This window comes from Bradyrhizobium sp. LA6.1 (assembly GCF_040547805.1).
GTDB lineage: Bacteria > Pseudomonadota > Alphaproteobacteria > Rhizobiales > Xanthobacteraceae > Bradyrhizobium > Bradyrhizobium barranii.
In genome coordinates this window covers 342,238-398,068 of the sequence record NZ_JBEPQK010000007.1, presented here as the reverse complement: position 1 = coordinate 398,068, position 55,831 = coordinate 342,238, and the positions used below count along the sequence as shown (strand labels likewise).

At 65.1% G+C, this 55,831-nt stretch carries 55 protein-coding genes and 1 pseudogene (2 of these 56 running past the window's edge); 32 read left to right on the top strand and 24 right to left on the bottom strand.

What is annotated here, in order from left to right; genetic code table 11:
• On the top strand, positions 1-535 hold the 3' portion of the coding sequence (gene dnaQ / locus ABIB99_RS20970) for a DNA polymerase III subunit epsilon (RefSeq protein WP_063985973.1). Its footprint begins 182 nt before the window's first position; 535 of the gene's 717 nt are visible here — the last part of the coding sequence; its start codon lies beyond the left edge, outside the window; the stop codon is at positions 533-535.
• On the opposite strand, the gene secB is transcribed toward dnaQ, so the two are convergent.
• Positions 532-1,017 (bottom strand): protein-export chaperone SecB, encoded by a 486-nt coding sequence (gene secB, locus ABIB99_RS20965; RefSeq protein WP_028150166.1) that lies wholly within the window; start codon positions 1,015-1,017, stop codon positions 532-534. The genes dnaQ and secB overlap by 4 nt on opposite strands.
• Before the next feature lie 413 nt (positions 1,018-1,430).
• Here secB and ABIB99_RS20960 point away from each other — a divergent pair, with 413 nt between their 5' ends.
• Genes ABIB99_RS20960 through ABIB99_RS20950 form a run of 3 tightly spaced genes read left to right on the top strand, consistent with a single transcriptional unit; the run spans position 1,431 to position 4,244 of the window.
• Positions 1,431-2,138 carry a Tim44/TimA family putative adaptor protein gene (locus ABIB99_RS20960; protein WP_063980275.1) on the top strand — a complete coding sequence of 236 codons (708 nt, stop codon included), beginning with the start codon at positions 1,431-1,433 and terminating at the stop codon, positions 2,136-2,138.
• On the top strand, positions 2,116-3,657 hold the full coding sequence (gene mltA / locus ABIB99_RS20955) for a murein transglycosylase A (RefSeq protein WP_354177389.1): 1,542 nt from the start codon (positions 2,116-2,118) through the stop codon (positions 3,655-3,657). Before ABIB99_RS20960 ends, mltA begins: the two co-directional genes overlap by 23 nt.
• On the top strand, positions 3,654-4,244 hold the full coding sequence (locus tag ABIB99_RS20950; RefSeq protein ID WP_354177388.1) for a Smr/MutS family protein: 591 nt from the start codon (positions 3,654-3,656) through the stop codon (positions 4,242-4,244). Before mltA ends, ABIB99_RS20950 begins: the two co-directional genes overlap by 4 nt.
• On the opposite strand, the gene ABIB99_RS20945 is transcribed toward ABIB99_RS20950, so the two are convergent.
• The 5 genes from ABIB99_RS20945 to hslV form a co-directional block, all read right to left on the bottom strand.
• The gene (locus ABIB99_RS20945; protein ID WP_354177386.1) at positions 4,241-5,365 is read right to left on the bottom strand and encodes a hypothetical protein; all 1,125 of its coding nucleotides are present in this window, start codon (positions 5,363-5,365) and stop codon (positions 4,241-4,243) included. The genes ABIB99_RS20950 and ABIB99_RS20945 overlap by 4 nt on opposite strands.
• Before the next feature lie 229 nt (positions 5,366-5,594).
• The gene (gene hslU, locus ABIB99_RS20940) at positions 5,595-6,899 is read right to left on the bottom strand and encodes an ATP-dependent protease ATPase subunit HslU (RefSeq protein ID WP_028150162.1); all 1,305 of its coding nucleotides are present in this window, start codon (positions 6,897-6,899) and stop codon (positions 5,595-5,597) included.
• A gap of 49 nt (positions 6,900-6,948) precedes the next feature.
• A complete protein-coding gene (locus ABIB99_RS20935) occupies positions 6,949-7,566 on the bottom strand; it encodes a DUF2585 domain-containing protein (protein WP_354177384.1) in 618 nt (205 codons plus the stop codon).
• Positions 7,563-8,048: a GNAT family N-acetyltransferase gene (locus tag ABIB99_RS20930; protein WP_354177382.1), complete on the bottom strand. Its 486-nt coding sequence runs from the start codon at positions 8,046-8,048 to the stop codon at positions 7,563-7,565. The genes ABIB99_RS20935 and ABIB99_RS20930 overlap by 4 nt, the downstream gene beginning before the upstream one ends.
• Before the next feature lie 17 nt (positions 8,049-8,065).
• Positions 8,066-8,626, bottom strand: coding sequence for an ATP-dependent protease subunit HslV (gene hslV, locus ABIB99_RS20925; RefSeq protein WP_028150159.1), 561 nt, complete (start codon positions 8,624-8,626; stop codon positions 8,066-8,068).
• Positions 8,627-8,816: 190 nt separating this feature from the next.
• Between hslV and hisB the strand changes: the two genes are divergently transcribed.
• The 7 genes from hisB (at position 8,817) to coaA (ending at position 13,553) form a co-directional block, all read left to right on the top strand.
• The gene (hisB, locus tag ABIB99_RS20920; RefSeq protein ID WP_028150158.1) at positions 8,817-9,410 is read left to right on the top strand and encodes an imidazoleglycerol-phosphate dehydratase HisB; all 594 of its coding nucleotides are present in this window, start codon (positions 8,817-8,819) and stop codon (positions 9,408-9,410) included.
• Between the two features lie 65 nt (positions 9,411-9,475).
• Positions 9,476-10,006, top strand: coding sequence for a DUF2628 domain-containing protein (locus tag ABIB99_RS20915; RefSeq protein ID WP_028150157.1), 531 nt, complete (start codon positions 9,476-9,478; stop codon positions 10,004-10,006).
• Positions 10,003-10,653: an imidazole glycerol phosphate synthase subunit HisH gene (gene hisH / locus ABIB99_RS20910; RefSeq protein ID WP_028150156.1), complete on the top strand. Its 651-nt coding sequence runs from the start codon at positions 10,003-10,005 to the stop codon at positions 10,651-10,653. The genes ABIB99_RS20915 and hisH overlap by 4 nt, the downstream gene beginning before the upstream one ends.
• Positions 10,650-11,387: a 1-(5-phosphoribosyl)-5-[(5-phosphoribosylamino)methylideneamino]imidazole-4-carboxamide isomerase gene (gene hisA / locus ABIB99_RS20905; RefSeq protein ID WP_354177381.1), complete on the top strand. Its 738-nt coding sequence runs from the start codon at positions 10,650-10,652 to the stop codon at positions 11,385-11,387. The genes hisH and hisA overlap by 4 nt, the downstream gene beginning before the upstream one ends.
• Before the next feature lie 10 nt (positions 11,388-11,397).
• A complete protein-coding gene (hisF, locus tag ABIB99_RS20900) occupies positions 11,398-12,171 on the top strand; it encodes an imidazole glycerol phosphate synthase subunit HisF (RefSeq protein ID WP_063980266.1) in 774 nt (257 codons plus the stop codon).
• A gap of 79 nt (positions 12,172-12,250) precedes the next feature.
• Positions 12,251-12,571, top strand: a complete 321-nt coding sequence (locus ABIB99_RS20895) for a phosphoribosyl-ATP diphosphatase (protein ID WP_028150153.1) — start codon at positions 12,251-12,253, stop codon at positions 12,569-12,571.
• Positions 12,572-12,596: 25 nt separating this feature from the next.
• Complete coding sequence (gene coaA / locus ABIB99_RS20890; protein WP_028150152.1) at positions 12,597-13,553, top strand: type I pantothenate kinase; 957 nt, start codon at positions 12,597-12,599, stop codon at positions 13,551-13,553.
• Positions 13,554-13,839: 286 nt separating this feature from the next.
• Here coaA and ABIB99_RS20885 read toward each other — a convergent pair whose 3' ends face one another.
• From ABIB99_RS20885 to ABIB99_RS20875, 3 genes and pseudogenes are all read right to left on the bottom strand, one after another.
• Positions 13,840-16,074, bottom strand: a complete 2,235-nt coding sequence (locus ABIB99_RS20885; RefSeq protein WP_354177379.1) for an ATP-binding protein — start codon at positions 16,072-16,074, stop codon at positions 13,840-13,842.
• A gap of 119 nt (positions 16,075-16,193) precedes the next feature.
• Positions 16,194-16,667: a hypothetical protein gene (locus ABIB99_RS20880; RefSeq protein WP_085404962.1), complete on the bottom strand. Its 474-nt coding sequence runs from the start codon at positions 16,665-16,667 to the stop codon at positions 16,194-16,196.
• Between the two features lie 109 nt (positions 16,668-16,776).
• A pseudogene (locus tag ABIB99_RS20875) lies at positions 16,777-18,314 on the bottom strand (YifB family Mg chelatase-like AAA ATPase).
• Between the two features lie 230 nt (positions 18,315-18,544).
• Between ABIB99_RS20875 and ABIB99_RS20870 the strand changes: the two are divergent.
• Together ABIB99_RS20870 and ABIB99_RS20865 are read left to right on the top strand one after the other, a co-directional pair.
• On the top strand, positions 18,545-18,790 hold the full coding sequence (locus ABIB99_RS20870; protein WP_027534981.1) for a PilZ domain-containing protein: 246 nt from the start codon (positions 18,545-18,547) through the stop codon (positions 18,788-18,790).
• Between the two features lie 79 nt (positions 18,791-18,869).
• Positions 18,870-19,643, top strand: a complete 774-nt coding sequence (locus tag ABIB99_RS20865; RefSeq protein ID WP_085404965.1) for a tetratricopeptide repeat protein — start codon at positions 18,870-18,872, stop codon at positions 19,641-19,643.
• Between the two features lie 80 nt (positions 19,644-19,723).
• On the opposite strand, the gene ABIB99_RS20860 is transcribed toward ABIB99_RS20865, so the two are convergent.
• The 7 genes from ABIB99_RS20860 to rsmI all read right to left on the bottom strand — a co-directional run bounded on the left by ABIB99_RS20860 (position 19,724) and on the right by rsmI (position 26,853).
• The gene (locus tag ABIB99_RS20860; RefSeq protein ID WP_354077161.1) at positions 19,724-21,016 is read right to left on the bottom strand and encodes a CpaE/TadZ family protein; all 1,293 of its coding nucleotides are present in this window, start codon (positions 21,014-21,016) and stop codon (positions 19,724-19,726) included.
• Complete coding sequence (locus ABIB99_RS20855) at positions 21,013-21,747, bottom strand: CpaD family pilus assembly protein (protein ID WP_354177376.1); 735 nt, start codon at positions 21,745-21,747, stop codon at positions 21,013-21,015. The genes ABIB99_RS20860 and ABIB99_RS20855 overlap by 4 nt, the downstream gene beginning before the upstream one ends.
• Positions 21,748-21,799: 52 nt before the next feature.
• Positions 21,800-23,317 carry a type II and III secretion system protein family protein gene (locus tag ABIB99_RS20850; protein WP_354177374.1) on the bottom strand — a complete coding sequence of 506 codons (1,518 nt, stop codon included), beginning with the start codon at positions 23,315-23,317 and terminating at the stop codon, positions 21,800-21,802.
• Positions 23,318-23,330: 13 nt separating this feature from the next.
• Positions 23,331-24,146 carry a Flp pilus assembly protein CpaB gene (gene cpaB, locus ABIB99_RS20845; protein WP_063980255.1) on the bottom strand — a complete coding sequence of 272 codons (816 nt, stop codon included), beginning with the start codon at positions 24,144-24,146 and terminating at the stop codon, positions 23,331-23,333.
• Positions 24,147-24,562: 416 nt separating this feature from the next.
• Positions 24,563-25,507: a glutathione synthase gene (gene gshB, locus ABIB99_RS20840; RefSeq protein WP_354177373.1), complete on the bottom strand. Its 945-nt coding sequence runs from the start codon at positions 25,505-25,507 to the stop codon at positions 24,563-24,565.
• A gap of 10 nt (positions 25,508-25,517) precedes the next feature.
• Positions 25,518-25,916 (bottom strand): YraN family protein, encoded by a 399-nt coding sequence (locus ABIB99_RS20835; protein ID WP_071908793.1) that lies wholly within the window; start codon positions 25,914-25,916, stop codon positions 25,518-25,520.
• Entirely contained in the window at positions 25,903-26,853 is a 951-nt protein-coding gene (rsmI, locus tag ABIB99_RS20830) for a 16S rRNA (cytidine(1402)-2'-O)-methyltransferase (protein WP_354177372.1), read from the bottom strand. Before rsmI ends, ABIB99_RS20835 begins: the two co-directional genes overlap by 14 nt.
• A 339-nt stretch (positions 26,854-27,192) precedes the next feature.
• On the opposite strand from rsmI, the gene ABIB99_RS20825 reads away from it, so the two are divergent.
• Positions 27,193-28,428, top strand: coding sequence for a penicillin-binding protein activator (locus ABIB99_RS20825; protein ID WP_354177370.1), 1,236 nt, complete (start codon positions 27,193-27,195; stop codon positions 28,426-28,428).
• Between the two features lie 120 nt (positions 28,429-28,548).
• Here the strand turns inward: ABIB99_RS20825 and hemW are convergent, their stop codons facing one another.
• Genes hemW through rph form a run of 3 tightly spaced genes read right to left on the bottom strand, consistent with a single transcriptional unit; the run spans position 28,549 to position 31,050 of the window.
• The gene (gene hemW / locus ABIB99_RS20820; RefSeq protein WP_135213984.1) at positions 28,549-29,703 is read right to left on the bottom strand and encodes a radical SAM family heme chaperone HemW; all 1,155 of its coding nucleotides are present in this window, start codon (positions 29,701-29,703) and stop codon (positions 28,549-28,551) included.
• Complete coding sequence (gene rdgB, locus ABIB99_RS20815; RefSeq protein WP_354177367.1) at positions 29,690-30,325, bottom strand: RdgB/HAM1 family non-canonical purine NTP pyrophosphatase; 636 nt, start codon at positions 30,323-30,325, stop codon at positions 29,690-29,692. The genes hemW and rdgB overlap by 14 nt, the downstream gene beginning before the upstream one ends.
• Before the next feature lie 11 nt (positions 30,326-30,336).
• On the bottom strand, positions 30,337-31,050 hold the full coding sequence (gene rph / locus ABIB99_RS20810) for a ribonuclease PH (protein WP_014490830.1): 714 nt from the start codon (positions 31,048-31,050) through the stop codon (positions 30,337-30,339).
• A 168-nt stretch (positions 31,051-31,218) separates the two neighbouring features.
• Here rph and hrcA point away from each other — a divergent pair, with 168 nt between their 5' ends.
• Both hrcA and grpE read left to right on the top strand, forming a co-directional pair.
• Positions 31,219-32,307, top strand: a complete 1,089-nt coding sequence (gene hrcA, locus ABIB99_RS20805) for a heat-inducible transcriptional repressor HrcA (protein ID WP_063980248.1) — start codon at positions 31,219-31,221, stop codon at positions 32,305-32,307.
• 96 nt (positions 32,308-32,403) lie between these two features.
• A complete protein-coding gene (gene grpE / locus ABIB99_RS20800) occupies positions 32,404-33,009 on the top strand; it encodes a nucleotide exchange factor GrpE (protein WP_063980247.1) in 606 nt (201 codons plus the stop codon).
• Between the two features lie 152 nt (positions 33,010-33,161).
• On the opposite strand, the gene pncA is transcribed toward grpE, so the two are convergent.
• Both pncA and ABIB99_RS20790 read right to left on the bottom strand, forming a co-directional pair.
• A complete protein-coding gene (pncA, locus tag ABIB99_RS20795) occupies positions 33,162-33,884 on the bottom strand; it encodes a bifunctional nicotinamidase/pyrazinamidase (RefSeq protein ID WP_354177365.1) in 723 nt (240 codons plus the stop codon).
• A 125-nt stretch (positions 33,885-34,009) separates the two neighbouring features.
• Positions 34,010-34,951: a hypothetical protein gene (locus ABIB99_RS20790; protein ID WP_354177364.1), complete on the bottom strand. Its 942-nt coding sequence runs from the start codon at positions 34,949-34,951 to the stop codon at positions 34,010-34,012.
• A gap of 396 nt (positions 34,952-35,347) precedes the next feature.
• Here ABIB99_RS20790 and dnaK point away from each other — a divergent pair, with 396 nt between their 5' ends.
• The 13 genes from dnaK to ABIB99_RS20725 all read left to right on the top strand — a co-directional run bounded on the left by dnaK (position 35,348) and on the right by ABIB99_RS20725 (position 49,887).
• Entirely contained in the window at positions 35,348-37,249 is a 1,902-nt protein-coding gene (gene dnaK / locus ABIB99_RS20785) for a molecular chaperone DnaK (RefSeq protein WP_028148797.1), read from the top strand.
• A 245-nt stretch (positions 37,250-37,494) separates the two neighbouring features.
• Positions 37,495-38,622, top strand: a complete 1,128-nt coding sequence (gene dnaJ, locus ABIB99_RS20780; RefSeq protein ID WP_063980245.1) for a molecular chaperone DnaJ — start codon at positions 37,495-37,497, stop codon at positions 38,620-38,622.
• Positions 38,623-38,710: 88 nt separating this feature from the next.
• On the top strand, positions 38,711-39,310 hold the full coding sequence (locus ABIB99_RS20775) for a class I SAM-dependent methyltransferase (RefSeq protein ID WP_354177362.1): 600 nt from the start codon (positions 38,711-38,713) through the stop codon (positions 39,308-39,310).
• 57 nt (positions 39,311-39,367) lie between these two features.
• Positions 39,368-39,946, top strand: a complete 579-nt coding sequence (locus ABIB99_RS20770) for an NADPH-dependent FMN reductase (protein WP_354177361.1) — start codon at positions 39,368-39,370, stop codon at positions 39,944-39,946.
• 6 nt (positions 39,947-39,952) lie between these two features.
• On the top strand, positions 39,953-40,666 hold the full coding sequence (gene pyrF, locus ABIB99_RS20765; RefSeq protein WP_354177360.1) for an orotidine-5'-phosphate decarboxylase: 714 nt from the start codon (positions 39,953-39,955) through the stop codon (positions 40,664-40,666).
• Between the two features lie 73 nt (positions 40,667-40,739).
• The gene (locus tag ABIB99_RS20760; RefSeq protein WP_063980243.1) at positions 40,740-41,042 is read left to right on the top strand and encodes a DUF1330 domain-containing protein; all 303 of its coding nucleotides are present in this window, start codon (positions 40,740-40,742) and stop codon (positions 41,040-41,042) included.
• 409 nt (positions 41,043-41,451) lie between these two features.
• Positions 41,452-42,753 carry a calcium-binding protein gene (locus ABIB99_RS20755; RefSeq protein ID WP_231143746.1) on the top strand — a complete coding sequence of 434 codons (1,302 nt, stop codon included), beginning with the start codon at positions 41,452-41,454 and terminating at the stop codon, positions 42,751-42,753.
• A gap of 122 nt (positions 42,754-42,875) precedes the next feature.
• Positions 42,876-44,591, top strand: coding sequence for a type I secretion system permease/ATPase (locus ABIB99_RS20750; protein WP_231145447.1), 1,716 nt, complete (start codon positions 42,876-42,878; stop codon positions 44,589-44,591).
• On the top strand, positions 44,588-45,949 hold the full coding sequence (locus ABIB99_RS20745) for an HlyD family type I secretion periplasmic adaptor subunit (protein WP_063980241.1): 1,362 nt from the start codon (positions 44,588-44,590) through the stop codon (positions 45,947-45,949). Before ABIB99_RS20750 ends, ABIB99_RS20745 begins: the two co-directional genes overlap by 4 nt.
• A 178-nt stretch (positions 45,950-46,127) precedes the next feature.
• Positions 46,128-47,210, top strand: a complete 1,083-nt coding sequence (locus ABIB99_RS20740) for a helix-turn-helix transcriptional regulator (protein ID WP_354177358.1) — start codon at positions 46,128-46,130, stop codon at positions 47,208-47,210.
• Positions 47,211-47,239: 29 nt separating this feature from the next.
• A complete protein-coding gene (locus ABIB99_RS20735; protein WP_084794912.1) occupies positions 47,240-48,238 on the top strand; it encodes a M23 family metallopeptidase in 999 nt (332 codons plus the stop codon).
• Positions 48,239-48,341: 103 nt separating this feature from the next.
• On the top strand, positions 48,342-49,157 hold the full coding sequence (gene dapB, locus ABIB99_RS20730) for a 4-hydroxy-tetrahydrodipicolinate reductase (RefSeq protein WP_028148808.1): 816 nt from the start codon (positions 48,342-48,344) through the stop codon (positions 49,155-49,157).
• A 106-nt stretch (positions 49,158-49,263) separates the two neighbouring features.
• A complete protein-coding gene (locus tag ABIB99_RS20725; protein ID WP_014490847.1) occupies positions 49,264-49,887 on the top strand; it encodes a 2,3-bisphosphoglycerate-dependent phosphoglycerate mutase in 624 nt (207 codons plus the stop codon).
• A gap of 123 nt (positions 49,888-50,010) precedes the next feature.
• Here ABIB99_RS20725 and ABIB99_RS20720 read toward each other — a convergent pair whose 3' ends face one another.
• Both ABIB99_RS20720 and ABIB99_RS20715 read right to left on the bottom strand, forming a co-directional pair.
• On the bottom strand, positions 50,011-50,907 hold the full coding sequence (locus tag ABIB99_RS20720; RefSeq protein WP_063980239.1) for a methylated-DNA--[protein]-cysteine S-methyltransferase: 897 nt from the start codon (positions 50,905-50,907) through the stop codon (positions 50,011-50,013).
• A gap of 55 nt (positions 50,908-50,962) precedes the next feature.
• Positions 50,963-51,496, bottom strand: coding sequence for a DUF2244 domain-containing protein (locus ABIB99_RS20715; RefSeq protein ID WP_063980238.1), 534 nt, complete (start codon positions 51,494-51,496; stop codon positions 50,963-50,965).
• Between the two features lie 22 nt (positions 51,497-51,518).
• Here ABIB99_RS20715 and nth point away from each other — a divergent pair, with 22 nt between their 5' ends.
• Genes nth through ABIB99_RS20700 form a run of 3 tightly spaced genes read left to right on the top strand, consistent with a single transcriptional unit; the run spans position 51,519 to position 55,119 of the window.
• Positions 51,519-52,286, top strand: a complete 768-nt coding sequence (gene nth, locus ABIB99_RS20710) for an endonuclease III (RefSeq protein ID WP_063980237.1) — start codon at positions 51,519-51,521, stop codon at positions 52,284-52,286.
• Positions 52,287-52,343: 57 nt separating this feature from the next.
• The gene (locus tag ABIB99_RS20705; protein ID WP_063980236.1) at positions 52,344-53,504 is read left to right on the top strand and encodes an HlyD family secretion protein; all 1,161 of its coding nucleotides are present in this window, start codon (positions 52,344-52,346) and stop codon (positions 53,502-53,504) included.
• Positions 53,491-55,119 (top strand): MFS transporter, encoded by a 1,629-nt coding sequence (locus tag ABIB99_RS20700; RefSeq protein WP_063980235.1) that lies wholly within the window; start codon positions 53,491-53,493, stop codon positions 55,117-55,119. The genes ABIB99_RS20705 and ABIB99_RS20700 overlap by 14 nt, the downstream gene beginning before the upstream one ends.
• Before the next feature lie 6 nt (positions 55,120-55,125).
• On the opposite strand, the gene ABIB99_RS20695 is transcribed toward ABIB99_RS20700, so the two are convergent.
• On the bottom strand, positions 55,126-55,831 hold the 3' portion of the coding sequence (locus ABIB99_RS20695) for a sulfate transporter family protein (RefSeq protein ID WP_063980234.1). 35 nt of this gene lie beyond the right edge of the window; the window shows 706 of its 741 coding nt (coding positions 36-741); its start codon lies off the right edge, out of view; its stop codon occupies positions 55,126-55,128.

Genomic DNA, 55,831 nt, shown 5'->3' with positions numbered 1-55,831 from the left:
TGAGTTCCTGTCGACCAAGCCGCTGTTCCACGAGGTCGTCGACCCGTTTCTGGAGTTCATCGGCGATGCGCCGCTGGTGATCCACAACGCTTCGTTCGACATCGGCTTCATCAACGCCGAGCTCGACAAGGTCAAACGTGTCGCGATCCCGCGCGAGCGGCTGGTCGATACGCTGCTGTTGGCGCGGCGCAAGCATCCGGGCGTGTCGAACCGGCTCGACGATCTCTGCTCGCGCTATTCGATCGACAATTCACACCGCACCAAGCACGGCGCGCTGCTCGACGCCGAACTCTTGGCCGAAGTTTATGTCGATCTGGTCGGGGCGCGGCAATCGCAATTGCTCCTCGCTTCGGAAGGCGAGGACATTCGCGCCAATGCGGCTGGCGATGTGCCGCGGCGGCAGCGGACCGTGCCGCTCGCGCCGCGGATTTCCGATGCCGAGCGCGAGGCCCATCGGGCCTTCATCGCAACGCTCGGCGACAAGGCGATCTGGAACGAGTTCCTGCCCGCTCCAGCCGCCCCTCCGGCTGTTTAGGCCTGACCGCTCGTCTGCTGAGCGGCCATTTGCCGCTCCATGTTCTGACGATAGAGACCGACGAAGTCGACCGGATCCAGCATCAGGGGCGGGAACCCGCCGTCGCGCACGGCGGTCGCGATGATCTCGCGGGCGAACGGGAACAGCAGACGCGGGCACTCGATCATGACCAGCGGATGCAAATTCTCCTTCGGCACGTTGGTGATGCGGAACACGCCGGCATAGGCGAGCTCGAACGAGAACATGATCTTACCGGCGGTCTCGGCCTTGCCCTCGACCGACAGCGTCACCTCGAACTCGGTTTCGCTGAGATTGATGGCGCTGACATTGATCTGGATGTTGATCTGGGGCGGCTGGCCCTGCTGCTGGAGCGAGGTCGGCGCGTTCGGATTCTCGAACGAAAGGTCCTTGATATACTGCGCCAGAACGTTGAGCTGGGCAGCCTGGGCCGCCTCGGGAGGGGTGCCGTTGCCGTTGGTCATGAGAGTCTCTCCTTACCCGATTTGGGCTGAATTTCGCGGCGGTTGGCTAACATAGGGCCGCCTCACTCCACAAGGACGAACGGCCCCGGATCGGGTATCCGCGCCGCCCCCGCAATTGTGACGTTCACCCGGCCCTCCTGACGAAATCGCGCGTTAAACGATTGAAGATGCGCGATTTCCGGGCAGGATCGGGTTTCCCCTTAAGCATAAAACGCGCTACACTCGGCGCTGTGCCAAAAGGCGCCATTGGCCGGGCAAGATTTCGTGCCTACATCCCGAGGACCAGACGGGCGGACCTAAAATGGTGATGTAGACTTGCCGTTCCCGTATGGAACGGTCTACTGGCCGGATTGATTTTCCCGGCGACGATCCGAGACGGCCCCTTTCAGCGAAGACCAGAAAGCGAATACGACGTGGACATCTACACCATCATCTTCCTGGCGCTGGCGGTCTTCATCTTTCTGAGGCTGCGCAGCGTGCTGGGACAGCGGACGGGTAACGAGCGGCCGCCGTTCGACCGCACCGCCGCCCGCAATGCGCTGGGGGGTGCCCAGGACAAGAACGTCGTGACCATGCCGGGCAAGGTGATCGATCAGGCCCCGCTGGCGCCGACCGCCGAGCCGGCCCCGCCCTCCGATCGCTGGAAGGGCCTGACCGAGCCGGGCACCGCGCTCGCCCAGGGTCTCGACGCCATCGTCGACAAGGATTCCACCTTCGATCCGCGCCATTTCATCTCGGGCGCCCGCGGCGCTTATGAGATGATCGTGCTGGCCTTTGCCAATGGCGACCGCCGCGCGTTGCGCGACCTGCTGTCGTCGGAGGTCTATGACAGCTTCGACGCCGCTATCAAGGAACGCGAGAAGTATGAGCAGAAGACCGAGACGCGTTTCGTCTCGATCGACAAGGCCGAGCTCGTCGGCGCCGAGCTGCGCGACCGCACGGCTCAGCTCACCATACGATTCGTCTCGCAGATGATCTCGGCCACCCGCGACAAGAGTGGCAATATCGTCGACGGTAGTGCGGACACGGTCGCCGACATCACCGACATCTGGACCTTCGCCCGCGATATCACCTCTCGCGATCCAAACTGGAAGCTGGTTGGCACCGGAAGCGCGAATTAAGAATTTCCTGAAGAACAGCGCGACGGCGCTTTGCGCAGGTGCCGTCGTGCTGTCGTCGTTTTCGCTCGGCGCCGAAGCGGCGCGGCGTCACTACCGCAGCCATCACCATCATCTCCCGGCACTTGCCGCCGCGCCGCCGCGCGCCTTGCCCTATCCGCAGCTCCCTTTGCCGTTCGAAATCCCCGGTGCGCAATATCTGCCGCTGACCTGGACGGACGTGAAAGGCTGGAGCGACGACGACCATCTGGCCGCCTACAAGACGTTCCGCGCGAGCTGCCGGACGATCAACGCGCAGACCGGTGCGGCCGAACCGAAGGCGCTTGGCGGCTCGCTGAGCGAGCCCTGCAGGGCCGCCAAGTCGCTCGAGCTCACCGACGACGGCAAAGCCAGGACCTTCTTCGAGGAGAATTTTGCACCGCTGCGGATCTCGCGCCTCGGCGAGCCCGACGGTTTCGTCACCGGCTATTACGAACCGGTGTTGGAGGGATCGCGGACGCAGACCGACGTCTTCAACGTGCCGGTCTATCGTCGCCCGTCGAACCTGTTCGTGCGCGGCTACAAGCAGGACTCGGTCAGCCTGCCCAACAAGGGCCCGGTCTACCGCAAGATCGGCCGCCGCAAGCTGGTGCCCTATTACGATCGCGGCGAGATCGAGGACGGCAAGATCGCCGGCCGCGGGCTGGAGATCGCCTGGCTGAAGGACCCGACCGATCTGCTGTTCGCCCAGATCCAGGGCTCGGCGCGGATCAAGTTCGACGACGGCGGCACGGTCCGGCTGAATTACGACGCCTATAACGGCTATCCCTACACGGCTGTCGGTCGTGTCCTGATCGAGCGCGGCATCATTCCGAAGGAAGAGATGTCGATGCAGAAGATCAGGGAGTGGATGGCGCAGAACCCCGATGGCGCCAAGGATCTGCGCCGCCAGAACCGCTCCTACATCTTCTTCCGCGAGGTCAATCTGTCCGACAAGGAAGAAGCAGTGGGTGCGCAGGGCATTCCGCTGACCGCCGGCCGCTCGATCGCGGTCGACAAGGCGCTGCACGTCTACGGCACGCCGTTCTTCATCGAGGGCGAGCTGCCGATCGATTCCGAACGCTCCAAGACGCCGTTCCACCGGCTGATGATCGCGCAGGACACCGGCTCGGCCATCATCGGCCCCGCGCGCGCCGATCTCTATTTCGGCGCCGGCGCGGATGCCGGCCGCGTCTCGGGACGGCTGCGCCATCCCATGCACTTCGTCATGTTGGTGCCGAAGGGCCTCGATCCCACGGTGCGCGCCGCGAAATTGCCGGTGCCGGATCCGCGTCCCTCGGAGAAGATCGCAAAGCTGTTTCCGCAGACCGATTCGCCCAAGGATCAGACCAAGCCGGCGGCTCCGGCCGCAGCCGTGGCGCAAGGTAAGGGTGAGACCGTCGCCGTTGCCAATCCGGTCCCGTTGCCGGTGCCGCGTCCCGCGATAGAGCCCGTTCAGGAGCCGCGGCGGCCAGTCAAGAATCGTCCCCATCGGCAGCAATGAAGCGATCGTCCCGTCCGCCCGTGCTGGAGCCTCGTCCCTCGCCGCGCCGCCGTGCGCTGAGCGAGGAGGAGCGCGCGCTGTGGGATGCGGTCGCAAAACAAGTCAAGCCGCTGCGGAAGCATCGCGTGGCAAAGGCGCATGCCCCGCCGCGCACTGAGCCTTCACCGGCAGCGCCGGCCACGCGATCTGCGCCATCGCCACGGCCGATCGCTGCCGCGCCGGCTGTGCGGGTGGCAAAGCCGGCCATGCCGCCGCTGGCACCGCTGGGCAAGCGCGAGCGCACAAAATTGTCGCGCGGCCGCAGCGAGATCGAGGCGCGGCTCGATCTGCACGGCATGACCCAGATACGCGCCCATCGGGCCCTGACCCGCTTCCTGCACCGCGCCCATGATGACGGCCTGACCTTCGTGCTCGTCATCACCGGCAAGGGACGGAGCGGCGGCGAAAGCGGCGTGCTCCGCCGCCAGGTGCCGGAATGGCTGAGCCTGCCGGAATTCCGCGCCTTCGTCGTCGGCTTCGAGGAGGCACATATCGGCCATGGCGGTGAGGGCGCGCTCTATGTGCGGATACGCCGGGCGAGGTATTAGAACGGCCGGACGATTCCGACGCGCGGGATCAGCGTGAGGATCAGGCCGAAGATATTTGTCTTCTGATCCTCCGACGCGATCAGCGGTGCATTGTATTTGGCCGGCAGCATCTTCACCGCATGCAGGATCAGGAACAGGCAGACCGCCCAGTTCGAGATCCAGCGCGAATAGTCGAACACCATCGCGAACATCACGAGATAGGCGAGGCTGATGCCGATCAGCGCCGCGATGACGAGGCGCCGGTGCAGGTCGTTCGCGAGCGCGCCGATCACGCCGGCAAAATAGCGCCGGAGTGGCGTGTGCAGCCAGATCAGCAGGGCGAACACCGGCACGCCGAGGATGTTGTGCGGCAGGCGGCCCCAGGTATCCGAAACCTCCTTCGCCAGCGGCTGGTACCAGATGTAGGCGAATTGCAGCAGGTCGGTCCGCGCCGGATCAGCCATCCGGGTCTTCAGGTAGGCAACGAAATCCGCTTCCGGGATCGGCATCGTTCCCAGGAATTGCGCCGCGAAGAACAGCGCGCTCACGCAAAGCAATGCCACCAAACCGAACGCGACATTCGTCCTGGTGACGCTGTAGGCGAGGTAGTGCCTGATCACGACGATGGTGATGATCGTCGGCACATACATCAGCAGATGAATGTGGTGGATCAGCACGAGGACAATCGAGAACAGCGCGGCCGTTGCGACGAACAGCAGCGAGCCTGCCGGCATCAGCAGCAGGATGATCGCCAGCGCGCAGCCATAGATGTCGAAATGGCCGAGCGTGTGCATGAAGTTCTTGAGAAAGAACGGCGAGCCCGCGATGAAGACGAACAGCGGCAGCGTCCTCGCGGTGAAGCCGAACGTTTTCTGGAATAGCCTCACGTACAGCCCAAGCGTCACCAGCCACGTCGCCCCGGCGAGCGCAAACACCAGCCACACCGGCACCTTGTCCGTGAACAGCGCGACGATGGCGCCGATCAGCGCCCGCTTGATAAAGCCGAAATGATAGTCGACGAGGAGGTGGATGTAGGGGACGTAAGGCGGCAGCTGGATCTTGTGGACGAACACGCCGACGATGACCGCGGCGTTCATCGCGAGCAGGAGACGCCAGGGATTTTGCAGGATATTTGCGGTCACGCCGCACCTGAAGTGGTGCAAGCAGCCCCCGCTGTCGTCCCAGGCAAGCCACCGGGTCCGCGCAAAGCGCGGACCGATGACAGGCTCCGCGCGACCCGGGACCCACAACCACAGGATGTCGTTTGAGCCAAGGCTGGAGCCGCTATCTTTTCCAACAAGAACCGCCCGGGAGTATGGGTCCCCGTTTTCGCGGGGACGACGGCGGGATAGATAGCTGACCGCAGCCGAATTACAAAATGAACCGGCTCAAATCCGCGTTCTTGGCGAGGTCGCCGACGTGCTTCTGCACGAAATCCGCATCGACCTTGACGGTCTCGCCGCTCCGGTCGGGGGCGGTGAAGGAGATTTCGTCCAGCACCCGTTCCATCACGGTCTGGAGCCGCCGCGCGCCGATGTTCTCGACCGTCGAATTGACGGCGACCGCGACGTCGGCGAGCGCGTCGACGGCGTCGGCGGTGATGTCGAGCGTCACGCCCTCGGTCTGCAGCAACGCGATATATTGCTTGATCAGCGAGGCCTCGGGCTCGGTCAGGATGCGGCGCATGTCGTCGCGGGTCAGGGCCTGCAGTTCGACTCGGATCGGCAGGCGGCCCTGCAGTTCGGGCAAGAGGTCGGACGGCTTCGCGACGTGGAAGGCGCCGGACGCGATGAACAGGATGTGATCGGTCTTCACCGCGCCGTGCTTGGTCGAGACCGTGGTGCCTTCGATCAACGGCAACAGGTCACGCTGCACGCCCTCGCGCGAGACGTCGCCGCCGACCCGGCCGTCGCGTGCGCAGATCTTGTCGATCTCGTCCAGGAACACGATGCCGTTGTTCTCGACCGCGCTGATCGCTTCCAGCGTGAGCTGGTCGGTATCCAGCAGCTTGTCGGATTCCTCATTGACGAGGATCTCGTGCGAGTTCTCCACCGTCAGGCGCCGCGTCTTGCTGCGGCCACCCAGCTTGCCGAAGATGTCGCCGAGCGACACCGCGCCCATCTGCGCGCCAGGCATGCCCGGGATCTCGAACATCGGCATGCCGCCGCCCGAGGACTGCGTCTCGATCTCGATTTCCTTGTCGTTGAGCTCGCCGGCGCGCAGCTTCTTGCGGAACGATTCGCGCGTTGCCTGGCTGGAATTGGCGCCGACCAGCGCGTCGAGCACGCGCTCCTCGGCGGCGAGCTGCGCGCGTGCCTGCACGTCCTTGCGCTTGCGCTCACGCACCTGGGCGATCGCGACTTCGACGAGATCGCGCACGATCTGCTCGACGTCGCGGCCGACATAGCCGACCTCGGTGAATTTCGTCGCTTCCACCTTCAGGAACGGCGCGTTCGCGAGCTTGGCGAGCCGTCGCGCGATCTCCGTCTTGCCGACGCCGGTGGGGCCGATCATCAAGATGTTCTTCGGGAGTACCTCTTCGCGCAAGGAGCCGGAGAGCTGCTGCCGGCGCCAGCGGTTGCGCAGCGCGATCGAGACCGCGCGCTTGGCATCGGCCTGGCCGACGATGAAACGGTCGAGTTCGGAGACGATTTCGCGGGGAGAGAAGTCTGTCATGGGACCTTAGCTAGGATCAGATGCGGGTCGGGACAAGCCGCATTTTACGTCAGATGATGGGCGGGCCCGATTGCCACTGTTTCACGGCGTCGATCGGATGGATCAGCATCAGGATATTGAGCGTCAGATTGTCGCGAATGTGAAGCGCGAGCATGATCTCGAAGGCGAGCCCGAGCAGGACGGTCACCGAGACTGGCAGCACGCGCGCGGCGAGGAACCCCAGCATCATGGCCAGATTGTCAGAAATCGAATTGACGATGCTGTCGCCGAAATAATCCAGCGAGATCGTGCCGGCACGGTAGCGTTCGATGATGAAGGGCGAGTTCTCGACGATCTCCCAGGCGCCTTCGATCAGCATGGCGACGATCAGCCGTGCCGGCCAGGACAGTTGCAGGAAGGGCAGGCGCGCGAACAGCAGCCAGGTCAAGCCGTAGAACAGGAAGCCATGCAGGATGTGAGAGAAGGTGTACCAGTCCGTGATGTGCTGCGAATTTTCGGAGCTGTTCACCACGCCATGCCAGAGCTTTACATAGCCGCAGGTGCAGATCGGCACCCGCCCCATCGCGAACAGGATCGAGGCCTGCAGCGCCAGCAGCAGCAGTGCGATGCCGACCCAGGCGAATGGCGGTACGGCGACCTTGCTCTCGTGCGTGCTCGTCAGCGTCACGGCTCGCGCACCATCAGCAGCGCCGTCCCGTCCGGCGTCTCGACCATGCGGTCGCGGACGAAGCCGGCCTTCTCATAGGCGCGCACGGCACGAGCGTTGAGCGGATCGGGATCGGTGACGATGCGTGGCAGGCCCTGCCGCAACTGGCCGTCGACGAACTGGCGGATGAACGCGGAGCCGTGGCCGCGCGCGATCATGTCGCTTTCGCCGATGAACTGGTCGATCCCACGGGTGCCCTCCGGTTGCGGCCCAAAGCCGGTATTCCAGGCTGTCAGGCGATAGCATTGAAGATAGCCGAACGGGTGGGTGCCAGCCAACACGATGAACTGGTCCATCGCCGGCTCATCGAGATCGCCGCTCACGAGCGCAAACTGCTCGTCCGGATCGCCCCACCATTCCCGCACATGCGCCTCGCCCAGCCACCGTCGGATCAGCGGCAAATCGGCCGTGCTCATCGGGCGGAAGGTATAGGCGGGCGCCATGTCCTGTTCGGTCTGGCCTAGCCGGTCGCCAGGCTTTCGATGGTCAGATTGCGGTTGGTGTAGACGCAGATGTCGGCGGCGATATCGAGGGAGCGGCGGACGATGGTCTCGGCATCCTTGTCGGTGTCGATCAGGGCCCGCGCGGCGGCCAGGGCGTAATTGCCGCCGGAGCCGATCGCCATGACCCCGGCCTCGGGCTCCAGCACGTCGCCGGTGCCTGTCAGGACCAGGGAGACGTCCTTGTCGGCCACGATCATCATGGCCTCCAGGCGGCGCAGATAGCGGTCGGTCCGCCAGTCCTTGGCGAGCTCCACCGCAGCCCGGGTCAGCTGCCCCGGATACTGCTCGAGCTTGGATTCGAGCCGCTCGAAGAGCGTGAAGGCGTCAGCCGTGGCGCCGGCAAAGCCGCCGATGACGTCGCCCTTGCCGAGTTTTCGCACCTTCTTGGCGTTGGACTTGATCACGGTCTGGCCGATCGAGACCTGGCCGTCGCCGCCGATCACCACCTTGCCGCCCTTGCGGACCGTCAAAATCGTGGTGCCGTGCCAGCCCGGTGCGCTGTTCTGGGAGTCCTGCATCAAATACCTCGTTGTCGGACCTGATTTAGGCGGTCGGGACCGACCGTACAACGGGCCGCTCCGGGCCCATTTCGCTCACCATAGGCAGAAGTAGAGGCCCGGCCAGCCGTTCCCGCAGTAGCGAAGGCGTCATTTGACTGTTAAAAGACCGCCGTTTTCGGTCCAAAACCAGAATGGAAACCGCTTTTCAATGCGCACCGCGACGATCAAGCGCAAGACCAAGGAAACCGACATCGAGGTCACCGTGAACCTCGATGGCACCGGCGTGTCCAATATCGCGACCGGCATCGGCTTTTTCGACCATATGCTCGATCTCCTCGCCCGCCATTCCCGCATCGACCTCACGGTCAAGGCGGTCGGCGATTTGCACATTGATCATCACCATACCACCGAAGACACCGGCATCGCGCTCGGCCAGGCGGTCAAGCAGGCGCTCGGCAACATGGCGGGCATCACCCGCTATGCCGGCGTGCACATGCCCATGGACGAGACGCTGTCGCGCGTGGTCATCGACATCTCGGGCCGCCCGTTCCTGGTGTTCAAGGCCGACTTCCCCCGCGACAAGATCGGCGAGTTCGATACCGAGCTGGTGCGCGAGTGGTTCCAGGCCTTCGCCATGAACGCCGGCGTGACTCTCCACGTCGAGACCCTATATGGCGATAACAGCCACCACATCGCCGAGTCCTGCTTCAAGGGCCTGGCGCGGGCGCTGCGCACTGCCGTCGCGATCGATCCGAAGGCCGTGGGCGAAATCCCGTCCACCAAGGGCTCGCTCGGCGGCTGACGTCTTTCGGCCGGCGGCACGCGCCGCTTGCGGTATCACTGAATTCCTAGGAACGGGGCATCACCATGCCTGTCTACACAGTTCATGCTCCCTCCCCTGCCGGAGCCGATCTGCGCGCGACTGACAAGTTCGTCTTCGTGCGCGACGGTTTTCATTTCTGGGCGATGGTTCTCGGCCCGTTCTGGCTGCTCTGGAACAGGCTCTGGCTGGCGCTGATCGGCTGGGTGATTTTCCTGGCTGCATTCGATGCAGGGCTGCATAGCCTCGGCGTTGGCCGCAGCTCGATCTTCTTGGCCAATATGATCATCGCGGTGCTGATGGGTTTCGAGGCCTCGAGCCTGCGCCGCTGGACGCTGTCGCGCGGCAAGTGGCGCCAGCTCGACGTCGTCATCTCCGACGACGAGGACACCGCCGAGCGGCGTTTCTTCGAGCGCTGGAGCCAGAAGCAGCGTGGCATCGTCAACGATCAATGGGCCGTCGATCGCGGCGGCCCGCCGCCAACCCGCAACGTGCCGGGTCAGCAATTCTCAAATCCGCCACCGCTGCCGTCGGGCGGCATCATTGGATTATTTCCAGAACCGGGAGGGTCAAGATGAGCGTCGCGATCATCGATTACGGTTCAGGCAATCTGCATTCCGCCGCCAAGGCATTCGAGCGCGCCGCGCGCAGCCTGGAGATTCCGCAAAAGGTCTTCGTCACCAGCGATCCGGATCAGGCCTACGGCGCCGACCGTCTGGTGCTGCCCGGTGTCGGCGCCTTCGCCGATTGCCGGCGCGGGCTCGATGCCGTCAACGGCATGGTCGAGGCGATCACCGAAGCGGTGCGCGTCAAGGCACGGCCCTTCTTTGGTATTTGCGTCGGCATGCAGCTGATGGCGAGCCGCGGCAAGGAACACGTCATCACCGAGGGCCTGAACTGGGTCGGCGGCGACGTCGAGAAGATCATGCCGCGCGACGAGAGCCTGAAGATCCCGCACATGGGCTGGAACACGCTCGACCTGCTGCGCGAGCATCCGGTGCTGGACAGGCTGCCGCTCGGCCCCAAGGGGCAGCACGCCTATTTCGTGCACTCCTACCACCTCAACGCCGCCAACGAGGCGGACGTGCTCGCGCGCGCCGATTACGGTGGACCCGTCACCGCGATCGTCGCGAAGGACACCGCCATCGGCACCCAATTCCACCCCGAGAAGAGCCAGCGTTTCGGCTTGGCCCTGATCTCGAACTTTTTGCGATGGAAGCCGTGATTCTCTTTCCCGCGATCGACCTCAAGAACGGCCAGTGCGTGCGCCTCGAGCAAGGCGACATGGCGCGCGCGACCGTGTTCAACCTCAATCCCGCAGCGCAGGCGCAGAGCTTTGTCGAACAGGGTTTTGAGTATCTCCACGTCGTCGATCTCGACGGCGCCTTCGCCGGCAAGCCGGTCAATGCGCAGGCGGTCGAGGCGATGCTCAAGACGATCAAGATCCCGGTGCAGCTCGGCGGCGGCATTCGCGATCTCGCGACCGTCGAAGCCTGGCTCGACAAGGGCATCACCCGCGTCATCATCGGCACCGCCGCGGTGCGCGACCCCGAATTGGTGAAGGCGGCTGCAAAAAAATTCCCCGGCCGCGTCGCGGTCGGGCTCGATGCCCGCGACGGCAAGGTCGCCGTCGAAGGCTGGGCCGAGACCTCCCAGGTGACGGTGCTGGAGATCGCAAAGCGTTTCGAGGATGCCGGCGTCGCCGCCATCATCTTCACCGACATCGCGCGCGACGGCTTGCTTAAAGGCTTGAATCTCGATGCGACCATCGCGCTGGCAGATGCGATCTCGATTCCCGTGATCGCCTCCGGCGGCCTCGCCTCGATCGAGGACGTCAAGGCGATGCTGACGCCGCGCGCCGAGAAGCTCGCCGGCGCGATCGCCGGCCGCGCGCTTTACGATGGCCGGCTCGATCCCGCTGATGCCCTCACCTTGATCCGCAACGCGCGCACCGCCTAGGAGCTGACACATGTTCAAGGTGCGCGTGATCCCCTGCCTCGACGTCAAGGACGGCCGGGTCGTCAAGGGCGTCAACTTCGTCGACCTGCGCGATGCCGGCGATCCCGTCGAAGCCGCGATCGCCTATGACGCCGCCGGTGCCGACGAGCTCACCTTCCTCGACATCACCGCGACCCATGAGAACCGCGGCATCATGCTGGACGTGGTCCGGCGCACGGCGGAGGCCTGCTTCATGCCCGTGACCGTCGGTGGCGGCGTGCGCAAGGTGGACGATATCAAGACGCTGCTGCGCGCCGGCGCCGACAAGGTCTCGATCAACAGCGCCGCGGTGTCGCGGCGCGAATTCGTCAAGGAAGCCGCGGAAAAGTTCGGCGAACAATGCGTGGTGGTCGCGATCGACGCCAAGCGGGTCAAGCGTCCGGGCGGCGACCGCTGGGAGATCTTCACCCATGGTGGCCGCAACTCGACCGGCATCGATGCCATCGAATATGCCCAGGAAGTGGTCTCGCTCGGTGCTGGTGAAATCCTGCTCACCTCCATGGACCGCGACGGCACCCGGCAGGGCTTCGACATCCCGCTGACCCGGGCGATCGCCGACAGCGTTCCCGTTCCCGTGATAGCCTCGGGCGGCGTCGGCAATCTCGATCATCTCGTCGACGGTATCCGCAACGGCCACGCCACAGCTGTGCTGGCCGCCTCGATCTTCCATTTCGGGGAATTCACCATTCGCGAAGCCAAGGAGCACATGGCCCGTCGCGGACTGGCCATGCGCCTCGATGCCTGACGACTCCCGATCATAAAAATGCTACATAGGCCTACGGGGAATGGCCTCCGTGGCCTTGTGTGTTGTTCGAGTAATTCCGATGTCGCGTTTCACGATCCACGATCTGGCCGACACCATCGACGCCCGCGCGGCGGCCGGCGGCGAGGCGTCCTATACCCGTAAGCTCCTGGACAAGGGCGCCGAGCATTGCGCCAAGAAGTTCGGCGAGGAGGCAGTCGAAACCGTAATCGCAGCAGTCGAAAACGATCGCGCGCATCTGATCGCTGAAAGTGCCGACCTGCTCTATCACTTCCTTGTGCTGCTCAAGGCCCGCGGCGTAAAGCTGGAGGAGGTCGAGGCCGCGCTGGACAAGCGGACGAATATGTCCGGATTGGAAGAAAAGGCGTCCCGCAAGGGTTAGTAGATCCCAACGGAAAGGTCGCGTCATGGATATCCGCGCACCCGAGCAGCAGTATAATCCGTACCGCGTCTATACGCGCGAGCAGTGGTCGCGACTGCGCGACGACACGCCGATGACGCTGGAGCCCGGCGAGTTCGACCGGCTGCGCTCGCTGCACGATCGCCTGGACTTGCAGGAGGTCGAGGACATCTACCTGCCGCTGTCGCGCCTCTTGTCGATCTATGTCGATGCGATGCAGCGCCTGTACTACGCAGAGCGCCAGTTTCTCAACATCCGCGACCGCAAGATGCCCTACATCATCGGCGTCGCTGGTTCGGTCGCGGTCGGAAAATCCACCACGGCCCGCGTGCTTCAGGCACTGCTGGCGCGCTGGTCGCCGCGTCCGAAGGTCGAACTGATCACCACCGACGGATTTCTGTATCCCAACGCCGTGCTGGAGCGGCAGGGCATCATGCAGAAGAAGGGTTTTCCGGAGAGCTACGACCTGCCGCTGCTGCTCAGCTTCCTCTCCGACATCAAGGCCGGCCGCCGCCACGTGCGCGCGCCGGTCTATTCGCATCTGACCTACGACATCGTGCCGAACCAGTGGGCCGAGATCGACCAGCCGGACATCCTGATCGTCGAGGGCGTCAACGTGCTGCAAACCGGCAAGCTGCCGCGCGACGGCAAGGCGGTGCCCGTCGTCTCCGACTTCTTCGACTTTTCGGTCTATATCGACGCCGACGAGGCGGCGCTGCGGCAATGGTACATCAAGCGCTTCCTGGCGCTGCGCGACACCGCGTTCACCAATCCAAAATCCTACTTCAACCGCTACGCGCTGTTGTCGGACGAGGAAGCCACCGCCACCGCCATCGCGATCTGGGAACGCACCAACCTCGCCAATCTCGAGGACAACATCCTGCCGACCCGCCCCCGCGCGACGCTGATCCTGAAGAAGGGCGCCGACCACACCGTGGCAAGCGTGGCGCTGCGACGGCTATAGGCCGCGGTGCCGTGGTGTCGTAGGGTGGGCAAAGGCGCGCCCTTTGCGCGCTGTGCCCACCATCCATCGGCACTCTCGGACATAATGGTGGGCACGCGGAGCCTGTCATCGGGCGCGCATTCGCGCGACCCGTTGGCTTTGCCCACCCTACGGCATCGGTGTTTGGCGCACGCCTGCAGCCACATCGTCATTGCGAGCGCAGCGAAGCAATCCAGACTCTTTCCGCGGAGGGATTCTGGATTGCTTCGTCGCAGGGGCTCCTCGCAAAGACGGAGGAGAGACCTTCCTACACCATCAGATGCCGCGCCGCCGCCAGCCCGGCCAGCGCCTCGTCCAGCTTGTCGCGGTCGAGCGGCTTGATCAGAAATCCGTTCATGCCCGCCTCGAAACAGGCATAGCGATCCTCCACCAGCGTATTGGCGGTGAGCGCGAGGATCGGCGTGTGGTGGCCGCCTTTGGCCGCCTCATGCGTGCGGATGCGTTTTGTCGCCTCGATGCCGTCGAGTTGCGGCATCTGGATATCCATCAGCACGAGATCGTAGGGCGTGCCGGCGGATGACGCGGCGAGCCAGGATTCCAGCGCCGCCTCGCCATGAACGGCGATGACGACGCGGTGGCCGAGCTTGGTCAGCAGCGAGCGCATCAGCAGCGCGTTGATCTCGTTGTCTTCGGCGACGAGGATCGACAGGCCCTTTGCCGCTACGACGCCGGCGGGGGAGGCGGCCGGCGGCTCCGGCGCCAGTTCGGGCGAGGCGACCTCCGGCGTCAGCGCGAGACGCGCCGCGAGCGAAGCCGCGCGCAGCGGCTTGATCAGGAAGCCGGTGAAGGAAGCTGAAAATTTCTCGTGACGCGAGCTCGACGTCAGCAGCACCAGCCGCTGCGTCGCATGCTTGCGCGCGACCTCGCCGAGATGGTCGGCGATGGCGGCGCCGATCGCACGATCGACCAGCACCGCATGCCATGAGCGCTCCGGCAGCAGCGCCTCTGCGACGGCTCCATCCGAGACGAGGCAGATCTGTCCGCCCCAGCGCTCCAGCCGCCGCGCGATCAGCGAGGCCTCGATGCCGTCGGCGATCAGGAGGATCGACTTGCCGGTGAGGTCAGGGCTTGGGAACGCCGTCTGTCCCGCGCCGGATTGCGATGGCGCAAGCGGAATCGCGACCTCGAAGGTCGAGCCCTTGCCCGGCTCGCTCTCCAGGGTGATGCGGCCGCCCATGCGCTTGACGATGCGCTCGCTGATGGCAAGGCCGAGCCCGGTGCCGCCATAGGTGCGGGCGACGCGCTCGTCGGCCTGCTCGAACTCGCGGAAGATGCGCGTTCGCGCCTCGGGGGCGATGCCGATGCCGGTGTCGCGCACCAGAAAACTGATCTCGTTCGGCCAGATGCCGGGTTCGACGATCAGCGCGACACCGCCGGTCGCGGTGAACTTGATGGCGTTGCCGGCGAGGTTGAGCAGCACCTGGCGCAACCGCGCGGCATCGCCGACGACCTCGAGCGGCAGGCGCTCGTCGACATAGGCGGCGATCTCGAGCGTCTTTGCCTGCGCGCGCGGCGCGAGCAGCTCGGTGATCTCCTCGATCATGGTCGAGAGCGCGAACGGCCGCTGGTCGAGATCGAGCTTGCCGGCCTCGATCTTGGAATAGTCGAGCAGCTCCTCGATCAGCGCCATCAGCGCCTCGCCGGAGGTTTTCACCGCCCTGGCATAGGTCGTCTGCTCCGGCGTCAGCGTGGTGTCGAGCAACAGGCCGCCCATGCCGATGATGCCGTTGAGCGGCGTGCGGATCTCATGCGAGGCCATCGCCAGGAAGCGCGACTTAGCGCGGTTGGCGGCATCGGCCTGGTCGCGCGCGTCCGACAGCGCGCGCTCGGTCTCGGTGCGGTCGGTGACGTCGCGTCCGACGCTCTGCAATTCGGCGGGCTGGCCGGCATCGAGACGGACATAGCCCTCGCGCCAGGCGATCCAGCGCGCGCCGTGCGGGGTGGTGATCCTCCGGTCGTGAATGCGCGTGCCGTTGCTTTCGCGGGCGCTGTTGCCCTGCTCGAGGATGTCGAAATCGAAACGCGTGCCGATCAGCACGCTGCGTGCCTGTGCTGCGAGCGCGCAATAGGCGGCGTTGGCGAAGGTGATGCGGCCTTGGTGGTCGCGCAGCACGATCAGGTCACCCTGCTGTTCGAACAGGCTGCGCGCGCGCTCTTCCGCTTCCTTCAGTTCCCAATTGCGATCGATCAGCGTCTCGTTGTGGGCGGCCAGCTTACGCATCCGCTTGTTGACGAAGCGCAGCCGCATGCTGAGCGTGGCGAGGCCGAGGCAGGCGAGCGCGAACAGGAAGCTCGCGCCGACCGCAAACGTATTGGGATCGTAGCCGGAGTTCTCGGAGCGGCTGCCGGAGACGAAGCCATAGGCGCCGCCGAACGTCGCCGAGAAAATCATGAAGGAGCGGATCGCGAACGCGATGCGGGGATGCTGTCGCCTGAAGCGGCGCATGCGCACCTTGATCCGGAACGTCCGATCCATCGCCATCGACCCCGACTCTTGCTTCGAAACCCCGCGCCGCCAATTGCGACGATGTCTGGCCGACCTTGCGAACAGCTTGAGGCTTTGGTTCGGCCTCCAAACAGGGTTGACGAGGTGTTAACGCTTCAGAGCGAGGCGGCCTGGAGCGGGAGCGGGCGGTGGCCGCCATTGGCGCCGACGATCAGCGCCGCGGCCTCGCGCTGCGAAAACGTCTTCGAGCGCACATAGATGCGGTAATCGGCTGGCCCGTCGGTGGACAGGTAAATCACCGGGCCGCCGTCGACCGGCTCCGTGGCAATCGTGACGAGGCGCGTCGCCGGATTGGCCTGACAGGAATCCGTTTCGGAGCCGAGACCGTCGTCCACGACCGCGAAGTCCGCCGCGTCCGGATCGTCGGTGATCTGAACCCGCACCGTGGCCCGCGACAGATCGTCGGTGAAGGCGACATGGACGCCGGCCGTCCAGAACAGGGATGTCAGCTCGACTGAAGTCTCGCCCAGCGCGATGCAGGGATGCGAGACCGATCCGATCTCGCCGCGGGCGAACACCGCGGCCGCCAGCAGGGGAACAACCGAGGCCAGGATCTTGAAACGCAACATGACACTCTACTCGCCCGGCCCTGTGTGGACTCGTACTGGGAACGCGTGGGCCTTATGGTTTGCAGAGCGTAAAGGAAACTCGTTACCGCCGGGTTGATGCGCGGAAGGATCAGGCCATCTGCCGCACATCCTCCGCGAGTGCGCGGTAGGACAGCGCCTCGGCGAGATGCAGCCGGCCGATCTTCTCGGCGCCGTCGAGATCGGCGAGCGTGCGCGCCACCCGCAGCACGCGGTGATAGCCGCGAGCCGACAGCCGCATGGTCTCGGCGGCGTCGCGCAGTAATTTGGCGCCTTGCGCATCCGGCTTGGCGACGTCCTCCAACACCGAGGCCGGCGCCTCGGCATTGGTGCGAACATGCGGCAGGCCCGCATCCGCGTAACGCGCGAGCTGGATGTCGCGCGCGGCTGCCACGCGCGCGGCGACTTCCACCGAGCCTTCCGCCGCCGGCGGCAGGATCAGATCGGCTGCGGTCACCGCGGGAACCTCGATGCGCAAATCGATGCGGTCCATCAGCGGACCGGAGATGCGCGCCTGGTAGTCGCCGGTGCAGCGATCGATGCGGCCGCGCTTGCAGGCATAGCCGGGCTCGAACGCATGGCCGCAGCGGCACGGATTCATCGCCGCGACCAGCATGAAGCGCGCCGGATAAGTCACGCGATGATTGGCGCGGGAGACGGAGACCTCGCCGTTCTCCAGCGGCTGGCGCAGCGAATCCAGCACGCGCGGATCGAATTCGGGCAACTCGTCGAGGAACAGCACGCCCTGATGCGCAAGCGAGATCTCGCCGGGTTTTGCGCGGATGCCGCCGCCGGTGAGCGCGGCCATGCTGGCGGAATGATGCGGCGAGCGGAACGGCCGCCGCGCGGTCAGCGCGCCGCCTCGATCTCGCCGGCAACGGAGGCGATCATGGAGACTTCGAGCAGTTCGCCCGGCGACAGCGGCGGCAGGATCGAGGGCAGGCGCGCCGCCAGCATCGACTTGCCGGCACCGGGCGCGCCGATCATGAGCAGGTGATGTCCGCCGGCGGCCGCGATCTCCAGCGCGCGCTTGGCGCTCTCCTGACCCTTGATGTCGCGCAGGTCGAGCGGGGAGGCGGCGACCTCGTGTACGCGCGGCGTGGGCCGCGACAGCACCTGCGTGCCCTTGAAATGGTTGGCGATTTGGATCAGCGATTGCGCCGCGATGATCTGGATGTCCGGGCTCGCCCACGCCGCTTCCGAGCCGCAGGCTGCCGGACAGATCAAGCCTTCCTCGCGCAAATTGGCGCCGATCGCGGCGGGAAGCACGCCGGCCACCGGCGCGATCGAGCCGTCGAGACCGAGTTCGCCGAGAACGGTAAAACCGGTCAGCGCATCCGGCGGGATCGCGCCGATCGCAGCCATCAGCCCGAGCGCGATTGGCAGGTCGTAATGGCTGCCCTCCTTGGGCAGGTCGGCAGGCGCCAGATTGACGATGATCCGCCGCGCCGGCAGCGCCAGCCCCGAGGCAATCAGCGCCGAGCGGACGCGCTCCCGTGCCTCCGACACCGCCTTGTCGGGTAGGCCGACGATCGCAAACGCCGGCAGGCCGGGCGCGACCTGCACCTGCACGTCGACCGCGCGGGCCTCTATCCCCTCAAAGGCGACGGTAGAAACCCGCTGAACCATGCTCGAACCAGCCTGCCCTCTCGCACAATTAGGGGTAGCAGAGCCCGATCTTTCTTTCTTGCAAGAACAATACGAGAACAGTCCGAGGGCCCGGAAAACCCTAACCGGTCGTAAACATCACGCAGACACTACGCCTCGAATGCGAGCGGCTCTCATCAGCACATCCCAACGAATGTTCGCTACTCCTAGAGCTGCGGGATGGGCCGTGATCTAACGGGTGAACAATTCAAATGCTTGCAAATCGCCGCAGAAGCGAACGACGGGTGTGCACTCGGCTCGCCAAGATTCACTTTGGCGCGGGCTCGCTGCCGAGGGATTGCACGATCACGGATATCTCGGATGGGGGCGTGAAAGTGGTGGCGGAGTTTCTGGAAGTGCCGCCGCAATTCACCATCATCTTCGCGCCCGATTATTCCCGCCAATGCCGCCTGCGCTGGCGCATCGGCTGCGAATTCGGCGCCGAGTTCACCGATTGAGCCGGACGGGCCAGGTTCCTTAACTGGACTTTAGGGTTAATCGGTAAGCATCGCTGATCAGTCGCCGAGTGATCAGAGTATGCCCAAGCGTTCGTCCCTTGCCTCTCCGCCGGCGAGATTCCTGCTTTCCGCGCTCGTGATGCTTGCCCTCGGCGGCTGCCAGACCACGAGTCTGGAGGACATCACCGGCGCGCTCGGTGGCAAGTCGGAAACCGCTGGCAGGGCCGACCCGAAGCCGGACATGGACGCGCTTCGCGAGCGCTATCGCGCCAAGCCTTCCGATCCCAACGTCGCGCTCGAATATGGCATGGCGCTGCGCGAGACCGGCCAGCGCGCCCAGGCCGTTGCGGTGATGGAGCAGGCCGTGCTCGCCCATCCCAGCAACAAGGCGCTGCTCGCCGGCTACGGCCGCGCGCTCGCCGACAGCGGCAATTTCCAGCAGGCTTTCGATGTGCTCAGCCGCGCGCATACGCCTGAGGATCCCGACTGGCGCATCCTGTCGGCGCAAGGCGCGGCGCTCGATCAGCTCGGTCGCAACGAAGAGGCGCAGCAATACTATTCGGCAGCGCTGAAGATCGTGCCCGAGGAGCCGCAGGTTCTGTCCAATCTCGGCCTGTCCTACATGCTCCAGAACAATCTGCCGCGGGCCGAGGAAACGCTGCGCCGCGCCTATGAGCGCAATCGCGCCGATTCCCGCGTGCGCGCCAATCTGGCGCTCGTCGTGGGACTGCAGGGAAAGCAGGCCGAGGCCGAGACCATCGTGAAGGCCGACCTGCCGCCGGATCAGGCCGCGGCAAAGGTCACTGCGCTGCGGCAGTTGCTGGCGAAAAAGCAGCAGCGGGCAGACAAATAGCCCGCCCTCGTCCGGATTCTTCTTTTACGTGTTGTCCTGGCGCGAACCGGTATCCACTTCGCGCGAAAACGCTTTCGCCCTTACGACACCTTGCGATGCGGGGCTGACCCGCGACCCGCCCTGCCCTTGAGCCTCTTCAGGAGCGGCCCGAGCAGCGAGCGCTTCGGCTTCTTCACCTCGCCACGCCCGGCGAGGCGGTTCGCCATGTTCTGGAACAGAAGGGTGGTGCGGTGGTTCTTGGAGACCTCTGCGATCATCTGGCCGTTATTGGCCGCGGTCGAGAACAGTTTCGAGTCGAACGGGATCGCCGCGATCGGCTGGCTCTCCATGGTCTTGGCGAACGCCTTGACGTCGATCTCCGCGCGCTTGTGCATGCCGACCTGGTTGATGCAGTACAGCGGCGGCCGGTCGTTGGGCCGTGCCGCCTTGAGCACGCTCAGCATGTTCCTGGTGTTGCGCAAATTGGCCAGATCGGGTTCGGCCACGATCACGATGTCGTCGGCATTGACGAGCGCACGGCGCGTCCAGCCCGACCATTGGTGGGGAACGTCGAGCACGATGCAGGGCGTGGTCATGCGCAGCGTGTCGAAGATCGCATCAAAAGCTTCGGCGCCGAAATCGTAGACGCGGTCGAGCGTTGCGGGCGCCGCGAGGAGGCTGAGGCGCTCGGTGCATTTGGCAAGCAGGCGCTCCATCAGCGCCGTGTCCGGCCGGTCCTGCGAGAGCACCGCGTTGGCGATGCCCTGCGCCGGGTCCTGGTTGTAGTCGAGGCCGGCGGTGCCGAAGGCGAGGTCAAGATCGATCACGACGGAATCGAGCGCGAGGTCGCGCGCGATGGTCCAGGCCACGTTGTGCGCGACCGTGGACGCACCGACGCCGCCCTTGGCGCCGACCACCGCGATGACGCGGCCGGTGATGATGGCTTCCGACGCTGAGAACAGGCTGCAGATCGAGCGGACGACGTCGAGGGTTTCGACCGGTCCCACCACGTAGTCGTTGACGCCGCGGCGGACCAGCTCGCGATAGGGCGCGGTGTCGTTAGGGTTGCCGATCACGACCACGCGGGTGCCGGGATCGCAGACGCCGGCGAGATCGTCGAGGCCCTCGAGGATATCGCGTGTGCCGTCGGATTCGATCACGATGACGTTCGGCGTCGGCATCGTGTCATAGACTTCGATGGCCGCGGCAAGGCCGCCGCCCTTGGCGGTGAGATGCGCCTTGGCGAGACGGCGATCCTGCCCGGCCGCGGTGATCGCGGCGAGCGTCTGTTCGGTCTCGCAAAAGGCCTGCACCGAGATGCGAGGAACCGGCGCAATGTGGTCCTCGGGGTGCCGCGGGTCGTCCGCTTCTTCGTCGTCGTGAAGACTTGTCATTTGCCGGTGTCGCTGAGTTTGGCCTTTTCGGCCTCGGGATACATGGTCGTGGTCGCCATGCCCTTGCGGTAGCGCTCGAAGGCGATCTCGCGCCGTGCGGTGTAGGCAGGCGTCTCCGCCCTCGGCTGCTCGAGGTCGGCGGGGTTGTCGATCATGGCCGCGAGGTTGCGCTGGCTGGCGCAGCCCAGATTGAAGTACGGCCGGTTCTCGTTGTAGCCGGGGTCGAGGATGTTCGGACCGACGTCTTCCGGCCACAGCCCGCAGGGGCCGGCGACCGCGGCGATCTTCGAATAGCTCAGGCGGATGGTCGGCAGCAGGCCGGGATCCTCGGGGCGATAGGGATGCTGGACGATGGCGCGCGACGGCACGCCGCCGGATGTGAGCACCGACCGGATTTCGTGATAGGTCGCCGCCGCGGCGCGTGAATTCGCAGCGTCGCTCGGCACGTCGACGACCACTGAACCGGTGCCTTCGCGCACCCAGTCCCTGGCAATGCCCGCGACGTCCGCGTGCTGCGCGGTGGAGAGGCCCCCGCGCGCCTTGCCGACGAAGATCACGATCGACTTCTTGGCTTCCTGCACCGCGATCGGGTGGCGCTGGCGATAGTCGGTCGGCACCGTCTGGGTGACGATGTCACCGGTGGTGTTGCAGGCGCCGAGCATGACGGAAAGCCCCGTCAGCGCCAGCGCGATCCGCAGGTTGCGACGTCGATCGGCAATCGTCTTCGTCATCGCTTTGTCCCCTCTTGCCCCGTTTCTTGTCCCGGTCCCCAAACCGTCTGTCTCAGTCGATGATGAAGCCGAAATCGCCGCGGCTGCTTTCGATCGGATCGACGCTGCGCGCGATGCCGTAGAGCCGGTTCATGCGGCCGAGCAGCGCCGTCTGCGCGTCCGAGGCCGGCGCAAAGCCGTCGTCGGGCCGCGACAATTCCTTCTGGGCGACCGCGCGCACCACATAGGGCGTCACAATCACCATCAGCTCGGTCTCGTTGTTGACGAAGTCCTGGCTGCGGAACAGCGCGCCGATGATCGGCACCTGGTCGACGCCGGGCAGGCCGTTGATCGCCTGCTTGGTCTTCTGCTGGATCAGGCCGGCCATCGCCATCGAGCCCCCGGAGGGAATTTCCAGCGTGGTCTCGGCGCGGCGGGTCTGGACCGAGGGGATGGTGATCGAGTTGCTCGAGGTCGAGGACACCGCCTGCGTCAGCGTGATCGCGTTCGTGTTCGACAGCTCCGAGACCTCGGTCATCACGCGCAGGCTGATACGGCCTTCGCTGAGCACGAGCGGCGTGAAGTTCAGCGAGATGCCGAACTTCTTGTAGGTGACCTGGGTGGTACAGACGTGGGTGACCGGATCGCAGGAATAGCCTGCAGGGATCGGGAATTCGCCGCCGGCGATGAAGGTGGCGGATTCGCCCGAGATCGCGGTCAGGCTCGGTTCGGCGAGCGTGCGCATCACGCCGGCGCTTTCCATCGCGCGCATCGTGGCGCTGACGGTGGCGACACCCTTGGCGAGGCCGGCCACGCCGAGCCCGTTGCTGCCGACGATTGGTCCGCCGCTGACCGAGAACGGGTTGGAATTGTTGAAGTTCACGACCGCAGTGCCGGCGTTCAGGCTCGCGCTGAGGTCGACGCCCAGCTGCTTGACGATGTCGCGGCGGACTTCGCCGACGACGACCTTGAGCATCACCTGGTCGCGGCCGCGCACGACGATGTTGTTGACGACCTTGTCAGCGCCGCCAACGAGTTTTGCGGCAACGTCGCCGGCCTGCTGGGCCTCGATCGGGCTCGACACCGAGCCGGTCAGCATCACGCTGTCGCCGACGCCTTCGATCTGCACGCCCGGCAGCGACTGGCGCAGCGCCGTGCGCATGCCGTTGAGATCGCGCTTCACCGCGATGTCGTAGGCGGCAACCTGCTGGCCGTCGGCGGTGAAGAACACGACGTTGGTCTGGCCGACCTGGCCGCCGATGATATAGGCGCGCTGCGACGAGCGGATTACTGCATTGGCGATCTTGGGATCGGCCACCAGCACGTCCTTGACCTCGCGCGGCAGGTCGATGACGACGGACTTGCCGACGCCGAGCGACAGCGAGCGTGTGCGCGCAGGCGCGATGGTCGAAACCGGCGACACGCCGAGATCCGGCGCCTGCATCGGCGCCTGGTCGCCGACCGGCGCATCCGCCGCGCTGACGACGTCGGGGGCTGCGATCAGCCCCAGCATCAGCACCGCCCCCGTCCAGAACGAGCGCGCGCGCTTCCCCCGAATGCGCAGGCCCGTCCGATCATCCCCGTAGTTCATGGTGTCCCCATCATCACTTCTGTGACGTCAGTTGCCGTGCCTGCACCCCGTAGCGGATCACGTTCACGCCGCCGGGCCGCTTGGCCGTCAGGTCTTCGATCGAAATCTCCGACGCGTTGGCATCGGCGATGCTTCGCAACGCGAGCGTCAGCGTGCCGCCCTGGCGCGAGGCCGACAGCGTCGCGACCTGGTCCGGCTTGAGCTCGAGCGTGACGGTCTTGCCGAGCACGGCGTTCTGGCCGTCTTTTTCTTTCGGAGCCTGGTCGATCGCGAGCACACGGATGTTGCTCAGGATGACCTCCGACAGGATCAGGTCGTTGCCGCCGGTCGCGCCGTTGGCGCCATCGGGGTTCTTCAGGCGCCGCGTCAGGACGATGTCGACGCGGTCGTTCGGCAGGATGAAGCCGCCGGCGCCGGTCTCGGCTGAAATCTCGGTGGAGACGGCCCGCATGCCGGAGGGCAGGATCGCGGCCATGAAGCCCGAGCCCTCGGCCCTCACCAGCTTCTGCTCGCGGATCGGCTCGCCCTGCATCAGTGGCACGCGCGCGATCGAGCCTGCGATCTGGGTCTGGGCGTCGGGCCTGCTGTCGCGGCGGATGAAGGCGCTGCTCGCGGTCGCCGCCGGCCAGGACTGCCATTGCAGGTCCTCGGGCTTGACGGCTTGGCCGAGCTGGATGTCGTTCTTCGCGATCAGCACCTCGACCGTCGGCAGCTTCTCGGCGACGGGAAGGGCGGGCGCTGGCTTGTTGTCAAAGCCGCTCGCCAGATACGCAGCGACGCCGCCGGCGCCCAGCGCGATGACGAGAACGACAATGCGTGCGGTGTTCATACGCTTCTACTCTTACGCGGGGCACTCGAACCGCACGTGGCGGGTTCCCCTGCGTCGATGAGTAGGGAGTAAAAGTATAAGGGGTGTTGCGAGGCCGAGTGTGATGGCCCGTGACGATGCGCGTTCTGGGCAGATGGTGAACGTCGCGTTATCCGGTCGGCCAATGGCCCCGTAGATTCACGCAGAGCGGGACGTTCGTTCGAACGATGCGCGCGGCGTCATGGTGAATGGGTGGTTTAGTCATGGGCGCTTCGCGAAGCGTGCGCGGTAGTCGCTCCTCAGGGTGAGGAGCGTACTTCCTCGTGTTTCAATTGATGTCCGTAGCCCGGATGGAGCGAAGCGCAATCCGGGCTCGTGCAGCGCGTTGTGAGATCCCGGATTTCGCTGCGCTCCATCCGGGCTACGAGTGAGCGCCGCTACTTCGCCCGCTTCTGCTCGATTACGTCCCAGACCTTCGCCGCGACATCCGGCCCGCCGAGCCGCGCGATGGCGCGGATGCCCGTCGGCGATGTCACGTTGATCTCGGTGAGGTTGCCGTTGATGACGTCGATGCCGACGAACAGCAGGCCGTGCTCGCGCAGCGCCGGGCCGACGGTCGCGCAGATCTCGCGCTCGCGTGGCGTGAGCTCGGTTTCCTGCGCGGCGCCGCCACGCACCATGTTGGAGCGGAGGTCGTCGGCGGCCGGCACGCGGTTGACCGCGCCGGCGAACTCGCCGTTGACCAGGATGATGCGCTTGTCGCCGTGCTTCACCTCGGGGATGAACTGCTGGATCACCCACGGCTCCTTGAAGGTCACCGAGAACATGTCGAACAGCGAGCCGAAATTCATGTCCTGCGGCATCACGCGGAACACCGCCGCGCCGCCATGACCGTGCAGCGGCTTCATGACGACGGCGCCGTGCTTATCCCGGAACGCGTTGATCTCGTCGAGGTCGCGCGAGATCAGCGTCGGCGGCATCAGCTGCGGAAAGTTCATCACGAACAGTTTCTCCGGCGCGTTGCGCACCGAGGCGGGGTTGTTGACGACCAGCGTCTTCGGATGGATGCGCTCCAGGAAATGCGTCGAGGTGATGTAGGCGAGATCGAACGGCGGATCCTGGCGCAGCAGCACCACGTCGAAGCCGTTGAGCGCTTCGCGCTTGGGCTCGCCCAGCGTGAAGTGATTGCCGGGCTCGTCGCGCACGGTCAGGAGCTGGATCGGCGCGACGATCTCTTCGCCGACCATCGAGAGCTTGTCGGGCGTGTAATAGGACAGGCCGTGGCCGCGCTTCTGCGCCTCCAGGAGCAGTGCAAAGGTGGAATCGCCCTTGATGTTGATACGGGCGATGGGGTCCATCTGGACGGCGACGTTCAGTTTCATGGTCTGCCTTTCAGGTCGAGGCGTCGAATGCCGCCAACACATGGCGCGGAAGTGAGCGCGGCGCAATCAGCATGGCGTCGAATCGCAGTTCGAATTCGGCATGCTCGGGATGCGCCACGAGCCAGCCTTGCGCGGCGTCGATGATGCGTTGCTGCTGGCGCGGGGTCACGGCGAAGGCGGCGTCATCCAGCGTCGCGCGGGCCTTGACCTCGACGAAGGCGATCAGGTTGCGGCGGCGCGCCACGATGTCGATCTCGCCATGTGGGGTGCGGTAGCGCTTGGCGAGGATGCGGTAGCCTTTGGCCATGAGATAGGCGGCGGCGCGGCTCTCCGCGGAGATGCCGGTGCGGAACGCGGCGACGCGTTCGGGCGAGGCGACTTTCGGTTCCGCGCCCTCAGTCTTCGCCATCGCCGTCCCTCAGGTCCTTTGCAAGCTCGAGCGCGCGGGCATAGACCTCGCGGCGCGGCCGGCCCGAGAGCGCGACCGCATGCGCGACGGCATCCTTGACGCTGTGCGCGGCGAGCTGCTCGCGCAGGAGACCGTCGAGCGCATCCGGCGTCAGCAGTTCCGCGTCCGCCGCAGGCGGCGCAATCACCAGCACGAATTCGCCGCGCGTCTCCAGCGTGTCCGCTCCGCGTGCCAGCTCCCGCAGCGGCGCGCGCGAAATCTCCTCGTGCAGTTTCGTCAATTCGCGGCAGATCGCGGCTTCGCGCGTCCCCATGATCTCGGCAAGCTCGACGAGCGTGTCCTGGACGCGGTTGCCGGAGTCGAACATCACCAGCGTCGCATCGATGCGGGCGAGCTCCGCAAGGCGCGACTTTCGCGCGGCGGATTTCGCCGGCAGAAAGCCCTCGAAGAAGAAGCGGTCGGTCGGCAATGCGGCGACCGACAGCGCGGCCAGCAACGAGGACGGGCCGGGCAGCGCGTAGACCGCATGGCCGGCTGCGCAGACCTCGCGCACCAGCTTGAAACCGGGGTCAGAGATCAGCGGCGTGCCGGCATCCGACACCAGCGCGATCGAGCCGCCCTGCCCCAGCGCCTCCAGGATCCTCGGACGCGCCGCTTCCGCGTTGTGCTCGTGATATTGCTTGAGCTGCGCCGTGATCGCGTAGCGCTCGGTCAGGCGCCGCGTGATGCGGGTGTCCTCGCAGGCGATGACGTCGACGCCGGCGAGCGTCTGAAGCGCGCGCAGCGTGATGTCGCCGAGATTGCCGATGGGGGTCGCGACCAGATGGAGGCCCGGCGCCGCCTTCGGCGCCGTCAGCCGATGGGCGTCGATGGAGAAACCGCGTGAGGCGGGATCCGTCGTTTCAGGTGTATTTATCGGGCTCGGCTTTACGCGCATAATGAATCGAACTTAGGCATGATCCCCGGGGCTGGGAACCGGTCCTCGGAAAAAGATCGCGCCAGGTCAGGGGTGAGGAAGGACTGGAATGTGATCCATCCGGCATCACATTGCAGAGGGAATGAAGCGTCAGCGCCATATTCGCGGCGGAAACGCCACCTTGATGCGGGTGACGGATGGTGGACAGCTAGCCAGGGCTTGAGGTGTGGCCGCGTTAAGTGGTCATTATCCTTTTGTTTTAGTTAACTATTTGCCGACAATATGCCTGAATCCGCGGCTTGTGTCGTGGAAAGAATGTTGTGACCGGCCGGCCGACGGTCGGTCAGAAGAGAAGTTGTGATGCTGGGCCCGCGCGATCCTAAATCTCCCGTTCAGGGCTCCCGATTATCGGGGGCGACCCGGCGGAGCGCACTCGGCCTGTTGCTCGGCGCCCCCTTGCTGTCGGCCTGCGCCGGCGTGCAGCAGAGTCTCAGCCAGTTCTCCAACCCGTTCAGCAGCTCCTCCCCGGCCCCGGCTCAGCCGGCCGGACCGCCGCAACAGGCCACCACCGCCGGCAGCGGCGGGGTGAAGGTTGCCGTGATCCTGCCGCTCTCGGCCGCCGGCAATGCCGGCCTCGCCGCGCAGTCGATGCGCAACGCCGCCGAGATGGCACTGGCCGAGTTCCAGAATCCCAACATCCAGCTCCTGATCAAGGACGACAACGGCAGCCCGCAAGGCGCGCAGGCGGGCGCGCAGCAGGCGGTAGACGAAGGCGCCGAGATCATCCTGGGCCCGCTGTTCGCGCAGTCGGTGCCGGCGGTGGCGCAGGTCGCGCGTACGCGCGGCATCTCGGTGATCGCGTTCTCGACCGATTCCAGCATCGCCGGCCGCGGCGTCTTTCTGCTGAGCTTCCTGCCGGAGTCCGACGTCAACCGCATCGTCGAATATTCCGCGAGCATCGGAAAGCGCTCGGTCGCCGTGCTCGTGCCCGACAATGCCTATGGCAATGTCGTCGAGGCCGCGGTGAAGGCGGCGGTGCCGCGGCGCGGCGGCCGCATTGTCGCCTTCGAGAAATACGGCGCCGATCGCGCGACGCCGGCACGCACCGTGGCGCAGCAGCTCGGCAGCGCGGATGCGCTGTTCATCGCCGATGACGGCGATGCCGTCGTCGCGGTGGCCGATGCGATGACGGCCGCGGGCGCGAATTTGCGCAACATCCAGCTGCTCGGCACCGGCCTGTGGGACAGTCCGCGTGTCTATGCCAATTCGAACTTGCAAGGCGGTCTCTACGCCGCGCCGGACCCGGCCGGCTTCCGCGCCTTCTCCGGCCGCTACCGCACCAAATACGGCGCCGAGCCGATCCGCACCGCGACGCTCGCCTATGACGCGGTCGCCCTCGTCGCCGCGCTGGCGCGCACGCAGGGCCCGACGCGCTTCTCGCCGGATGTGCTCACCAACCCTTCCGGCTTCGCCGGCATCGACGGCCTGTTCCGCTTCCGCGCCGATGGCACCAACGAGCGCGGCCTCGCCGTGATGAAGGTGACGACGGGTGGCGGTGTGGCGGTCGCTGGCTCGCCGAAGAGTTTTGGGGCGTAGTTCGGGGCCACGGTGCCGTAGGGTGGGCAAAGGCGCGCTTCGCGCCGTGCCCACCATCTCTCCATGCATCGTATGGAAATGGCGGGCACGCTTCCGCTTTGCCCACCCGACGGCAGCTCGCTACGCTGCGAGATCCGCGACCACGGCGTCCAGCACCGGGAAGCCGCTGCTGGTCACGCGCAGGCGCCCCGTCGCATCGACGATGATCGCGCCTTCCTCGCGCAACAGCGCGATGCGCTTGGGATCAAGCGGGCGGCCCGACAGCGCGCTGTAGCGCTCGGGGTCGATGCCCTCGGCGAGGCGGAGCCCCATCAGCAGAAATTCGTCGGCGCGCTCCTCGCTGTTGAGGAGATCGTCGGTGACGTTGCCGTGGCCGTTGGTTTCGACCCGCATCAGCCAGGCTTCGGGGCGCTTCTCGGTGGCGGTGGCGTGCCTGATCCCGTCGATGTCGAGGCGGCCATGGGCACCAGGGCCGATGCCGGCATATTCATCGCCGCGCCAGTACACCAGATTGTGCCGGCACTCGGCGCCGCGCCGCGCGTGATTTGAAATCTCGTAAGCGGGCAGGCCGAGCTTGTCGCAGGTCTCCTGCGTGACGTCGTAGAGCGCGCGCGCGACGGCTTCGTCCGGCGTCTTCAATTTGCCGGCCTGGTGCAGGCCGAAGAACGGCGTGCCTTCCTCGATCGTCAATTGATAGAGCGACAGATGCTCGGCCGCTTCATCGATCGCGAGGCGCAGCTCGTCGGCCCACATCGCCGGCGTCTGGTCCGGGCGGGCGTAGATCAGGTCGAACGAATAACGGTCGAATGAGCGGCGCGCGATGGCGACGGCGTCGAGCGCCTCGCGGGCGCTGTGCATCCGGCCCAGCGCCTTCAGCGAGGCATCGTCGAGGGCCTGCACGCCGAGCGAGACGCGGTTGACGCCGGCGGCGCGATAGCCGGCAAAACGCGTGGCTTCGACGCTGGTCGGATTTGCCTCGAGCGTGACCTCGACATCGCTGGCGACGTGCCAGTGCTTGCCGATGGCATCGAGCACCGCGCCGACGGTCGCGGGCTGCATCAGTGAAGGCGTGCCGCCGCCGAGGAAGATCGAGGTGACTTCACGCCCGGGCGCACGCTGTGCGGTCGTTTCGATTTCACGCGCGAAAGCTGAAGCGAAGCGCGCCTCGTCGATCGCGGCGTGGCGGACGTGGCTGTTGAAGTCGCAATAGGGGCACTTCGACAGGCAGAACGGCCAGTGCACATAGACGCCGAAAGCTTGCTTAGCGCGGCTCAAGGCAGATCTCCGCCAGTTTCACGAAGGCGCGGGCGCGATGCGACAGGCCGAGGCCGAGCGGCGGCAGGCCGTGCTTCTCGATGCTGGTCATCTCGCCGAACGTGCGATCGTGGCCATTGGGCAGGAACATCGGATCATAACCGAAGCCGGCCGTGCCGCGCGGCGGCCAGACCAAGCTGCCGTCGACGCGCGCCTCGACCTCTTCGAGATGATCGTCGGGCCAGGCGACGCAAAGCGCGGAAACGAAATGAGCGGTGCGCTTGTCAGGCGTGGTGGCGCCGCGCTCCCGCAACAGGCGCTCGATCTGCGCCATCGCGGCAGCGAAATCTTTTGACGGTCCGGCCCAGCGCGCGCTGTAGATGCCGGGCGCGCCATCGAGCGCGTCGACCACGATGCCGGAATCGTCGGCGAAGGAGGGAAGCTTGGTCGCCTGCGCCGCCGCGATCGCCTTGATCGCGGCATTGCTGCGGAAATCGTTGCCGGTCTCGTCGGGCTCGGGCAGGCCGAGCTCGCCGGCCGACACCGCCTCGATGCCGCAAGGCGCGAGCAACTCCTTCATCTCGGCGAGCTTGCCAGGATTGTGGGTCGCGATGACGAGCTTTCCGGTGATTCGGCGGTGCATGGGCCTATTGACTACGCGACAGCCAGTTTCTGCAAGTCCACGAGCCGCGCGATACCCTTCTGGGCCAGCGCCATCAGCGCGAGGAATTCGTCCTGTGTGAACGGTTCGCGTTCGGCGGTGCCCTGCACCTCGATGATGCGGCCATCGCCGGTCAGGACGAAATTGGCGTCGGTCTGGGCTTCCGAATCCTCGGCATAGTCGAGGTCGAGCACGGGCGTGCCGTTGTAGATCCCGCAGGAGATCGCGGCGACGTTGTCGCGCAGCACCTTGGCCTTGATCATGTTGCGCGCCTTCATCCAGTTGATGCAATCGGCGAGCGCGACCCAGGCGCCGGTGATCGAGGCCGTGCGCGTGCCGCCGTCGGCCTGGAGCACGTCGCAATCGACCGTGATCTGGCGCTCACCGAGCGCTTCGAGATCGACGATGGTGCGAAGCGAGCGGCCGATCAGGCGCTGAATCTCGACGGTGCGGCCGCTTTGCTTGCCGGCGGAGGCCTCGCGGCGGGTGCGTTCGGAGGTCGCGCGGGGCAGCATGCCATATTCGGCGGTGACCCAGCCGCGGCCCTGGCCCTTCAGCCACGGCGGCAGGCGGTCTTCCAGCGTGGCGGTGACCAGCACATGGGTGTCGCCGAATTTCACCAGGCAGGAGCCTTCCGCATATTTGACCACGCCGCGCTCCAGCGTCACGGGGCGCAATTCGTCGGGCGCACGGCGGCTTGGCCGCATGGGAAATCCTCCAAAACCTTCGGAAAAGGGCTATTCGCGGTGCTTGTAGGTGGGGTGAGGGTGGGCGGCAAGGCTTTTTCACCCCGGGTTTTCCACCCCGCAAACGCCACGCTTGTCAGAACCCTCCGGGATGGACAAATTATAAGCGTCTGAGAGGAGTTACCGTCCGTGGCCCATCACGATCCGATCCATCTGATCGCGCCGCGCGCAGGCCTCGCCCAGCTCAACGAGCGCTCCCGCGACATCTTTCGTCAAATTGTCGAAAGCTATCTCGCGACCGGCGAGCCGGTCGGCTCGCGCAATATTTCGCGGCTGATCGCGATGCCCCTGTCGCCGGCCTCGGTCCGCAACGTCATGGCCGACCTGGAACAGCTCGGCCTGATCTATGCGCCCCACACCTCTGCCGGCCGCTTGCCGACGGAACTCGGCCTGCGCTTCTTCGTCGACGCCCTGATGCAGGTCGGCGACCTCAATGACGCCGAGCGGCAGTCGATCCAGAGCCAGTTGACGTCGGTGGGTCACGCCCAATCGGTCGAGGCGGCGCTGTCGGAGGCGCTGACGCGGCTGTCCGGTCTCACCCGCGCCGCAGCGGTCGTGCTGACCCCGAAATCCAATGCGCGGCTGAAACACATCGAATTCGTCCGGCTGGAACCCGAAAAAGCCCTGGTGATCCTGGTCGGCGAGGACGGTCAGGTCGAAAACCGCGTGTTGTCGCTGCCGCCCGGAGTTCCCTCCTCGGCGCTCACCGAAGCCGGTAATTTCCTCAATGCGCGGATTCGCGGCCGCACGCTGGCCGAGGCGCGGCTCGAGCTCGAAACCGCGCTCGGCGAAGCCCGTGCCGAGCTCGATCAACTGACGCAGAAGGTGATTTCGGCCGGCATTGCGAGCTGGTCCGGCGGCGAGAACGAGGACCGCCAGCTGATTGTTCGCGGCCACGCCAATCTGCTCGAGGATCTGCACGCGCTGGAGGATCTCGAGCGCGTTCGCCTGCTGTTCGACGATCTCGAGACCAAGCGCGGCGTGATCGACCTTCTGGGGCGCGCCGAGACCGCCGAGGGCGTGCGGATCTTTATCGGTTCGGAGAACAAACTGTTTTCCTTGTCAGGCTCCTCCACCATCATCTCGCCCTATCGGGATGCCGCCGGCCACATCGTCGGTGTTTTGGGCGTGATCGGGCCGACGCGGCTGAATTATGCCCGCGTAATCCCGACCGTGGACTACGCCGCGCGCATCGTCAGCCGCCTCTTGGGGGGCTGACCGGCGTTTCCTCCGATCACGGGCGCTTGATTTTCGTGAGCTTAGGCACGATATCCGGGCCAACAATCCCTTGAGACGAGTTCGAGAAGAGAGCCGATGACCGATCGAGACCGGCAGCCCGACGACACGACCCCGCCGACCGACGAGCCCGTGGTGTCAAAACCCTACATCATGCCCGACGATCCGGAGCCCGGCTCGGTCGAGCTGTTGCAGAAGGAAGCCGCCGAAGCGCGCGACCGCATGCTGCGGACGCTGGCCGAGATGGAAAATCTGCGCAAGCGCACCACCAAGGAGGTCGCCGACGCCCGCCTCTACGGCATCACCGGCTTCGCCCGCGACGTGCTCGACATCGCCGACAATCTCCAGCGTGCGCTCGATGCCGTTCCGGCCGAGGCCCGTGCCGCGGCCGATCCCGGCCTGACCTCGCTAATCGAGGGCGTCGAGCTCACCGAGCGCTCGCTGCTCAACGCGCTGGAAAAGCACGGCGTCAAGAAGTTCGATCCGCAGGGCCAGAAGTTCGACCCGAACTTCCAGCAGGCGATGTACGAGGTGCCGGATGCGTCGGTGCCTGCGGGCACCGTCGTGCAGGTCATGCAGGCCGGCTACACCATCGGCGAGCGCGTGCTGCGCCCGGCGCTGGTCGGTGTCGCCAAGGGCGGCACGAAGGCTGCGCCGGCTGCGAACAGCAACGAAGTGAACTGAGCGGCGCACTGGTCGATCCTCATGGTGAGGAGGCGCGTCAGCGCCGTCTCGAACCATGCAGGCCCGGCTGTTGCAGCTCGGCCTTCATCCTTCGAGACGCGTGCTAAGGAGCACGCTCCTCAGGATGAGGATTTGGCAGCTTTTCGCGCCGCTTACGCGCTCACCGCGATATCCGCGGACTGAATCCGCTTCACGCCGGCCTTGGCCATGTCGGCCCAGGCTTTTGCGAGCGACCCCTGCGTGTCGATGCCGCGGCAGGCGTCTTCCACCACATAGACCTCGAAGCCCGCCTTGCGCGCGTCGAGCGCGGTCCAGGCGACGCAGAAGTCTGTCGCGAGGCCGGCGACGAAGACGCGCTTGATCTTGCGGCCCTTCAGGTAACCGGCGAGGCCCGTCGAGGTCTTGCCGTCGGCTTCCAGGAAGGCCGAGTAGCTGTCGACGTCCTTGTGAAAACCCTTGCGGATGATGAGTTCGGCATGCGGGATCGCAAGATCCTTCGACAGCGCGGCGCCATCGGTGCCCTGCACGCAATGGTCGGGCCACAGCACCTGCTTGCCGTAAGGGAGATCGACGGTCTCGAACGGCTTCTTGCCGGAGTGCACCGACGCAAACGAAATGTGGCCCGGCGTGTGCCAGTCCTGGGTCATCACCACGTTCGCAAAGGCTTTCGCCATCTTGTTGATGACCGGAACGACCCGCTCGCCTTCCTTCACGGCGAGGCTGCCGCCGGGCAGGAAGCAGTTTTGCACGTCGATCACGAGCAGCGCGGAAGCATCGTCCGGCTTGATCGATGCGGCCGCAAGGAGCGCGGTTGGAGCAAGGGCTACGAGAGCGCTTGTCCCAAGCGCCGCGAGGATTTGTCGTCGATCAAGCATCGTTCGCCTCCCTCCAGGATGATCCAATGGAAGGAAGCCTAGTTCCGTTCGTATACGAACAGAAGCCCGAAAATGCAGCCGGTTCTGTCCAGCGCTTGGGCTAACCCTTGGACTAACCCTTGAGACTAACCCTTGGGCTGGATGCCGTCGCGCACGGCGCGGAAGCGGGTGAAAGCGGCCGACCACTGGTCGCGCGGGGCGCTGGCGATGATGCGCAGCGAGGCGCCGCCGCTCGAGAAGCGGATCCACTGCACCACGGTCACGGGCGTCTTGTCCTTGCCGCTGACGCCGTCGATTCGGGTCTCGAAACCCTGCTGGCCGTTGATGCGGATCGGCTCGGACATGGTGACGCGCGACTCGCGCACGCCGGGGATCTGGAGCGCGGCCTCCTGGGCGAAGCGGGCGCGGTCGTCGGCCTGCTGCGGGGTGGCGCCGATCAGGCCGAGGATCATGAACGGCTTGGATTCATAGCCCGAGCTCTCATTGCCGTCGGCCAGGATGATGCTGGAGCCCGGCGCCAGGGTGCGGATGTCCTTGAAATCGGCGAGATCGGTGATCTTGAACGGCATCAGCCCGATCTGCTCTTCGGCCGAGACCTGCTTGCGGGTGACGGCGCTCGCAAACATCTGCCGCACCGCCTCGTCGGTGTAGATCTTGGCCGCATTCTCCGGAATCTGCACCGCGACATAACCGGAGAAGCCGGCGCCGGGCACGATCATCGAATAGCGTTTCACCGGGGTCTCGCCGGCCTTGCCGCTTTCCGTGGTGAAATAGGCAAGACCCGCGGGGGTCTCGAGCTTGTCCTGCTTGACGCCGGCGGTGCCGGCTGGATTGGAATTGAAGGCGCTCACGACCTCCCCATAGGCCGCCGGCGGCAGCTCGGTGATCAGCACCTTGACGTTGCCGTCCTCGCTCTCGAAGCCCGGAAACGTCTTGGCCGTGCTCAGGCCGACCAGCGGCACCATGCCGAGGCGCAAGCCGGGCGGGAAAACGGCATCCGCCGCAAGGGCCGGAAGCGCTGTGGCGACGAGGACGGCGAGCGCGGCGAGGGGGCGAATGAGCTTCATGGGCACTCTGATTGGTTCACATTGAGGCCGTTCGATGGTCGGCCGTTGGGCCGCTTTGTCGCGCAAAGCCGCCTTGATGGCGGCGGTCCGGCCGCCCGCCTTTTAACGGGTTTGGCCCGCCGGTAACAGGGCGGGGCAGATCACGGTGGCGGGGGGCCGGCTGACGCCTGAACCTGTTAATAATTCCTCACCCGCAAGGGCGGTTGAGCCCGGATATGATCTTCCAAAACCCAATGTTTTCATGGCCGAAACTTGCGTTCGGTCCTTGCGGGCCCCTCCCCCCCTCCTATATGAGCGTCAACCATCGCAATATCGCGGATGTTTGATCTTAGGGGGTTTGGAGCGGGTGCCTCTTGGGCCCAGCCAACCTGCCGCAAAAACAAGGATATCAGGACCATGGGAAAGGTCATTGGGATCGACCTCGGCACCACGAATTCGTGCGTCGCCGTGATGGATGGCAAGAACGCCAAAGTCATCGAGAATTCCGAAGGCATGCGCACGACGCCTTCGATCGTCGCCGTGACGGACGACGGTGAGCGCCTCGTCGGCCAGCCTGCCAAGCGCCAGGCCGTTACCAATCCCGAGCGTACGTTCTTCGCAGTGAAGCGCCTCATCGGCCGCCGCTACGACGACCCGATGGTCGAGAAGGACAAGAAGCTCGTTCCGTACAAGATCGTGAAGGCTTCCAACGGCGACGCCTGGGTCGAGGCCGACGGCCAGACCTACTCGCCCTCGCAGGTGTCTGCGTTCATCCTGCAGAAGATGAAGGAGACCGCGGAGGCCCATCTCGGCCAGAAGGTCGACCAGGCCGTCATCACCGTTCCCGCTTACTTCAACGACGCCCAGCGCCAGGCGACCAAGGACGCCGGCAAGATCGCGGGCCTTGAAGTGCTGCGCATCATCAACGAGCCGACCGCGGCCGCGCTCGCCTATGGTCTGGACAAGACCAAGACCGGCACGATCGCCGTGTACGATCTCGGCGGCGGCACGTTCGATATCTCCATTCTCGAAATCGGCGACGGCGTGTTCGAGGTGAAGTCGACCAACGGCGACACCTTCCTCGGCGGCGAAGACTTCGACATGCGCCTCGTGGGTTATCTGGCCGACGAGTTCCAGAAGGAGCAGGGCATCAACCTGCGCAACGACAAGCTCGCGTTGCAGCGCCTGAAGGAAGCCGCTGAAAAGGCCAAGATCGAGCTGTCGTCGACGACGCAGACCGAGATCAACCTGCCCTTCATCACCGCGGACCAGACCGGCCCCAAGCATCTGACGATGAAGCTCACCCGCGCCAAGTTCGAGGCGCTGGTCGATGACCTCGTCCAGAAGACGGTCGAGCCCTGCCGCAAGGCGCTGAAGGACGCCGGCGTCACCGCCGGTGAGATCGGCGAAGTCGTTCTGGTCGGCGGCATGTCGCGCATGCCGAAGGTCCAGGAAGTCGTGAAGCAGCTGTTCGGCAAGGAGCCGCACAAGGGCGTCAACCCGGACGAAGTCGTGGCGATCGGTGCCGCGATCCAGGCCGGCGTGCTCCAGGGCGACGTCAAGGACGTGCTGCTGCTCGACGTGACCCCGCTGTCGCTGGGCATCGAGACGCTGGGCGGCGTGTTCACCCGCATCATCGACCGCAACACCACGATCCCGACCAAGAAGAGCCAGGTGTTCTCGACCGCCGAGGACAACCAGAACGCGGTCACCATCCGCGTCTTCCAGGGCGAGCGTGAAATGGCGGCCGACAACAAGATGCTTGGCCAGTTCGACCTGATGGGCATTCCGCCGGCCCCGCGCGGCATGCCGCAGATCGAGGTGACCTTCGACATCGACGCCAACGGCATCGTCAACGTCTCGGCCAAGGACAAGGCCACGGCCAAGGAGCAGCAGATCCGCATCCAGGCCTCCGGCGGCCTGTCGGAAGCCGACATCGAGAAGATGGTCAAGGACGCCGAGGCCAACGCCGAGGCGGACAAGAAGCGCCGCGAGGCCGTCACCGCCAAGAACGAGGCGGATGGCCTGGTGCACTCCACCGAGAAGGCCCTGGCCGAGCACGGTTCGAAGGTCGCCGAGCCCGAGCGCCGCGCCATCGAGGATGCCGTCAGCGACCTCAAGGAAGCGCTGAAGGGCGACGATGCCGAGGCGATCAAGGCCAAGACCCAGACGCTGGCCCAGGCTTCGATGAAGCTCGGTGAGGCCATGTACAAGCAGCAGGCCGAGGCCGACGCCAAGAAGGATGCGGCCAAGGACGACGTCGTCGACGCGGAATTCACCGAAGTCGACGACGACAAGAACAACAAGAAGTCCGCCTGATCCCCAAGAGGGTGATGATGCGGACGGCCTGGACCCCACACGCGCTACCGGCCTCCCCCCTCACGGGGGAGGCCGTCGTGTCGGGCTCGGCGGGGCGTGTCCCCGTTACGATCGATCAATTCCCAGCCGTTATGATGAACGTCGCCGTGCCGCCCTCTGCCGCGAAGCAAAGGGCTGCCTATATCGTCTCCTGGCGACGTTGTTCCGCTCCGACTTGAATCGCGATTGGATAGACCGAGTTCAACATGTCCACGTCCACCAAGCGCTGCTATTACGAAACGCTCGAAGTCGAACGCACTGCCGACGATTCCGTCCTGAAATCGTCCTTCCGCAAGCTTGCGATGAAATTCCACCCGGACCGCAACCCCGGGGACGACACCAGCGAAGTCAAGTTCAAGGAAATCAACGAGGCCTACGAGGTCCTCAAGGACAAGGACAAGCGCGCGGCCTATGACCGCTTCGGCCATGCGGCCTTCGAGCAGGGCGGCGGCGGCGCCGGTTTCGGCGCGGGCTTCGCCTCCTCCTTCTCCGACATCTTCGAAGACCTGTTCGGCATGGCCGGGCAGCGCGGCCGTGGCGGCCGCGAGCGTGGCGCCGACCTGCGCTACAACATGGAAATCACGCTCGAGGAAGCCTTTGGCGGCAAGACCGCGCAGATCGAGATTCCGGTCTCGGTCACCTGCGAGGCCTGCTCGGGCATCGGCGCCAAGGCCGGCACCAAGCCGAAGACCTGCTCGAGCTGCGGCGGCGCCGGCCGCGTGCGGCAGTCGCAGGGCTTCTTCACGCTGGAGCGCACCTGTCCGAGCTGCCAGGGCCGCGGCCAGATGATCGAGGATGCCTGCCCGTCCTGCTCCGGCCAGGGTCGGGTCACCCGCGAGCGGACGCTTTCGGTCAACATTCCCCCGGGGGTCGAGGACGGCACCCGGATCAGGCTCGCGGGCGAAGGCGAGGCCGGGGTTCGCGGCGGCCCGCCCGGCGACCTCTACATCTTCCTGTCGCTGGCCCAGCACCAGCTCTTCCAGCGCGACGGCGCCGATTTGCACTGCCGGGTGCCGATCTCGATGGTAACGGCCGCCCTCGGCGGCGAATTCGAGGTGCCGACCATCGACAGCGGCAAAACCAAGGTGAAGGTGCCGGCCGGAACCCAGTCGGGCCGCCGATTCCGCATTGCATCAAAAGGCATGCCGGTGCTGCGCTCGCGCCAGATGGGCGACATGTACGTCCAGGTTGCCGTCGAGACCCCGCAGAATCTCACCAAGAAGCAGCAGGAATTGCTGGCGGAATTCGAAAAGCTCTCCTCCGGCAATACCCAGCCGGAATCGGTCGGCTTCTTCGCCAAGGTCAAGGATCTATTCAGTAATCGGGCAACCTGACTCGTCTTGACCGTATCGCCTTCGGCCTATACCTGTTTATGACCATTTTCTGACACGCCGCGGTCCCGCGGTCCCGTCCGGTCCCGACATGCCATTGCCATCGTCCGCGCGTGCGTTGAAGAAGCCCCGTCTCGACGACGAGGTGCGCTTTCTAAGGTCGTGGATCGAAAAGCCGCTGCACATGGGTGCAGTGATGCCTTCGGGCAAGCTTTTGGCCCGGACCATGGCGCACTACGTCGACGTCAATTCGGACGCGCCTGTGGTCGAGCTCGGGCCCGGCACCGGCGCCATCACCTCGGCCCTGGTCGAGCGCGGTGTCGACCAGAAGCGCCTCGTCCTCGTCGAATACAATCCCGGCTTCTGCGCCTTGCTGCGCGACCGCTATCCGCAAGCCAAAGTGGTGCAGGGCGATGCTTATCGCCTGCGCGACACGCTCTGGAACGTGCTCGGCGCGCCAGCCTCCGCCGTCGTCTCCGGCCTGCCGCTCGTAACAAAACCGATGCTGACGCGGCTCCGGCTGGTCCGCGACGCCTTCGCGGCGCTGACCCCGGGCGCGCCCTTCGTGCAGTTCACCTATGCGGTGGTGCCGCCGATCCCGAAATCGCTGCCCGGCGTGTCCACAGAGGCCTCGGAACGGATCTGGATGAACCTTCCGCCGGCCCGCGTCTGGGTGTATCGCAAGGACTAATTCCGCCGGCATTCCCCTTTGCGCGGCGGACTCGTTTCGCCGAATGCATGGAAGCGGATGCCCGCACCCAAAATCCTGATCATTCCCGGCTCGCTGCGCACCGGCTCGCACAATGCGAAGCTGGCGGCGGTCGCCGCCTATGAATTCGCCCAGGCCGGCGTCGACGTCACCCGCATCTCGCTCGCCGATTTTCCGCTGCCGATCTATGACGGCGATCTCCAGGCCAAGTCGGGCGCGCCCAAGCACGCGATCAATCTCAAGCGCATGATCGGCGCGCATCATGGCGTGCTGATCGTTTCGCCCGAATACAACGCCTCGGTGCCGCCGCTGCTCAAGAACGCGATCGACTGGATCAGCCGCGTACATGAGCTGCACGAGACGCGCGGCGACGTGTTTCGCAACCGCGCCTTCGCGCTCGCCGGCGCCTCGCAGAGCCGGCTCGGTGCGGCCCGTGCACTCCAGGCGCTGCGGCTGATCCTGACCTCCTGCCACGCCAATGTGATTGCCAGCCAGCTCACGCTCGCCTTTGCCGACCAGGCCTATGACGATATGGACAGGCTGAAGAACGAGGGCGACATCGCCGCGTTGAAGGAGCTGGTGCGGCAATTGATCGACATTTCCCAACGCATGATGTGAGGTGACATGACGCCAGCCGAGATCGCCCCGAAGGACCGCCTGATCGTAGCGCTCGACCTGCCCAGCGTTGACGCCGCGGAGGCGATGATCGCAAGGCTCGGCGAGAGCGTCACCTTCTACAAGATCGGTTATCAGCTCGCTTATGCCGGCGGCCTGCCGCTGATCGGCAAGCTCGCCGACAAGGGCAAGAAGGTGTTCGCCGATCTCAAGATGCACGACATCGGCAACACCGTCACGCGTGGTGTGGAGAGCGTGGCCAAGCTGGGTGCAACCTTCGTCACCGTGCACGCCTATCCGCAGACCATGAAGGGCGCGGTCGAAGGCCGCGGTAGCGCGAGCCTGAAGATTCTCGCCGTCACGGTGCTGACGTCCTACAACGACGACGATCTGCATGCGGCCGGCTATCGGCTCAGCGTCTCCGAGCTGGTCGAAGCGCGCGCGCAGCAGGCGCAGGTGCTCGGCGTCGACGGGCTGGTGTCCTCGCCCGAGGAGGTCGGCGCCTTGCGCAAGATCGTCGGCCACCAGATGAGCCTCGTCACCCCCGGCATCCGGCCGGCGGGTTCTGCGAGCGGCGACCAGAAACGCATCATGACGCCCGGCCGCGCAATTGCCGCGGGCGCCGATTATCTCGTCGTCGGACGGCCGGTGGTGGAAGCCGCCGACCCCAAGGCGATCGCTGAAGCCATCCAGGCCGAGATCGCGCAGGCGCTCGGCGCATGATTCGGAAAAACCGCGCAGCGGTTTTCCGGTCGGATCATGCTTAGATAGAGACCGACAAACAGGGAGAAGAACAATGGCAAAGGGCTACTGGATCGGGCGCGTGGATGTGAGCAGCGACGAGGGCTACAAGCCCTATGCCGTCGCCAACGGTCCGATCTTCAAGAAATGGGGTGGCCGCTTCGTCGTTCGGGCCGGCAAGTTCACCACCGTCGAAGGCGCCAGCCGCTCGCGCAACGTCGTGATTGAATTTCCCGACTACGAGACCGCGATCGCCTGCTACAACTCGCCGGAATACCAGGCCAACATCAAGGTGCGCCAGCCGCACTCCATCGCCGACCTCATCATCATCGAGGGCTATGACGGCCCGCAGCCCTGAAGACGGATCGTCGCGAGAACCTATCCTGGATTGACGCGAGCATCATCCGGCTCTCGCGGACAGCACGCGCGTGCGATCATCGCACGCGATCAGGAGAGCGTCGCGGACATCTCCGCTCGCACTCACGTCGACATCATCTTGCATCACCTTGACGGACTCATTCGCTTGAACGCCTGAGGGTCGTTCGCGCCTGAGACGAAGACCGTGGCCGTCATTGGGTCCACCAGCTTGCCGTATTCTTTTGTCCCCAAATGGGGATTGCTGGATCGCTCTCGTTTCATCCAAGGTTGCTTGATCGGAGCCCACATCGATCGGTGATGGGCATCAAGCCAACCCGAAATCTGCGACGTCCGTGACGGGCCGCAAGGCGACCCGCATCGCGCATTTCCATGCAAAGGGAGTGAAGATCATGGCACTGATCATCGGAACAGCAGGCGACGATGTGTTGCCTGGCACGAATGTAGACGATCAGATCTTTGGCCTTCAAGGCAACGACACCATTACTGGCCTGGACGGCAATGATGACGTAAGCGGCGGCGCGGGCAATGATTCCATCGATGGTGGTGCCGGCAACGACATCCTTGATGGAAATGCCGGTATCGATACGATCACCGGTGGCGCCGGCGACGACACGATCAACGGCGGCGCGGGCGACGACACGCTGAACGGAAATGCCGGCGCCGACATCATCCACGGCGACCAGGGCAACGACACCATCGATGGCGGAACCGGCGCTGATCAGCTCTTTGGTGACGCCGGCGACGACGGCATCCACGGCGGCGACGGCAATGATGACATTCATGGCGGCGCGGGTGCCGACACCCTGTGGGGCGACGCCGGCGACGATACGTTGAGCGGCGACGCCGGCAATGACGTCTTGAATGGCGGCGACGGTAACGACCTACTCAACGGTGGATTCGGAGATGACACTCTGAATGGCGATGCCGGCAACGACACGCTGAACGGCGGACTTGGCAATGACCTGCTGAACGGCGGTACCGGTGACGACATCCTGAACGGCGGTTTGGGCGCCGATACGCTCAACGGTGGCGATGGCAACGACACCATGCACGGCGACGCGGGCGACGACATCATGGACGGCGGCGCCGGTAACGATACGATGTTCGGCGATGCCGGAGACGACGAGATGGCCGGCGGCGCGGGCAACGATGCCATGAGCGGCGGCGCCGGTGATGACGAAATGAGCGGCGGAACCGGCAACGACACGCTCGACGGCGACGCCGGAGATGACACGCTCGATGGCGGCGACGGCACCGATGTCCTGAACGGCGGGGCTGGGGCTGACATCCTGTCGGGCGGCGCCGGCAATGACACCCTGAACGGCGGTAACGGCGATGACGAGTTGTCCGGCGGCAATGGCGCCGACGTCCTCAACGGTGGACTCGGCGATGATGTGCTGACGGGCGGTGCTGGTACCGATACGCACAATTTCGGCGACAACACAGCTACGAACTTCGGCAACGATGAAGTCACCGATCTCAGCTTTGCCGATGGCGATGCCGTTGTTGTCGACGCTCCGCCAGGCTTTGACCCGGCTACAGTGGTAGTGGACGACGACGGCACCAACACCGTGCTGGATTTCGGCTTCGGCGCCATCCAGCTCGATGGCATCACGGGCGGCGCGACACCGTTCGAGTCGATCGCCGAAATCAACACTGCCGCCGGTTATACGGCCGTTGACGTTGTCTAGCGCCGACTAGTAGCGGGGCGGCTGTCAGGCCGCCCCGCCCTCATTTCAGTCAGTGATAGTGCCGGCAAGTTATGTATTCGCGTAACCGTGGTGTGATCCCAGCATCTGGTCAGAGATTGCTGGTGGCCTTGATTCCGGGACGATTCGCATTGGTGTGGATCGTTTGTTTCAGCGTGTCCGTAAACCTGCTGCTGCTGGTCGTACCTTTCTATTCAATCGAAGTGTTCGACCGCGTGCTCAGCAGCGGAAGCGTCGAGACGCTTGTCGGCCTCACCGTCATCGCCGTCGGCGCTCTCGCCTTCAGCGCCGCCTTCGACACGTTTCGTAACCGCCTGTTGAGCCGGTTCGCGGTCGGGTTCGAGCACTGCCTCGCTCCGATCATCCTTGAAGGCAGCATCACCGGCGCGGCGCCGGGCGACGGCCGGCAGCACGATCTGGTCAAGCTTCGCGAGTTGAGAACTTTCCTGTCGAGCGGAACGGTCACATCGCTGATAGATGCTCCGTTCCTCCCGGTGTTTATTCTCATCCTGTTCTTCCTGCACCCCTGGTATGGCGTCATAGCCCTGATCGGGGTGGGGGTCCTGCTGGCGATGGGTGTTGCAAGCCACTGGATCGCGCGCGGGGAAATTGCGCAGGCTTCGCAAGCGGCGTTGAAGACGCAGGCGTTGCTCGATGGAATCGTCCGGCACTCCAGCGTGGTGCGGGCGATGGGCTGGACCCGGGGCGCCATCCGCGCGTTCATGAGCCTCAATGACGAAGCCCTGTCTCCGGTGGTGCGGGCCAGCGAACGCATCTACACGATTAGCGCCGCCGCGCGAATGGTCAGGACCATCCTGCAGATTGCCGCGATCGGCTGCGGTGCCTGGCTCGTGCTCCAGAACGAGGTGCTGTCCGGCAGTCTGATCGCGAGCTCGATCCTGATAGCGCGCACGTTGCAGCCCATGGAAGGGTTGGTCTCGGCCTGGCGCGCGTTGGCATCTGCGCAGGACGCGTGGACGCAAGTCTGCAACGCCGCGATGCCGGTGCTTGCGCGTCCGCGGAAGACGTTGCTTCCGCCGCCAGCCGGCATGCTCAAGGTAGAGCGGGTGACATTCCGGATTGGCGGGACGCAGCGTCCCATTCTCGCGGGCATATCCTTTCAATGCCGGCCGTCCGAGCTTGTCGTCGTGATCGGGCCGACCGGCGCCGGAAAATCCACATTGCTGCGCTTGATGGCAGGCCTCGATCGGCCGACCAGCGGTACGATCCGGTTGGACCACGCAGCACTCCATACCTGGGATCCCGACCAGCTTGGGCAATTCGTCGGCTATCTCCCCCAGGACGTGCAGCTCCTGGAAGGAACGGTGGCCGAAGCCATTGCCGGGTTTGATGAATACGCACGGGACGAGGCCATCGTCGCCGCGGCCATGCTCGCGCAGGCGCATGAGATGATCCTGTCCCTTCCGGCCGGCTACCAGACCGAGATCGGCCGCGACGGCTGCAGGCTATCCGGTGGCCAGCGTCAGCGCATTGGTCTTGCCCGCGCCTTCTTCGGCGATCGCAAATTGATCCTGCTGGATGAGCCCAATGCCAATCTCGACCCGGACGGCGAAGAAGCGTTGTGCTCCGCCATTCAATCGGCCAAAGCGCGCGGCGCGGCGTCGGTGATCGTCACCCACCGGCCGCGGCTGTTGACCATCGCCGATGCCGTGCTGCTGTTGAGGGACGGCAACCAGGTCGCCTTCGGACCGCCATATGACGTACTTCGCGCCCAGCGGCCGGCACCGGTACCGGGTTCGGCAGGGCTCCCGCGCAATGTCGAACCTCAGAGGTTGCCAGGCAGGAGGGTCATTCCATGACGCAGACCGGTCATGCCTCCGCGATGTCCGCGCCTGTTGCAGGTCCGTCGAAGACCTGGCCGACGGAGCAACCGCGATCCGACATGCGACGGATCATCGCATGGGGCTGTGTATTGCTCGTCCTGCAATTTTGCGGCTTCGGCTTGTGGGCAACCACGGTTCCGCTCCGCGGCGCCGTCGTGGCACCAGGATTCATCAAGGTCCATTCGAAGCGCAAGGCGGTGCAACATCTGGAAGGCGGAATCATCAAATCGATCTATGTCCGGGAGAACGATCACGTCGAAGCCGGTCAACTCATTGCACGGCTCGACACCGCGCAGATCGAAGGGAGCCTTGGTTCCCTCGAAACCAAGTTCTTTGCTGATCTGGCGATGGAGGCCCGGCTGGCGGCGGAGCAAGACGGTGCGAAGTCAATCCGGTTTCCGGACGAATTGCGGGAAAGTGCAACGCGTCTCTCCGCACGTATCGCCATTCAAACCCAGGAGGCCGAATTTGCCGCGCGACTGGCCGCGATTGAGAACGAGCGCAAGGTGATCGATCAGCAGATGCTGCAAAACGCGGACACCATCCGCGGCCTGCAGAGCAACACCCAAGGACTTGAACAGCAACTCAAGCTGTTGCGGGAAGAGATCGCCGACACGAGTTATCTCCTCGCAAAGGGCCTCGCCCGGAAACCACGTTTGCTGGCCTTGCAACGGGCCGAAGCCGAGGCCACCGGACAGGTCGATCGCAATGCCGCGTCAATCTCGGAGATGCAGGGCAAGATCGCGGAGTTGCAGGACAGACGCAGGCAACTGGGGTTCAACCAAAATCAGGATATCGCCAAGCAGCGGCATGCGACGAGCGAGGAGATCGGCGACCTCAGACATCGAATTGCCGCGTTGCGTGCCCAGCTTGTCCGGTCTGAATTGCGTGCCCCGGAAAGTGGAAGGATCGTCGGCCTCAACAGCAGGGACCTCAATGCCGTGCTTGGACCTCGGGAAACCCTTTTGGAAATCGTTCCGATGCAAGATCGGCTTGTCATCGAGGCGACATTGAAGCCTGCCGATCGGGAAGAGGTCTATGTCGGACAGATGGCGCGTGTGCGAGTTCACGCGCTGAACATTCGCCGCCGGCCGATGCTCGAGGGAAGGGTCGTCGGCGTTGCGGCAGACGCACTGACCGACACCCATTCCGGCGACAGCTCCTATTTGGCCGAGGTTGAGCTGGACCCCAACGCGCCGACGGCCTCCTACATCTCCACATTGATGCCTGGAATGCCTGTCGAGATATTTGTCGAGACGGGGGAACGAACCTTTGCGGAATATCTTTTGCAGCCGATGACGTTACGGATCAACCGTGCGTTCAGGGAGAATTAAGCGCTGGTAAGGGGTGGGCCGGCCTATGAGGGAGGCGACCGTGCATGAGTGCAGTAAGGCACTACCTTCCGCACAGGATGATTTTCGTTCCGATTGCGTCGAGCGCGCCTCGAAGCAAGGCAATGACGGATGCGGTCCGTCTGGGTCTTGTCCGGAGCCACGCCCGCAACAGGCCGCAATGGAATATTTCGCAAAGGCCATGGCGGAACTGCTCGGCTGCCGGAGCTGCTACGTAGCCATGCTATCCGCCTCCGGGCTGGAAGAAGCCAGGATCGGAGATGCTCCTGCCGATCCGTCATGCGCGGCGATGGTTGAGCGATTTGCGCGCAAGGGTACAGCCGAGGACGTCGCCTCGCTCGAGCCGATCAATTCCCGGACCTCCTTCGTCCGCAAGTTGATCGGCGCGGAACCCCCGGTAAAGAGTCATTCAGTCATTGGCAGGTTTGCTTCCGATGAGCGAACCACGGTCGTGTTCGTGGCCGGATGGCGACCGGCCGCGCTTGCGGCATCGGAGATTCCGGGCTTGGCGCATACCGTGCGCCCGTTATGGAAGGCTGCTCATTCACTTGCCCGGCAAGCGCCGGGGCAGGTCGATGCGCAACTCTGGCTCGAAGAGCTGACCTTTCCCGCCATCGTCGTGGACCAGGGCCTGCACATTTACGCAGTCAATCGTGGTGGACGCGTGCTGCTTGCCAAGCGCGAGTTGCTCAGGATGGAAGGAGGCAGGCTTGCTGGCTCATGCGCTTCCGTGACCGAGAGCTTGCGGGGGGCAATCGGGAAAGTGCTCATCGAGAGCGGGACTCATGGATGGTTCAACACTACGGTACCGCTTTCGACGGATCGTCAGCAGTTCGCCTTCGCCAAGATCGGCGCTGTTCCAACGCATGACAAGCTGGGACAGGCCCTCATCGTCGTGCCGCAATTCGATGACGTGCAGGGCGCGCACTGCATCGCATCTGCCTTTGGCTTGAACTGGGCTGAGGAAAGAATCGTCGCCCGGATTCTTCAATTCCAGTGCCCTCGCGATATTGGAGCCGAGCTTGGGCTGACCGAGGCAACGGTGCGAACCTACACCAAGAGGATCATGCTCAAACTGGGGATCAACCGACAGTCGGAGTTCTTTCTTCTGTATCATCTCACCCAATCGCCTTTTGGCGCTGGCAGGCGCGAGAACTGGGTGAGCCGGCCGGCCTCCGATTGTCGATTGGACGAAGAGGGTCCGATGAGATTGCGGACGGCCGGCAAGCATTCGCCTGAATGAGTACGGGGTTCTCCGCGATGTCGAGGCGCATGGGCAGCGCAGGTTTCCTCTACCGGATGTTCGCTGCCCTGGCATTGGCCGGGGCCGGCTTCCCTGCCCATGCCCAGAGCATTCAATTGGCGCTGCCGATTGCCTGCGAGCCTGGCCGCACCTGCTACATCCAGAATTACACGGATCTCGATCCGTCGCGGTCGGCGCGAGATTACAAATGCGGCACGCTGACTTATGACGACCACAACGGCACCGATTTTCGTTTGCCCTCACTGCCGGTGCAAAGGGCCGGCGTGGACGTGCGCGCGGCGGCAGGCGGCCGTATTCTTCGTACACGCAATGACGCGCCGGACGGCGCTTTCACAAAATCGGGACGCGAAGCGGTGCGCGAGGCCGAATGTGGCAATGGCGTCGTCATCGAACATCCGGAGCAGTGGGAAACCCAGTACTGCCACCTCGCCGCCGGCAGTGTGTCGGTCAAGCCTGGAGACAAGGTCGACCTAGGACAGCCGCTCGGCCGTGTCGGTCTCTCCGGCCTCACGGAGTATCCTCACCTGCATTTCACCGTGAGGCACAATGGCGCGGTGGTCGATCCCTTTGCGTACGGCGTTCGCCCCGAGTCTTGCGAGGGCGGTCAATCGCTCTGGCTTGCTGCCCTCCGCCCGAAACTCGAGTACCAGGAACGAGCCATCCTCAATGCGGGCTTTACGACGGGGCCGGTCACGATGGAACTCATCGAGGACGGCAGTGCCGAGAGCCAAAAGCCGTCCGCCGGTTCGATGGCGATCGTCGCGTTCGTGCGGGCTATCGGGCTGAAGGCGGGCGACGCGCAATGGCTGCTCATCAAGGATCCCCTCGACAACGTCATCGCGGAAAATCGGTCTGCACCACTTCAGGCCAACAAGGCGCAATTCATGCTCTTTGCGGGGAAGAAGCGACCTCCCGGGGGGTGGGAACGCGGCTCCTACAAGGCCACTTATGTTGTAGAGCGCGATGGCCAGGTCGTGCTCAGGAAAGACCTGGAGCTCATGCTCTAGCGTTGCATCTGTGCTTGGGGAGACCCGCGCCACGGGCCTTTTGAAGGCCTGATCGGTTGCCGGAACGGCCCGCTCCCGCTATAGGGCGTGGAGAGGGTGAACTATGTCCGATATGCGTTTGATTGTTGCCGGGGCAGGCGGCCGGATGGGCCGGGCGCTGGCACGAGCCATTGCCGACACTGAAGGCGCGGTGCTGGCGGGAGCCCTGGAGGCGCCCGGCTCGGAGCTGCTCGGCAAGGATGCCGGCGTACTCGCGGGCCTGCCTGCCAACGGCGTCAAACTCTCGGCCGACCTCTGGGCGATGTCGAAAGATGCCGACGGCATCCTGGATTTCACCGTGCCGGCCGCGACCATCGCCAATGTCGCGATCGCTGCCGAGCGCGGCATCGTGCACGTCATCGGCACCACCGGACTGTCGGCCTCCGACAACGCCGTGATCAAGAGCGTCACCAACCGTGCGGTCGTGGTGCAGTCGGGCAATATGAGCCTGGGCGTCAATCTGCTCGCCGCGGTGGTCAAGCGCGTCGCCAAGGCACTCGACGAGAGCTTCGACATCGAGGTCGTGGAAACCCACCACCGCATGAAGATCGATGCGCCCTCGGGCACTGCGCTGATGCTGGGCCAGGCCGCCGCCGCCGGCCGCGGCATCTCGCTCGATGAGCATTCGGATCGCGGCCGCGACGGCATCACCGGCGCGCGCAAGCCGGGCGACATCGGCTTTGCCTCCTTGCGCGGCGGCACCGTTGCCGGCGAGCACAGCGTGACCTTTCTTGGTCCGTTCGAACGCCTGACGCTGTCGCATCTCGCCGAAGACCGCATGCTGTTCGCACACGGCGCGCTCAAGGCGGCGCTGTGGGCGCATGGCAAGAAGCCGGGGCACTACTCCATGGCCGACGTGCTCGGTCTCGCAGACATCTGAGCGAGCCGGAGCATGAACCGGACCCGAAGGGCCGCGTTAGCGCAAGATGTGAAGCGGCTTTCCGCCAAGATCATTCCTCAACAATAACCTGAATGGAAAGCAGTCAATGAGCGAACGTCTCCTCGTGCTCGTGCGCCACGGTCAGAGCGAGTGGAATCTGAAGAACCTGTTCACGGGCTGGAAGGATCCTGATCTCACCGAGCTCGGCGTGAAGGAAGCCACGGAAGCCGGCCGCAAGCTGAAGGCGCAGGGCCTCGTGTTCGACGTCGCCTACACCTCGGTCTTGACGCGCGCGCAGCACACGCTCGATCTCATTCTCGGCGAGCTCGACCAGAAGGGCCTGCCGACCTCCAAAGACCTCGCGCTGAACGAGCGCGACTATGGCGATCTCTCCGGCCTCAACAAGGACGACGCCCGCAAGAAATGGGGCGAGGACCAGGTGCTGATCTGGCGCCGCTCATACGATGTGCCGCCGCCCGGCGGCGAAAGCCTGAAGGATACGCTGGCGCGCGCGCTGCCCTACTACGTGCAGGAGATCCTGCCCGGCGTGCTCAACGGCAAGCGCACGCTGGTCGCCGCCCACGGCAACTCGCTGCGCGCGCTGATCATGGTGCTGGAAAAGCTCTCGCCCGAAGGCATTTTGAAGCGCGAGCTCGCGACCGGTGTGCCGATCATCTACCGGCTCAACGCGGATTCGACGGTGGCCTCGAAGCTGGATCTGGCGGGCTGAGCTTCGCCACAAGCGCGGAGTCGTAGGGTGGGCAAAGCGTAGCGTGCCCACCATGTGTCAGCGATCGCGGAAGAATGGTGGGCACGGCGCTATGCGCCTTTGCCCACCCTACGGAAGCGGGGCCTACTGCATCCCCAGCTGCCCGGCCTCCCAGCCCAGCATCGCCTGCTTGCGGGTGATGCCCCAGTGATAGCCGGTGAGCGTGCCGCTCTTGCCGAGCGCCCGGTGGCAGGGCACAACGAACGAGACCGGGTTCTTGCCGACCGCAGCGCCGACGGCGCGTGAGGCCTTCGGGCTGTTGATGTTGCAGGCGATGTCGGAATAGGACACCGCGCGACCCATCGGGATCTTCAGCAGCGTCTCCCACACCCGTACCTCGAAATCGGTGCCGATCATCACCACGCGCAACGGCTGGTCCGGCCGCCACAGCCTGGTGTCGAAGATGCGCTGTGCGAGCGGTGCGGTGCCTTCGTGATCCTCGACGTAAGTTGCGTTGCGCCATCGCCGCGTCATGTCGGCGAGCGCGACCTTCTCCTCACCGGGATCGGCGAACGCAAGGCCTGACAGGCCGCGGTCGGTGGCGATCACGATCGCCGTGCCGAACGGCGAGGGATGGAAGCCGTAGCGCAGCGTCAGGCCCGCGCCGCCGTTCTTCCATTCGCCGGGCGACATCGCTTCATGGGTGACGAAGAGATCGTGCAGCCGGCCCGGTCCTGAAAGACCTGAATCGAGCGCGGCATCGAGGATGCTCGCGGAGTCCCGCAACAGTCCCTTGGCGTGATCGAGCGTCAGCGCCTGCATGAACGCCTTCGGCGTGATCGAGGCCCAGCGGCGGAACAGATGGTGCAGCTCATCCGGCGTGACGCCCGCCGCATCGGCCATCGCTTCGATGGCCGGCTGGGTGCGCCAGTTCTCCGAGATGAACGCGATCGCCCGGCGCACGGAGTCGTAATCGCGCAACGCGGCGTTCTGGGAGCCCGGCTTGGCCAGGCGCTGGTCATTTATGGCGAGTGTCATCATGACTGGAAATGTAGGCGTGGCGCCGGGCCGAAACCACCCGATTTCCGATTCGGAGTCAGGAGACCGGGTTGTAGGTCGGGCCGCGCTTGGCGGCGTTCAGGGCCTCAACCAAGCCTTTGTAAAAACTTGCCTTTTCGTCCGGGCCGAGGAAGCGGGCGATCTGGATCTGATGGCCGCGCGAGATCAAATAGAGATGCTCGATGCCAAAATCCTCGTCGACCTCCATATCGAGGCGGACCCAGAGCGGATTGAACGTCCATTCGGCGACCTGGCCGCGATGACTGACGCGCCGCACCCGCAGTTCGGACGCCGTGACCGAAATCTCCTCGCGCGCCCGCGCGCTGCGGAAATTGGCCTTGAAGGCCCACCAGATCACCAGCACGTCGAGGCCGAAGAAGCCGAACACCGGCCACGCACCCATCATCAGGAAGGCGAGGCCGGTGGCAAAGCTCACCACGCTCAGGAACAGCATCACGGCGAGGAAGCCGGTGCGGTTCAGCGAGCGGTGCGGCGTCAGGAGCGCGGAGAAGATCTGAGGGTCCGTCTCGCTTTCAGATCGCCCGCGCTCAATTTCGTTGCCTGTGCTCATCGTCCCTCAGTATATCCGGATCATGGCGAAAATCACCCGCAAGCCGGCCCCGCGCAAAGCGTCCGTGCCGAAGAAAAAGGCAAAGGCGATAGTTGCGAAGCCGAGGGCTCCCGCCAGGAAATCGCTCAAGGCCGCAAGACCCAATTCTACCAAACCTTGGACGCCGGCCGAGATCCACGAGGTCTTCAGCCGTTTCCGCAAGGCCAATTCGGAGCCGAAAGGCGAGCTCGAGCACGTCAATCCCTTCACGCTGCTGGTCGCCGTGGTGCTGTCGGCGCAGGCCACCGATGCCGGGGTCAACAAGGCGACGCGCGCCTTGTTCGAGATCGCCGACACGCCGCAGAAGATGCTCGACGTCGGCGAGGAACGCTTGCGCGAATACATCAAGACCATCGGCCTCTATCGCACCAAGGCCAGGAACGTGATTGCGCTATCGGCAAAGGTGCTCAGCGAATTCGGCGGCGAGGTGCCGCGCACGCGCGCCGGGATCGAATCCCTGCCAGGCGCCGGGCGCAAGACCGCCAACGTGGTGCTCAACATGGCCTTCGGCGAGCACACCATGGCGGTGGACACGCATGTGTTTCGCGTCGGCAACCGCACCGGGATGGCGCCCGGCAAGACGCCGCTCGAAGTCGAGCTTGGTCTCGAAAAGGTGATCCCGGCCGAGTTCATGTTGCACGCCCATCATTGGCTGATCCTGCATGGCCGCTATACTTGCCTCGCCCGCAAGCCGCGCTGTGAGGTGTGTCTGATCAACGATCTCTGCCGATGGCCGGAGAAGACGGTCTGAGGTGGCGCCGTCGTTTCGGGGGGGCGATGTGAAGCAAGCCGGTTTTGGGGGCATGTCGTGAGTCAGCAAGAACAAATCTCATCGCCATTGCCATCGCCATCGCCACCGCCACCGCCGGCCGCGGCACCGGCTCCGCCGCCGAAGCCGACGCAGCGGCCGGCGAGCTCGCTCTGGGGCCGGCTCGCGATCCCCCTGTTCGCCGTGATCGTCGCGCTCGCCTTCGTGGCACTGGCGACGCTGCGCTTCGACGAATGGGTCGGCAACGCCGTGGTCCAGACCACCAACGACGCCTATGTGCGCGCCGATCTGACGCGGCTTGCAAGCCGCGTCTCCGGCGAAGTGCTGACCGTCGGGGTCTCCGACTTCCAGCGCGTCAAGGCCGGCGATCTCCTGATCCAGATCGATCCCGCCGACTACCAGGCCCAGGTCGCGCAGTCCGAGGCCGCTGTCGCCGCCGCGCAGGCCGTGCTCGACAATCTGAGCAACCAGGTCGAGCTGCAATATGCGACCATCGCGCAGGCGCAGGCCGCGCAGCTGTCAGCGGAAGCGTTGGAGGTCGAGGCCCGGCAGGAGCAGGATCGCCAGAAATCCCTGACGCAGACGGAAGCCGGCACGCGGCAGCGGCTGGAACAGGCCGTCGCGGGCTACGCGAAGGCGCAGGCCGACGTGCGTGCCAGTCGCGCCGTCATCGCCGCGCAGCAGCATCAACTCGAAGTTCTGCAGGGCACCAAGAAGCAGCGCGCCGCCGATGTCGCGGCGGCCAAGGCGACGCTGGCGAGCGCGAAGCTGAAGCTCGGCTATACCAGGATCACCGCGCCGTTCGACGGCGTCGTCGGCGAGCGCCAGGTGCAGCCCGGCGACTACGTCAACATCGGCACCAACCTCATCAATGTGGTGCCGCTGCCGAAGGTCTACGTGATCGCGAATTACAAGGAGACCCAGCTCACGCATGTCGCGCCGGGCCAGCCGGTCGAGATCACCGTCGATGGCTTCCCGCGCGAGAAGCTGCGCGGCAAGGTCGAGCGCATTGCCCCCGCGACCGGCGCGCAGGTGGCCCTGCTGCCGCCGGACAATGCGACCGGCAATTTCACCAAAGTCGTGCAGCGCATTCCCGTGCGCATCCAGTTCGACGACAACCAGCCGCTGCTGGCGCGGCTGGTGCCGGGCATGTCGGTCGTCACCAGCATCGACACGAAGGCCGCGAATGGCGGAAAATGACGATGCCGGCCGCGGGCCTCTCTCGCGCGGCGGCATCGCGCCACAGCCGTTGTTTGCCGTGGCGGCGGTGCTGCTCGGCTCGTTCCTCGCCAATTTCGACAGCCGGCTGACCACGGTCGGTCTGCCGGACCTGCGCGGTGCGTTCTCGCTCTCGTTTGACGAGGGCGCCTGGCTTTCGACCGCCGGCATCGGCTCGCAGATCCTGATTGCGCCGGCGGTGGCGTGGCTCGCGACGGTGTTCGGCCTGCGCCGCGTGCTCGGCATCCCGAGCCTCGTCTACGCCGCGGTGTCGCTGATCATTCCCTTCGTGCACGATTATCCGACGCTGCTCGCGCTCAGCGTCGTTCATGGCCTGCTGCTCGGCACCTTCGTGCCTGCGACGCTCATGATCGTGTTACGAAACCTGCCGATCCGATGGTGGGTGCCGGCGATCTCGCTCTATTCGATCCGGGTCGGCTTTGCGCTGGATACGTCGAGCTCCCTGGTCGGCTTCTATGTCGACCATCTCGGCTGGCAATGGATGTACTGGCAGAGCGTCGTGATCGCGCCCTTGATGGGCCTGATGGTTTATCTGGGCACGCCGAGCGAGCCGGTGAACCGCACGCTGCTGCGCGAGGCCGATTGGGGCGGCATGCTGCTGCTCGGCGCCGCGGTCTCGATGATCTATGCCGGCCTCGACCAGGGCAATCGCCTGGACTGGCTCGGCTCGGGGACGGTGATGGCGCTGCTCGTCAGCGGTGTGGTGCTGTTCGCAGGCTTCCTCGTCAACGAGTCGCTGGTGCGACAGCCCTGGGCGCATGTCAACGTGCTGTTCTCGCGCAATGTCGGGTTGGGGCTGATCTTGATCCTGCTCTACACGCTGACCAGCCTCTCCAACTCGTCGCTGGTGCCGAACTTCCTCGGCAATGTCGTTCTGCTCAGGCCGGAGCAGAGCGGGATGTTGCTGCTCACCTATGGCGCGCTGCCGATGTTCGTGCTGGTGCCGATCTCGATCTGGCTGCTGCGGCATTTCGATACGCGGCTTGTCGTGGTGCTGGGCTTTGCCTGCTTTGCCGCGGCCAATCTCTGGGGCACGCAGCTCAGCCATGTCTGGGCGCGCGAGGATTTTGTCGGCATCGTGCTGCTCCAGGCGATCGGGCAGTCGCTGCTCCTGCTGCCGATCATCATCACGCTGCTGTCGAACGCCGATCCGAGCCGCGCCACCTCCTTTGCCGCCTACATCCAGATCATGCGGCTCGGCGGCGCGGAGATCGGCATCGCGCTGATGGGAACGTGGCTGCGCGTGCGCGAGCAGGTCCATTCCTTCTATCTCGGCCAGGACCTTGTGGTCGGCAATGCCGACGTGGTGGGTAGGCTCAAGCAGCTCGCCGATTACTTCGCGGCCCATGGCACCGGAATGGCGCAGGCGCGCGCGGTCGGCACGCTCGCGGGCCTGGTGCAGCGCGAGGCCAATGTGCTCGCCTATATCGACGGCTTCTGGCTGTGCTTCTGGCTAGCGATGGTCGCGCTCGGCGTCGTCGCGCTGATCACCCGGGCGCCACCGGGCCCGTTCACGCCGGCGCCGTTCGGTTTCGCCAAGATGCTGCTGCGCAAATGCGGGGTGCAAGTGAACTGAGAGGCCTCACCGCATCTGCCGCGCCGGCTCGATCAGCTCGGGCCGCGGCCCCGACAGGCGCTTGTGCATGTGGACCATGAACGCCATGCCGAAGATCGGCGTCGCCAGATTGACGATCGGGATCGAGACGAAGGCCGCAATGAAAAGGCCGGCGGTGAAGATGGTCGCGGCGTTGTCGCGCCGCATCGCCCTGGCCTCCTCCGGCGAACGGAAGCGCATCGCGGCGAGCTCGAAATATTCGCGCCCGAGCAGCCAGGCGGCGGCGACGAAGAAGATCAGGAATCCGGCACCGGCGAACAGGACCAGCGGCAACGCCACCAGATAGACCACGATCGTCAGCAGCGCGGTCTTGACGCCCTCGTAGATCGCCTGGCTGAACGGCAGCGCAGCGCCCGGCCGCTCGGCGGGATAGTGCTCGCGCTCGACGATGTCGGCGACGTCGTCGACGAACAGGCTCGCCACCAGCGAGGTGATCGCAGGCATCAGGAACACGCCGCCGAACACGACGCCGAGGCCCGCCGTGATCGAGACGATCCAGGCGAGGACCTCGAGCGAGGAATGCCAGCTCGGCCCGAGCAGGCCTTCCAGCCAGACCTCGCCATAGGTCGCAAACCAGCTCAGCAGCCGCTGCAAGCCGATCGCCAGCACGATGATCAGCACCAGTGCAAGCCCGATCGATCGCCACAGGATCGAGCGCATCGGCGGCGAGATC

Excerpts from the sequence above, each read along its gene's own strand:
- secB (WP_028150166.1), bottom strand. The coding sequence starts at position 1,017 with ATGACCAACGGCAACGGCACCCCTCCCGAGGCGGCCCAGGCTGCCCAG.
- ABIB99_RS20950 (WP_354177388.1), top strand. The coding sequence starts at position 3,654 with ATGAAGCGATCGTCCCGTCCGCCCGTGCTGGAGCCTCGTCCCTCGCCG.
- hslU (WP_028150162.1), bottom strand. The coding sequence starts at position 6,899 with ATGACAGACTTCTCTCCCCGCGAAATCGTCTCCGAACTCGACCGTTTC.
- ABIB99_RS20930 (WP_354177382.1), bottom strand. The coding sequence starts at position 8,048 with ATGGCGCCCGCCTATACCTTCCGCCCGATGAGCACGGCCGATTTGCCG.
- hslV (WP_028150159.1), bottom strand. The coding sequence starts at position 8,626 with ATGCAGGACTCCCAGAACAGCGCACCGGGCTGGCACGGCACCACGATT.
- hisB (WP_028150158.1), top strand. The coding sequence starts at position 8,817 with ATGCGCACCGCGACGATCAAGCGCAAGACCAAGGAAACCGACATCGAG.
- ABIB99_RS20915 (WP_028150157.1), top strand. The coding sequence starts at position 9,476 with ATGCCTGTCTACACAGTTCATGCTCCCTCCCCTGCCGGAGCCGATCTG.
- hisH (WP_028150156.1), top strand. The coding sequence starts at position 10,003 with ATGAGCGTCGCGATCATCGATTACGGTTCAGGCAATCTGCATTCCGCC.
- hisF (WP_063980266.1), top strand. The coding sequence starts at position 11,398 with ATGTTCAAGGTGCGCGTGATCCCCTGCCTCGACGTCAAGGACGGCCGG.
- ABIB99_RS20895 (WP_028150153.1), top strand. The coding sequence starts at position 12,251 with ATGTCGCGTTTCACGATCCACGATCTGGCCGACACCATCGACGCCCGC.
- coaA (WP_028150152.1), top strand. The coding sequence starts at position 12,597 with ATGGATATCCGCGCACCCGAGCAGCAGTATAATCCGTACCGCGTCTAT.
- ABIB99_RS20885 (WP_354177379.1), bottom strand. The coding sequence starts at position 16,074 with ATGGCGATGGATCGGACGTTCCGGATCAAGGTGCGCATGCGCCGCTTC.
- ABIB99_RS20880 (WP_085404962.1), bottom strand. The coding sequence starts at position 16,667 with ATGTTGCGTTTCAAGATCCTGGCCTCGGTTGTTCCCCTGCTGGCGGCC.
- ABIB99_RS20870 (WP_027534981.1), top strand. The coding sequence starts at position 18,545 with ATGCTTGCAAATCGCCGCAGAAGCGAACGACGGGTGTGCACTCGGCTC.
- ABIB99_RS20865 (WP_085404965.1), top strand. The coding sequence starts at position 18,870 with ATGCCCAAGCGTTCGTCCCTTGCCTCTCCGCCGGCGAGATTCCTGCTT.
- ABIB99_RS20860 (WP_354077161.1), bottom strand. The coding sequence starts at position 21,016 with ATGACAAGTCTTCACGACGACGAAGAAGCGGACGACCCGCGGCACCCC.
- ABIB99_RS20855 (WP_354177376.1), bottom strand. The coding sequence starts at position 21,747 with ATGACGAAGACGATTGCCGATCGACGTCGCAACCTGCGGATCGCGCTG.
- ABIB99_RS20850 (WP_354177374.1), bottom strand. The coding sequence starts at position 23,317 with ATGAACTACGGGGATGATCGGACGGGCCTGCGCATTCGGGGGAAGCGC.
- cpaB (WP_063980255.1), bottom strand. The coding sequence starts at position 24,146 with ATGAACACCGCACGCATTGTCGTTCTCGTCATCGCGCTGGGCGCCGGC.
- gshB (WP_354177373.1), bottom strand. The coding sequence starts at position 25,507 with ATGAAACTGAACGTCGCCGTCCAGATGGACCCCATCGCCCGTATCAAC.
- ABIB99_RS20835 (WP_071908793.1), bottom strand. The coding sequence starts at position 25,916 with ATGGCGAAGACTGAGGGCGCGGAACCGAAAGTCGCCTCGCCCGAACGC.
- rsmI (WP_354177372.1), bottom strand. The coding sequence starts at position 26,853 with ATGCGCGTAAAGCCGAGCCCGATAAATACACCTGAAACGACGGATCCC.
- ABIB99_RS20825 (WP_354177370.1), top strand. The coding sequence starts at position 27,193 with ATGCTGGGCCCGCGCGATCCTAAATCTCCCGTTCAGGGCTCCCGATTA.
- rdgB (WP_354177367.1), bottom strand. The coding sequence starts at position 30,325 with ATGCACCGCCGAATCACCGGAAAGCTCGTCATCGCGACCCACAATCCT.
- rph (WP_014490830.1), bottom strand. The coding sequence starts at position 31,050 with ATGCGGCCAAGCCGCCGTGCGCCCGACGAATTGCGCCCCGTGACGCTG.
- grpE (WP_063980247.1), top strand. The coding sequence starts at position 32,404 with ATGACCGATCGAGACCGGCAGCCCGACGACACGACCCCGCCGACCGAC.
- pncA (WP_354177365.1), bottom strand. The coding sequence starts at position 33,884 with ATGCTTGATCGACGACAAATCCTCGCGGCGCTTGGGACAAGCGCTCTC.
- ABIB99_RS20790 (WP_354177364.1), bottom strand. The coding sequence starts at position 34,951 with ATGAAGCTCATTCGCCCCCTCGCCGCGCTCGCCGTCCTCGTCGCCACA.
- dnaK (WP_028148797.1), top strand. The coding sequence starts at position 35,348 with ATGGGAAAGGTCATTGGGATCGACCTCGGCACCACGAATTCGTGCGTC.
- dnaJ (WP_063980245.1), top strand. The coding sequence starts at position 37,495 with ATGTCCACGTCCACCAAGCGCTGCTATTACGAAACGCTCGAAGTCGAA.
- ABIB99_RS20775 (WP_354177362.1), top strand. The coding sequence starts at position 38,711 with ATGCCATTGCCATCGTCCGCGCGTGCGTTGAAGAAGCCCCGTCTCGAC.
- ABIB99_RS20770 (WP_354177361.1), top strand. The coding sequence starts at position 39,368 with ATGCCCGCACCCAAAATCCTGATCATTCCCGGCTCGCTGCGCACCGGC.
- pyrF (WP_354177360.1), top strand. The coding sequence starts at position 39,953 with ATGACGCCAGCCGAGATCGCCCCGAAGGACCGCCTGATCGTAGCGCTC.
- ABIB99_RS20760 (WP_063980243.1), top strand. The coding sequence starts at position 40,740 with ATGGCAAAGGGCTACTGGATCGGGCGCGTGGATGTGAGCAGCGACGAG.
- ABIB99_RS20755 (WP_231143746.1), top strand. The coding sequence starts at position 41,452 with ATGGCACTGATCATCGGAACAGCAGGCGACGATGTGTTGCCTGGCACG.
- ABIB99_RS20745 (WP_063980241.1), top strand. The coding sequence starts at position 44,588 with ATGACGCAGACCGGTCATGCCTCCGCGATGTCCGCGCCTGTTGCAGGT.
- ABIB99_RS20740 (WP_354177358.1), top strand. The coding sequence starts at position 46,128 with ATGGAATATTTCGCAAAGGCCATGGCGGAACTGCTCGGCTGCCGGAGC.
- ABIB99_RS20735 (WP_084794912.1), top strand. The coding sequence starts at position 47,240 with ATGGGCAGCGCAGGTTTCCTCTACCGGATGTTCGCTGCCCTGGCATTG.
- dapB (WP_028148808.1), top strand. The coding sequence starts at position 48,342 with ATGTCCGATATGCGTTTGATTGTTGCCGGGGCAGGCGGCCGGATGGGC.
- ABIB99_RS20725 (WP_014490847.1), top strand. The coding sequence starts at position 49,264 with ATGAGCGAACGTCTCCTCGTGCTCGTGCGCCACGGTCAGAGCGAGTGG.
- ABIB99_RS20720 (WP_063980239.1), bottom strand. The coding sequence starts at position 50,907 with ATGATGACACTCGCCATAAATGACCAGCGCCTGGCCAAGCCGGGCTCC.
- ABIB99_RS20715 (WP_063980238.1), bottom strand. The coding sequence starts at position 51,496 with ATGAGCACAGGCAACGAAATTGAGCGCGGGCGATCTGAAAGCGAGACG.
- nth (WP_063980237.1), top strand. The coding sequence starts at position 51,519 with ATGGCGAAAATCACCCGCAAGCCGGCCCCGCGCAAAGCGTCCGTGCCG.
- ABIB99_RS20700 (WP_063980235.1), top strand. The coding sequence starts at position 53,491 with ATGGCGGAAAATGACGATGCCGGCCGCGGGCCTCTCTCGCGCGGCGGC.